The following is a 55,595-nucleotide window of genomic DNA, read 5'->3' on the forward strand; positions in this document are numbered from 1 at the left end:
CCGGCCTCACCGCACCGATCGTCAGCGCCACCAGCGTGGAGCAATTGCGCGAATTGCTCGGGGCTACCGAACTGCAGCTGGATGGCAACGAGATCGCCCGGCTGGATCTCGCCAGCGCCTGACCATCCGCGGGGATCATTCCGGCGCGTCGACCTGGTAACCCTCGGCGCGCAATGTGGCCAGGTAGCCGTCCTGGTCCAGCAGCCCGTCCATCGGCAACAAGGCGAAGGTCTGCGCGTTGGTCGCCAGCGCCTTGCGCGCGGCCGCCAGCCAGGTGGCACGCAGGCGCGCCGGCACGTCGTCGAGGCCCAGTGTCTGCGCGAAGCCGGCGCCGGTCACCGCCGCCACGCACGCGTCGCGGCGATCGCTGTCGGGCAGTTCGCGCAGGGCCTGCAGGTCGCCGATGGCCCAGGCATTCGCCCGTGCGGTCATCTCCGGCATGTCGTGCTCGACGCTGTCCAGGGTGCGGATGAAGCAGGTGGTGTCGTGCGGCGCCGCCTGCCTGAAGGCCTTGATCGCCTCGCGCGGATGCTCGATCACCACCCGATATTCCACCGGCACCTCGGCCACGCCGTGCTGCTTGGCCAGACCGTCGATGCTGGCCTGGATACCCCCGGAACGGCTCAGGCCGTTCGCCTTCAGCGCCTTGTGGTAGAGCTCCTCCGACGCGAACAGCGGTCGCCAGCGCTCGACGCCGCGATCGCGACCAATGTATTTCTGCTTCAACACCTGCCAGCGTGCATACACCTGTGGCGGCAGCACGTCCTGCAGGCTGCGACCGTCGTCGTTCTTGCGCGCGCCGTACGCCGAGGGCAGCAGGAAAAGCTTGCCGAAGAAACCCACCTTGGCCTCGAGCCTGACCGCAGGCGCCAGCAGCACCTGCTGCGAGGCGGCGATCACCTGCGCCACCTCCTGCGATTGCCACTGCATGTCGCGGGGCAGCGGCGACAGCGTGCCCAGCACCCACATCACGTGATCCCCCTTGCCGACCTTCCACAGATCCGGCCCGGGCTGTACGCCGCTGACCATCACCATCGGCAGGTCGGCGACCCGGGTCGAGACGGATGACGATGTCGCCGGCGCGGACGCCGATTGCGCGAACAGCGGCAGGGTGACGATCAGCAGCAGCGGACACAGCCCTTGCCTAACTTGCATCGCGAAAACTCCCTCTCCAGATGATGACCGCCGATGCCGCGCGATACGAAGGCCGGCGCGACTGCAAAGAAAAACGGGGCGCCGATCGGCGCCCCGTTTCCGGCACGGGCCGGCTCAGTGCGTCACTTCGACAGCTGCGCCAGCGCCGCGTTCAATGTCGCACTCGGACGCATCGCCTGGCCGACCCTGGTCATGTCGGGGTGGTAGTAGCCACCGATCTCGACGCCATGACCCTGCACAGCGGCCAACTCGGCAACGATCTTCTGCTCGTTCTCGGTCAGCAGCTTCGCCAGCGGCGCGAACTTCGCCTTCAGCCCGGCATTCACGTCCTGGGCGGCCAGTGCCTGGGCCCAGTACAGCGCCAGGTAGAAATGGCTGCCGCGGTTGTCGATGCCGCCGACCTTGCGCGAGGGCGACTTGTCGGTGTCGAGGAACTTGCCATTGGCCTGATCCAGGGTCTTCGCCAGCACGTCCACTTCGGCGCTGCCGTAGCGGCTGCCCAGATGTTCCAGCGAGGCGGCCAGCGCCAGGAATTCACCCAGCGAATCCCAGCGCAGGTAGTTCTCTTCGAGGAACTGCTGCACGTGCTTGGGCGCGGAGCCACCGGCGCCGGTCTCGAACAGGCCGCCACCGTTCATCAGCGGCACGATCGACAGCATCTTCGCGCTGGTGCCCAGCTCCATGATCGGGAACAGGTCGGTGAGGTAGTCGCGCAGCACGTTGCCGGTGACCGAGATGGTGTCCAGGCCCTGGCGGATGCGCTCCAGCGAAAACCTGGTGGCGGCCACCGGGTCCATGATGCGGATGTCCAGCCCGCTGATGTCGTAATCCTTGAGGTAACGCTCGACCTTGGCAATCACCTGGGCATCATGTGCGCGCTGCGGATCGAGCCAGAACACCGCCGGCGTGTGCCGGGCGCGGCCCACCGCCAGCTTCACCCAGTCGCGGATCGGCGCATCCTTGGTCTGGCACATGCGCCAGATGTCGCCCGCTTCCACGTCGTGCTGCAGCAGCACGCTGCCCGCCTCGTCGATCACCTTGACCACGCCGTCGCCGGCGATCTGGAAAGTCTTGTCGTGCGAGCCGTATTCCTCGGCCGCCTGCGCCATCAGGCCCACGTTCGGCACGCTGCCCATGGTGGCCGGATCGAATGCACCGTGCGCCTTGCAGTCCTCGATGGTGGCCTGGTAGACACCGGCGTAGCTGCGGTCGGGGATCACCGCGACGATGTCCTGCAACTCGCCCTTCGCGTTCCACATCTTGCCGGAGTCGCGGATCATCGCCGGCATCGAGGCGTCGATGATCACGTCGCTGGGCACGTGCAGGTTGGTGATGCCCTTGTCGGAATTGACCATCGCCACGCCGGGACGCTGCGCGTACTCGGCGTCGAGGTCGGCCCTGATCGCCGCCTGGGTTGCTTCCGGCAGCGAGCCGAGGCGCGCGTACAGGTCGCCGATGCCGTTGTTCGGATTGAAGCCGGCCTGCTTCAGCACGTCGGCATGTTTCGTCAGCACGTCCTTGTAGAACTCTCCCACCACCACGCCGAACATGATCGGGTCGGAGACCTTCATCATGGTGGCCTTCAGGTGCAGCGAGAACAGCACGCCGCGCTTCTTCGCATCGGCGATCTGCGCATCGATGAAGCTGGCCAGCGCCTTGCGGCTCATCACCGACGCGTCGATGATCTCGTCGGCGAGCAGCGCGGTCTTCGGCTTCAGCACGCTGTGGCTGCCGTCCTTGCCGAACCATTCGATGCTGACGTTGCCGGCCTTTGCGACCACGACGGACTTTTCGCTGCCGTAGAAATCGCCGCCATCCATGTGCGCCACGCGGGTCTGCGAATCGCCGCTCCACGCACCCATCCTGTGCGGATGCTTGCGCGCGTAATTCTTCACCGAGACCGGCGCGCGGCGATCGGAATTGCCCTCGCGCAGCACCGGGTTCACCGCGCTGCCCTTGACCCGGTCGTAGCGCGCCTTGATGTCCTTCTCGGCATCGTCCTTCGGCGCATCCGGGTAATCCGGCAGTGCGTAACCCTGATCCTGCAATTCCCTGATCGCGGCCTTCAACTGCGGCATCGAGGCGCTGATGTTGGGCAGCTTGATGATGTTCGCTTCCGGCGTGGTGGCCAGCTGGCCCAGCTCGGCGAGGTCGTCGGCGATGCGCTGGTCTTCCTTCAGCATTTCCGGAAACAGCGCGATGATGCGCCCGGCCAGCGAGATGTCGCGCGTCTCCAGCCGGATGCCCGCGGTGCCGGCGAACGCGCTGACGATCGGCAGCAGCGACTGGGTGGCCAGGAATGGCGCTTCATCGGTGAGGGTGTAGATGATCTTCGGGGTCTGGGACATGGCGAGCGGGGATTCCCTGGCAAGGGCGGCATAACCGCGACAGATGACTGCCCATTGTCGCGCGAATGCCCGCCCCCGGCCACCGCAGACCACGCGCGGGCGTGTGGCCATGTCAGAATGCGCCGGCTGGCGCGGGTCGTGCCGGCCGCTTGCGCCATCAGGCGCAGCGCGTGACCAACGCCGATGACAAGGAAGGAATATGAGTCAGTTGAGCCAGTCCATCGTCGACTTCATCGCCGGCCTGCAACCGCTGTACACCTGCCAGCACGCCGACGGCCGCGAATGCGCGCTGTCGCTGCTGGACGGCTCGCTGATCCTGCCGGTGGACGAAACCCACTCGGCCGAACCGGAGGGCTGGGTCGCGGTGTACTGGCAGGGCGACAGCCGCCGCCATTCCGAAGTGCCCGGTGCGCAACTGGCCAGCGTGGCGGTATGGCGCCATGTGGAACTGCATGGGGCCGGACGCGATGCGGACGAGCGCCTTGCATTGCGCGACCAGCTGGCCAGGCGCTTCGAGCGGGAAACCGGCTTGTCGCTGCAGCACGCGGCCGCGGGTTTGCCCGCGTGATCTGTCGGGCGGCCGACGGCGCGTTGCGCCGCATGCCGCCCGACACGGACCCGGTGGATCACTTGACCGAGAAGTCCTTGCTGGCCACCGGTTTGCCATCCAGCGAGATCTCCACCTTGTAGTTCCCGGCGGGGAAGCCGCTGGGCTTGCTGATCATGAACACGGTGGTCTCCGGCCCGTTCGCTTCCAGCGTCTTGCTGTCCTCGTGCACGGTCTGGCCATCCTGGTAGGTCCACTTCGCGGCCAGCGTGCCGTTTCCGCTGCCGGCCGTGTCGACCGACGCGTAGATGCTGTCCTTCGGCGCGAACGTGTCGCCGCTGGCCGCGATCCGGTTGTTCGCGTCCACGCTGGAGCCCAGCTGGACCGAGCTGAAGCTGATCGCCGGCGCATTGCCGGTGTTGTCCATGCCGGCGGTGCCGGCGGGGGCGGGCGCCATGGTGGCGGGCGGCGGCACCGTGGCCGCGGGCGGTGGCGTGGCGGGGATCTGCGAGCTCGAGTCGTCGGTCTTGCCGCAGCCGCCCAGCGCCAGCGCGGCGGCCAGGGAAGCGGCGAGGATCAGGGGTTGGCGAGTCGTCTTCATGGCATGTCTCCTGTTTCGGGGCTTGCGGTGTGGTTGCTCAGGGCTTCGCCGGAATCTTCAGCATCTGGCCGGCCTTGATGCGATCCGGGTCGGTGAGCTGGTCGCGGTTCGCGTCGAAGATCGGCTTCCACGCATTGCCGTCGCCATAGAAGTGCCTGGCGATCTTCGACAGGCTGTCGCCTGCCACCACTTCGTAGATCGTGGTTTCGTCGGCCGTCGAACTCACATGCGACTGCACGTCGCTGAAATCGGCCTTCGCCGCCGGCGGCATCTGCGCGGCCTGGCTGCGCACCTCGCTGCGCACATCGGAGAAGTCCGGCTTGCCGGTTTCGTTGCCCATGGCGTGGTCTCCGTCTCCAAGAGTGGGAGCCATAGGTAACGGTCGTCCGGTTAACGCCTTGTGAGTGCGTTGCCGGAACGTTCAGCTGGAAACAGGCGCCGGAAAGGCCACGTCTTCCCGCCACGACCGGTGGCCCGAACGGTGGCCCGACGTTCCACGACTGCCGTCGTCACGCCCCTGCCAGCTGACGGCGGCGGCGCGCCAACTGGCGCTCGCGGCGGCGCGCGGACCATGCCCGGCGGCGCTGGGCCAGGCAGGAGAAGATCACGTACAGTGCCGGGGTGCTCAGCAGGGTGAGGCTTTGCGAGATCAGCAAGCCGCCGATCAGGGCGATGCCCAGCGGACGACGCAGTTCGCTGCCTTCGCCCAGTCCGATCGCGATGGGCAGCGCAGCGAGGATCGCCACCATGGTGGTCATCATGATCGGGCGGAAGCGCACGGTGCACGCCTCGCGCGCGGCTTCGAGCGGACTCTTGCCGTGCTCGCGTTCGGCGACCAGGGCGAAGTCGATCATCATGATCGCGTTCTTCTTGACGATGCCGATCAACAGCACCAGCGCGATCTGCGCCACCACCGACAATTCGGTGCCGGTCAGCCACAACGCCAGCAGCGCGCCGACCCCGGCGGCCGGCAGGGTGGACAGGATGGTGACCGGATGGATCAGGTTTTCGTACAGCATGCCCAGCACGATGTAGACGGTCAGCACGGCGGCCAGGATCAGCCAGCCCATGCCGCTCTGCGATTGCTGGAAGCGACGGAAGTTGCTGCCCATCTGCACCTTGATGTCACCAGGCATGCGCATGTCCTGCACGGTGCCCTGGATGATCGCCATCGCCTCGCCCATGCTGACGCCGGGGGCGAGGTTGAAGCTGATATCCATCGTGCTGTACTGGTTTTCGTGGGTGATCTGCGATGGCGCCAGCCCCGGCTCCTGCCGGGTGAAGGCGGTGATCGGGATCATCTTGCCGCTGCTGGAGGCCACGTAGATGCGGTTCAGCGCATCGGGCGTGGCGGTCTGGTCGGGCAGCGCGTTGACCACCACCTTGTACTGGTTGATGTCGGAGTAGATCGTGCTGACCTGGCGCTGGCCAAAGGCGTCGTAGAGCGCGCCGTCGATCGCGCCGATCGATACGCCCAGGCGCGCGGCCTTGTCGCGATCGATCACCATGTTCTGGCGCAGGCCCGCTTCGTCGACGTCGGTGCCCACGTCGCTGAGCTTGGGATTCTTCTTCAGCTCGGCCTGCAGTTTCGGCAGCCATTCCTGCAGGCTGGCCTGGTCGTTGCCCTGCAGTGAAACCTGGTACTGGGCGCCCTGGCTGGTGCCGCCACCGCCGCCGCTGGGCAGGTCCTGCACCGGGCGCAGGCGCAGGTTGAGGTCGGGATACTTGGCCGCCTTGGCGCTGAGTCGCGCCAGCACGGTGAAGGTGTCGTCCTTGCGCCCCTGCGCCCGGGTCTTCAGGTCGATGTTGAACGAGCCACTGGTGCCCTGCCGGCTGCTGCCCAGGCGCGAGCCCACGGTGGCCACGTCGGGGTCGGCCATCAGCATCGCGGTGAGGCGTTCCAGGCGCTGCTTGCTCTCGGCGAAGGAGACCGTGGCGCTGGAGCTGGCGCGCCCCCAGATCAGCCCTGTGTCCTGCTGGGGGAACAGTCCCGTCTTGACCACGCCGAACAGGAAGAAGGTGGCCACGATCAGCACCAGCGGCGTCAGCGCGAACAGCAACGCGTGCCGCAGCGAGAAATTCAGGGCGCGGGTGTAGAGCCGCAGCATGCCGGCGTGGAAACCGTCCAGCGCGCGCGCCAGGCGCGAAGGTGCCGCCGCCCTGTGCGCGTCATGCCCGCTGAGGAAGCGACCGCACAACGCCGGCGTGAGAGTCAGCGAGACCAGCGCGGAAACCACGATCGCCGACACCAGGGTCACCGCGAATTCGTGCATGAACATGCCGGTGACGCCACCGGCGAACAGCAGCGGGATGAACACCGCGATCAGCGAGGCGGTGATCGACACGATGGTGAAGCCGATCTCGCGGGCGCCGGCGAGGGTCGCCTGCATCCGCGTCATGCCGTCGTCGATGTGCCGGATGATGTTCTCGATCACCACGATCGCGTCGTCGACCACGAAGCCGATCGCGATCACCAGCGCCAGCAGGGTGAGGTTGTTCAGCGTGTAGCCGAGCACGTACATCACCACGAACGCACCGGCCAGCGACAGCGGCACGGCGACGGCGGCGATCAGCGTGGGCGCCAGCCGGCGCAGGAACAGCGCCATCGTGAGGATCACCATCGCCAGCGAGATCAGCAAGGTGGCCTGCACCTCGTGCAGCGAGGCGCGGATGGTCGGCGTGCCGTCGAAGAACGGGATCAGTTCGGTGCCAGGCTGCAGGTAGGCGCGCAGGGTCGGCAGCTGGTCCTTGACCAGGTCCACCGTGGCGATCACGTTGGCGTCGGCCTTCTTGTAGACGTACATCAGCACCGCCGGCTTGCCGCGGAACCAGGCCGCCTGGTACGCGTCCTGCTGGCCGGCGTAGACCCTGGCCACGTCGGACAGCCGCACCGGCGTGCCATTGCGGTTGGCGATCACCAGCCGGGCGAACTCGTCGGCGCTGTGCATCTGGGTGGTGGCGCTGATCGCCATGGTGGTCTTGCCGTTGGACAAGAAGCCCTCCGGCGAAGTGACGTTGGCCGCGCTCAGCGCGTTGCGCAGCTGGTCCGGCGACAAGCCCATCGCGTTCAGCGCGCGCAGGTTCACGTCCACGCGGATCGCCGGCGTGGCGGCGCCGGCGATCTCCACCGACGACACGCCGGGCAGCTGGCGCAGCCGCTGGGCCAGCAGCGAGTCGGCCGCGTTGTAGAGGTCGGCGGCGGACTGGGTGTCGGAGGTCATCGCCAGTGCGATGATCGGATCGTCGTTCGGGTTGGCCTTCTGGTAGCTGGGTGCGCCGTTGAGACCGCTGGGCAGGTCGGGCGCCGCCGAATTGATCGCCGCCTGCACGTCGCGCGCGGCCGCGTCCAGGTCGGTGCCGTTCTGGAACATCATGAAGACGAACGTGCTGCCTTCGGAGCTGGACGAGCGCATCGTCTCGATGCCGGGCACCTGGCCCAGGTGGCGCTCCAGCGGTGCGGCCACGGTGGATGCCATGGTGCTGGCGTCCGCGCCGGCCTGGCTGGCCTGCACGAAGATCGCGGGGAACTGCATGTTCGGCAGCGCCGCCACGCCGAGCAGGAAGTAACAGATCATCCCGCCCACGAACAGGCCGATCGCCAGCAGCGAAGTGCCGATCGGGCGGCGGATGAAGGTGCCGGAGAGGTTCATGGGATCAACGTGGGCAGGGGATGGGCGGGGTTTCGCAGATGACGGGTGAACGCATCATCCCACCCTCAACGTGCGAGCCGCCGAAAGGTTGATCGAAACGACTCCCGGCGAAGGGCGACCCCGGGCCAACCCTTTCTGCGACCGAAGGAAGTCCCTTTGGGGGCGAGCAGGGAAGGAAGCACGGCGCTGGGCTCCCTCCTGCCTTGCGCAGGAGGGATATCGAAAGATCACGCCGCGTGGCTGGCCCGCGCGCGGGCCAGTGCACGCTGCTCGCGACGGGCAGCGAGCCAGTCGGAGAAGCGCTCCATGTACAGGTAGATCACCGGCGTGGTGTACAGCGTGACCAGCTGCGACAGCAGCAGGCCGCCCACGATGGCCACGCCCAGCGGCCGGCGCAGCTCGGAACCGATGCCGTTGCCCAGCGCCAGCGGCAGCGCACCCAGCATGGCCGCGGCGGTGGTCATCATGATCGGGCGGAAACGCAGCAGGCAGGCGCGACGGATCGCCTCGCGGGCGTTGAGGCCGGTTCGACGCGCCTCGATCGCGAAGTCGATCATCATGATCGCGTTCTTCTTGACGATGCCGATCAGCAGCACGATGCCGACGATGCCGTCCACCGACAGGCTCATGCCGCACAGGATCAGCGCCAGCAGCGCACCCACGCCGGCCGGCGGCAGGGTGGAGATGATCGTCAGCGGGTGGATGTAGCTCTCGTACAGCACGCCCAGCACGATGTAGATCACCACGATCGCGGCCAGCAGCAGCAACACCTCGTCACCCAGCGAGGAGGTGAATTCGGCGGCCTTGCCGACGAACTCGCCGCGCACCTGGGGCGGGAAGTTCAGTTGCGCCTCGACCTGGTGGATCGCCGCCACGGCGTCGGAGAGCGAGTAGCCCGGCGCCACGTTGAAGGCCAGCGTCACCGCCGGCAGCTGCTGCTGGTGGCTGACCACCAGCGGTGCGCTGGTGACTTCGGCGGTGACCAGCGAGGACAGCGGAATGCTGCCGCCAGCGCCGATCTGGAAGCCCACGTTGCCGGTGTTGCCGATGCCCGAGGGCGTGGCCGAATTGCTGGATTTCAGCTGGCCGAAGCTGGTCGCGGTGCTGCCGACGAGCGCGCCGCTGCCGTTGCCGCGCACGGTCAGCTTGGTCAGCAGGTCGTCGCTGGTGCGGAACTCCGGCGCCACTTCCAGCACCACGCGGTACTGGTTCAGCTGGGTGAAGATGGTCGAGATCTGGCGTTGGCCGAACGCGTCGTACAGGGTGTCGTCGATGCTCTGCACCGGCACCCCCAGGCGGCTGGCCTTCTCGCGATCGATGGTGAGCTTCAGCGCGTTGCCATTGTCGGCGAGGTTGTTGTCGACGTCGGCCAGTTCCGGCCGCTGACGCATCGCCTCGGTCATCTGGTTGGCATAGCCGGCCAGTTCGGACGCGCTCACGTCGGACATCGAATACTGGTATTCGGTAGCCGCCACGCGGCTGTCCAGGGTCACGTCCTGCACCGGCTTCAGGTACAGCGCCACGCCCGGGATGCCCGCCACTGCCTGCTGCAGCCGCGGCAACAGCTTGTCCAGACCATCGCGGTCGCCGCGATCCTTCAGCACGATGCTGAGCTGGCCCTGGTTGAGCGTGGGGTTGATCGTGCCGGCGCCGATGAAGGCGGCCACGCCGGCCACGGCCGGGTCCTTGCGCAGCGCCTCGGCGACCGCCCTGGTGCGGTCTTCCATCTGCGGGAAGGCGATGTTGTCGTCCGCCTGCACCACGCCGGTGATCAGGCCGGTGTCCTGCTCGGGCAGCAGGCCCTTGGGAATGGCGACGTACAGGAACACGGTGAGCACCACCGCGGCGCCGGCCACCAGCATGGTCATGCGCTGGTGATCGAGCACCCAGTCCAGCGAGCTTTCGTACACCGCCACGGTGCGCGACCACACGGTGCGCTTGCCGGCCGCGGCATGCTGCTCGTGGGCGTCGTCGCCCTCGGGCAGCTGATCGGGCTTGAGCAGGTAGGCGCACATCATCGGGGTCAGCGTCAGCGACACCAGCATCGATATGGTGACCGCGATGGTGAGCACCCAGGCGAACTCGTGGAACAGCCGGCCGGTGACGCCCGGCATCAGCAGCAGCGGCAGGAACACCGCCACCAGCGACACGGTCAGCGACAGCACGGTGAAGCCGATCTCCTTCGCGCCGATCTCGGCTGCTTCCTTGCCGCTCTTGCCCTTCTCGATGTAGCGCACGATGTTCTCGATCATCACGATCGCATCGTCCACCACGAAACCGGTGGCCACGGTAAGCGCCATCAGCGACAGGTTGTCCAGCGACATGCCGGTGAACGCCATCACGCCGAACGTGCCCATCAGCGACAGCGGCACCGCCGTGGCGGGGATGATGGTCGCCCACAGCCGGCGCAGGAACACGAAGATCACGCCGATCACCAGGAATACGGTGAGGATCAGGGTGAACTCGACGTCGTGCACCGAGGCGCGGATGGTCACGGTGCGGTCGGCGAAAACGTCCAGGTGCACGTCGGCCGGCAGCGCGCTGCGCAGTTCGGGCAGCACGTTGCGGATCTGCTGCACCGTCTGCACGATGTTGGCGCCGGGCTGGCGGCGCACGTCCAGCAACACCGCCGGCTTGCCGTTGGCCCACGCGGCAAGCTGGTCGTTCTCGACGCCGTCGACCACCTTGGCCACGTCGGACAGCCGCACCGGCGAGTTGTTCTTGTAGCTGATGATGGTGTTCTTGTACTCGGCGGCATCACTCAACTGGTCGTTGGTGCCGATGGAGTAGCTCTGCGTCTTGCCGTTCAAGGTGCCCTTGGGCGCATTGACGTTGGCCTGGGTCAACGCGCTGCGCACGTCTTCCATGGTCAGGCCGAGGTTGGACAGCTGCGCCGGGTTCACCTGCACGCGCACGGCCGGCCGCACGTTGCCGGCGATCGAGACCAGGCCCACGCCCTGCACCTGCGACAGCTTCTGCGCGATGATCGAGTCGGCCAGGTCGTTCACGTCGCGCAGCTGGCGGCTGTCGGAGGTGAGCTTCAGGGTCAGGATCGGCGCGTCGGCCGGGTTGACCCGGTTGTACACCGGCGGATACGGCAGGTTGCCCGGCAGGGTGCCCTTGGCCTGGTTGATCGCCGCCTGCACGTCCTGGGCGGCGATGTCGATGTCGCGACCCATCGAAAACTGCAGGATGATCGTGGACAACCCGGCGGACGAGTCCGAGCTCATCATGGTCAGGCCTGAGATCTGCCCCAGGTTGCGCTCCAGCGGCGTGGTGATCAGCGAGGCCATGGTGTTGGCGCTGGCGCCCGGATACTGCGTGCTGACCACCAGGCTCGGCGCCTCGATTTCCGGCAGCGCCGACACCGGCAGCTGGCGGTAGCCCAGGATGCCGAGCAGCAGCACCGCCACCATCAGCAGCGAGGTGGCGATCGGTCGGCGAATGAAGAGGGTCGAGAATCCCATGGCTATCCGTAACGTCTAAAGTGCGGTTTCAGCCGCGATCATGGCTGGCGCGCGGCCGCAGCCGCGCAACTTCGGGTGTCGCGGCGACGCAGGCTGGCTGCTCAGCCGTGACGGCGACCACCACCCTTGCTGTTCTGCCGGGCCTTTTCCATTTCGGTCGCGGTCGGCACCGCCGGCACTTCGCCCGGCTTCAGCGCGTTGACCTTGCTGCCGGGCTTCAGCCGGAACTGGCCCTCGGTGACGACGCGGTCGCCGGCCTTGAGGCCGCTGCCGATCATCACGTGGCTGTCGCCCACTTCGCCGGCCACCACCACCGCCTGCATCTTGACCGTGCTGTCGCCCTGCACCTGATAGACGTAATCGCCGTCCGGCCCGCGCTGCACTGCCTGCGCCGGGATCACCAGGCCGCCGTCGACGGTGCTGACCAGCAGCTGCACGTTGACGAACTGGCCCGGCCAGAGTTCGTTCTTCGCGTTCGGGAATTCGGACTTCAGGCGGAACGTGCCGGTGGTGGTATCGATCTGGTTGTCGATCACCTTGAGCACGCCGCCGCTGGCGATCGGATGGGCATCGGTGCGATCCAGCGCGGTCACCTGCAGCGCGGCGGCGTCCTTCCCGGCGGCGCTGCGCACCATGTCGAGGTTCTGCTCGGGCAGGGTGAACATCACGTTGATCGGGTGCAGCTGGGTCAGCGTCACAATCGTGCTCGAAGTGCTCACCACGTTGCCCGGATCCACGCCACGGATGCCGGCCAGGCCATCGATCGGCGAAATCACCTTGGTGTAGTTCAACTGCACTTGGGCATCACGCAGGCTGGCCGCATCGGCAGACACGGCGGCCTGGTACTGGGCGGCGGTGTTGCGCAAGGTGTCCAGATCCTGCTTGGAGATGTAGCCCTTGGCAGCCAGGTCCTGGCTGCGTGCCAGGTTGCTCTTGGCCGTGTCGAGCATGGCCTGGTCCTGGCGCTGTCGCGCCACGGCCTGGTCATAGGCCGCCTGATAGGTGCGCGGGTCGATCTGTGCGAGCACCTGGCCCTTCTTCACCGGCTGGCCCTCGGTGAACTCGAGGCTCAGCAACTGGCCGCCGACCTGCGGGCTCACGCTGACCGTGTTGAGCGCCTGCACCGTGCCCAGTGCGGTCAGGTAGACCGGCACGTTCTGCTTGACCACGGGCACCACGGTCACCGGCACCGGCGGCGTCTCGTTCTTGCCATCCTTGCCGCCACGGTCCTTGCCGGCCGCCTGGGCCGAGGACGCGGAGCCGGCCGGGGCCGGCTTGTGCAGCAGGCGGAACCCCAGCGCCGCCACCACGATCACGGCGATGACGATCAACGCGATCTTCCAAAAACGCGACATGTAAAACTCCTGGATTGAACGGTGCGGCCATGCGACACGCAGCCGCGTGACACGCATCTGCCTGCTGTCGGATGGCGCCGACGGACGACTCTCGGGGTGAAAGCATAGGGGCAGTTCAACGAAAATGAACAATGCCGGTTGACATGGGTACGCCATGACCGATGGCAGGGTAATGGCTTTCGCGCAGGGTTGCGTCGGTTTTCGCCGGCGCCGTTCACGCAGTCCGTCGTCAGCGGAGCCTGAAACTTGCCGCGCGCTTCGTTTATAATCTCCGACTGGTTGCCTGTCCGATCCCCGAATCCGGGCCGGGGGCAAGCTTGATCAGCGTCGCGCACTCATGGACCACGCCCCAGGGGAGGTGTTCATGATCCGGTGCGACAGCAACAGGCAATCGAGGCAGGTCGGGGCCGCCATGGTGGCGTTCCGCAGTGCCCACTGAAAGGAGTACGTGCGTGAGCGGTTCCATGAGCAAGGCGGACCACAGCGTCCTGCGCCAGTTTTCGATCATGATCGGCGGCCTCGCCGTGCTGACGGTCGTGCTGATCTTCTCGGCACTGGCCATCCATGAGCACGAGCCGAAGGAAACCAATCCGGATCAGCCGGCCCAGGTGACCGCACGGATCGCTCCGGCTGGCGCGGTATACGCCGGCAATACCGGCCGCGCCGCGATGCAGGCTGCCGCCGATGCCGCCGCCAAGGCCGCTGCCTCGCAGGTGGCTTACGGCGGCACCACCGACGGCAAGGCGATCTTCGATCACCTGTGCACCAGCTGCCACACCTCCGGCGTCGCCGGCGCACCCAAGGTGGGCGACAAGGGCGCCTGGGGTCCGCGCCTGGCCCAGGGCATCGACGTGCTGGTCAAGCACGCGATCGAGGGCTACCACGGCCCCGACGGCAACTTCATGCCGCCCAAGGGTGGCAACCCGGCTCTCACCGACGAGCAGGTGACCAACGCCGTGCACTGGATCGCCGATCAGGCGAAGTAAAACTTCGCCTGATCCAACAAGCTGTCTGCAAACGCCGCCCTCGGGCGGCGTTTTCGTTTGCCCCTTCCCCTGCAAAGCAGGGGGAGGTTGGGTGGGGGTCGCTTTTGAGCTGGGCGACTTCGCCTGATCCAACAAGCCGTCTAAAAACGCCGCCCTCGGGCGGCGTTTTCGTTTGCCCCTTCCCCCCATGGGGGAAGGTTGGGATGGGGAGCCCCGGAGTGCGGGGAAGATCAAAAGCACCCCACCCCAGCCCTCCCCTGCTGCGCAGGGGAGGGAGCAAGGGCCTCAGTCAGTGTGCCTCTCGACCCATTCCCGCGCGAACCTTCGCAATTCGGGAAAGAACGCCTCGAAGTGCTGCTGCAGTTCCGCCTCCCGCGCCAGCAGCACCGGTAGTGCCGAATCCAGCGGGTTGGTCCGGCTCAGGCGCTGCCCGATGCCGGCCAGCGCGTGGCCCAGCACCGCGCGATCAGCATAGCGAGCCGGCAACTGGTGGTAGTCCATGTAGCCCCGGAAGCGTCGCAGGCCCGGAGGCAGCAGCGCGTCATGCCGCCACAGCAACGCCCGCAATGCGTCGGAATACGGCTGCAGCGGCTGCCCGCTCCAGCGCGGGAAGTCGCGCGCCAGGCAATGGTCGAACCACATGTCGAGCAGGATGCCCGCGTAACGGCGATGGGGCGATGGCAGCAAGGCCTTCGCCGCCAGCACCTCCGGGTGGGCGTCGGTATGGACGTCGATCGCGCGATGCAGGCGGATTCCGGCGATCACCCGGGGCGGATACAGCGCCGGGTCGGGCTGTCCGTGGACGAAATCGCCGAGCATGCCGCCCAGTTGCAGGTCTTCGTCGTCACCGGCCAGCAGAGCGTGCGCCAGATGGTTCACCGGCAGCTTCCGCGGCAGGCGATCCGATCGGCGGTTATCATCGTGCGCATGAATCCCACCGAACTCCCCGCCGAACCGGCCACCTTTCCCGATGTCGCCGCCAGTTTCATGCTCGACGGCCCGGTCGGCAAGCTGGAAACCATCAGCGATGTCGCCGAGCCGGCCTGCGCGCGCCGCGGCGTGGCGGTGGTCTGCCATCCGCTGACGGTGGAAGGCGGCACGATGCACAACAAGGTGGTGACCATGGCCGAGCGCGCCTTGCGCGAATCGGGGCTGGACACGGTGCGCTTCAATTTCCGCGGCGCGGGCAATTCGGCCGGCGAGTTCGACCGCGGCGATGGCGAAAGCGAGGACCTGGCCGCCGTGGTGGATTGGGTGCGCCAGCGGCGACCGCACGATGCCTTGTGGTTGTGCGGCTTCTCGTTCGGCAGCTACGTGACCATCCGCAACGCGGTGCGTCTGCATGCCGACGTGTTGGTGAGCATCGCCCCGCCGGTGGGCCGGCGGGAATTCGGCCCGGTCACGCTGCCCGAATGCCCCTGGCTGGTGGTGCAGGGCGAGGCCGACGAGGTGGTCGATCCGCAGGCGGTGTTCGACTGGATCGACGCGCTGGAGCACAAGCCCGAGCTGGTGCGCATGCCCGACACCAGCCACTTCTTCCACCGCCGCCTGATGGACCTGCGCGGTGCGATCAAGCACGCCGTGCTGGGCTGGCTGCCACCGCCGCGCAACGACTGAAACCTGCTCCCCCCACTTCACGACCTGTCCGCTCCATGAGTGAAAACCCCTCGCTCGCGCCCAGCGCGCGCTATCACGAAGGCGTCGCCGCGCACCGCTGGGAGTCCGACCCGGCCCAGCTGGCGCTGCTGTCCGAATTCGACCGCATGCACGCGGCGCTGTGCGCGCCACCCGCCAGCGAAAGCGGCCTGTTCAGCCGGCTGAAATCCCTGCTCGGCAATGACGAAGCCGCCGCGCCGGTGCCGGGCCTGTACCTGTGGGGCACGGTGGGCCGCGGCAAGACCTTCCTGATGGACCTGTTCGCCGCCAGCCTGCCGCATGGCGTGGTGCTGCGGCGGCACTTCCATCGCTTCATGGGCGAAGTGCACGACGGCCTGCGCCAGCTCGGCGAGCGGCAGAGCCCGCTGGTCGAGGTCGCCGCCGGCATCGCCGCGCGCTGCCGGGTGCTGTGCCTGGACGAATTCCTGGTCAACGACATCGGCGACGCGATGATCCTGGCCAACCTGCTCGATGCCCTGTTCGAGCGGGGTGTCACCCTGGTCACCACCTCCAATACCGCACCGAAGAACCTCTACCGGGACGGCCTGCAGCGCTCCCGTTTCCTGCCCGCGATCGCGCTGCTCGAACGGCAATGCCACGTGGTGGAGATGGCCTCCTCGCGCGACTGGCGCCTGCGCGCACTGACCCAGGCCTCGGTCTACCTGACCCCGCCGGGCGCCGAGGCGCACCGCAGGCTGGAAAAAATCTTCGCCAGCCAGGCCGGTGAAGAGGTGGAGCAGGATGGCCAGCTGCACGTCAACGGTCGCGACATCCCGTTCCGCAAGCGCGCCGACGGAGTGCTGTGGTTCGAGTTCGGCGCGCTGTGCGAAGGCCCGCGGGCAGTGGCCGACTACATCGCACTGGCCAAGGCCGGCCCCGCGATCATCATCTCCAACGTGCCGCAATTCACCGTGTACAGCGAGGACGCGGCGAAGCGCTTCGTGCAATTGGTGGACGAGTTCTACGACCGCCACGTGAAGCTGGTGCTGTCCGCCGCCGCACCGATCACCGAGCTGTACGACGGCGAGCGGCTGCGCGCGGAATTCGGCCGCACCGAGTCGCGCCTGATCGAAATGCAGAGCGAGGAATACCTGGCCCTGCCGCACCGGCCGGAATGAACCGGCAGGCCCGGGCTACAGCGGGGTCGCGATGCCCGGATGGCTGTTCTGGAAACGCCGGTGATGGATCAGCAGGCCGGTGAAGTACACGATGTAGTAGCCCACCAGCAGGCCGATCAGCAACAGCGTCATCGGGGTCAGCGCCTGGCCCATCGGCTGCATCGCCGCCGCGTCGCCCGCCGCCGCCTGCAACTGCCACATTTCGAACAGGCGCCAGGCCAGTCGGCCGAGCAGCAGGGCGGTGAGCAAGGCGCCGATCCAGGGATTGGGGACGTAGCAGTCGCCCTTGGCCGGATCGATCTCGAAGCGGGTCAGGCGCAGGCCGACCAGGCCCACCGCGCCACCGATCAGGACGCCGCCCAGCAGCCCTTCGGCCAGCGCCAGCCGCTGCAGTCCGCTGAGCGCCATCAGGCCGCCGAGGATCACGAAGATCACGATGCGGGCAATCATCCGCTTGCGCCGGATCGGCTGGCGGCCGAACTGTCGGCTCACGCGCTTCCAGACCATCCAGGCCAGCAATGGCAGCATGATCAGGTAACTGGTCAGATGGGCAGGCATCGGCATTCCGTTGGCTGGGAGTGGCGGCAGCTTAATTCAGCCACAGCCCGCCTGACGACTGACGAATGTCATCCATCGGCCAGCCGTGGCGCGGATCAGGCATCGCCCAGTTGCTGGGCGATCGAGCGCGTACGCCCGGTGACCTGGTTGCCGGTATGCAGGGTCGACTTGCGTTCGATCAGCAGGATCAGGCATTCGGCCGCGGCCACCGGATTGTGGCGCGTGCCCTTGGGCACCACGAACAGTTCGCCCTGGTCCAGTTCCACTGCGCCGGTTTCCAGCTCGATGCGCAGCCTGCCGTCGAGCACCATGAACAGTTCGTCTTCGTCGTCATGGCTGTGCCAGCCGAAGGTGCCCAGCAGCTTGGCCACCTTCAGATAGCTGTCGTCCAGCTCGCCGATCACGCGCGGTGACCAGTATTCGGCGAGTGCGGCAGCGGCAGCCTTCGGCGAGACGGCGGAGGGCATGCCTACCTGGCCTTGCCCTGGTTGGCCACCGCGGCCATCTTCGCCGCGATCGCCTCGGCATCGCCGAGGTAGTAATGGCGGAGCGGCTTCAGCTCGTCGTCGAATTCATAGACCAGCGGCACGCCGTTGGGGATGTTCAACTCGACGATCGACTCGTCGGAGATGCCGTCCAGGTACTTCACCAGCGCCCGCAGCGAATTGCCGTGCGCGGCTACCAGCACGCGCTGGCCGGCGCGGATCGCCGGCGCCAGCACCTGGTGCCAGTACGGCAGCACCCGCTCCACCGTGTCCTTCAGGCACTCGGTGTCGGGGATGTCCTTCGGATCAAGCTTCGCGTAGCGCGGATCGTGTACCGACTCGTTGGCGGCGCGATCCAGCGGCGGCGGCGGGATGTCGTAGCTGCGGCGCCAGATCTTGACCTGATCCTCGCCGTACTTCAGCGCGGTCTCGGCCTTGTTGAGGCCGGTGAGGCCGCCGTAATGACGCTCGTTGAGGCGCCAGTCGGTGACCACCGGCAGCCACATCAGGCCCATCTCGTCCTGCACGCCCCACAGCGTGCGCACTGCGCGCTTGAGCACCGAGGTGTGCGCCACGTCGAAGCTGTAGCCACCCTCGGTCAGCAGGCGGCCCGCCTCGCGTGCCTCGGCCATGCCCTGTTCGGTGAGGTCGACGTCGGCCCAGCCGCTGAAGCGGTTGTCGAGGTTCCACTGCGATTGGCCGTGGCGGATCAGGACGAGCTTGTGCATGGGATGCTCAACAGAAGGGAACAAGGCGGGAATGGTGCAGGCCGCCTCCGCTGCCGTCAAACGCGGCCCCTGCCACAGGTCATGCTAAACCCCTCGACGGCACCGGGCATCCTAATGTCGATACCCACCCACTCAAGGAGATTGTCATGCGTCGATTCCCCACCCTTCTGATGTTCGGCACGCTGGCGCTGGGCCTGCCGCTGCTGGCGGCCGCGCACGACGGCGACATCGACAAGGTCAACGGCGCGGTGCGCGTGGAAGCCGGCCAGCAGGCGGGTGACGTCAGCACGGTCAACGGCGCGGTCCACGTCGGCGACAACGCCGTGGTGAAGGAAGCCAGCACGGTCAACGGCGCGGTCGAACTGGGCGCGAAGGCGCAGGCCACCGAGTTGGGCACCGTCAATGGCTCGATCAGCCTGGCCAGCGGCAGCCGGGTCAGCGGCAAGGTGGACGCGGTCAACGGCGCGATCCATCTGGATCAGGGCGCCGATGTCGGCGGCCGGGTGGAGAACGTCAACGGCGCGATCGTGCTGGACGCTGCCCACGTCGGCGGCGGCATCGGCACCGTTTCGGGCGACATCACCGTGGGCGCGAACTCGCGCGTCGAGGGCGGCATCCTGGTCGACAAGAGCCACAGCTGGTTCAGCGGCAACAGCCACACGCCGGTGGTGGTGATCGGCCCGCGCGCGGTGGTGCAGGGCACGCTGGAGTTCAAGCGCGAAGTGGTGCTGAAGGTCAGCGACAGCGCCCAGATCGGCCCGGTGAAAGGCGCCACCGTCGTGAAGTTCAGCGGCGCCACGCCGTAGAGGCAGGAGTGAGTGGAGAGAAGTGAGAAACGAGAGGGCCAAACGTGGCCATTCTCACTTCTCACTCCTCCTCGCTCACTTCTCGCTACTCAGCCAGTCGCGCGGCTTCAGGTAGGCGGCCAGTTCCGCCTCGGCCGAGCCGGCTTCCGGTTGATACGCATACTCGAAACGCACCCGCGGCGGCAGGCTCATCAGGATCGATTCGGTGCGCCCGCCGGACTGCAGGCCGAACAGCGTGCCGCGGTCGTAGACCAGGTTGAACTCCACGTAGCGGCCGCGCCGGTACAGCTGGAATTCGCGCTCGCGCTCGCCGTACGGCGTGGCCTTGCGGCGCTCCACGATCGGCAGGTAGGCGTCGAGGAAACCCTGGCCCACGTCCCTGGTGAAATCGAGGCAGCGCTCGAAGCCGCCTTCGTTGAGATCGTCGTAGAACAGCCCGCCCACGCCGCGGGTCTCGTCGCGATGCTTCAGGTAGAAATATTCGTCGCACCACTGTTTGTAGCGCGGATAGACGTCCGCGCCGTAGGGCTGGCACAGGTCGCGCGCCACCGTGTGCCAGTGGCGCACGTCTTCGTCCACCGGATAGAACGGGGTGAGGTCGAAGCCGCCGCCGAACCACCACACCGGTTCAACCCCTTCCTTGCTGGCCTCGAAGTAGCGCACGTTGGCGTGGGTGGTCGGCACGTGCGGGTTCTTCGGATGCAGCACCAGCGACACGCCGGTGGCGACGAAGCTGCCGCCGGCCAGGTCCGGCCGATGCGCGGTGGCGCTGGGCGGCAGCCTGTGCCCGGACACGCGCGAGAAATTCACCCCGGCCTGCTCGAATACCGCGCCATCGCGCAGCACCCGGGTGCGCCCGCCACCGCCTTCGGCGCGGGTCCACGCGTCTTCCTCGAAACGTGCGCCGCCGTCGACCTGTTCGATCGCGCGGCAGATGCGGTCCTGCAATTCGCGCAGGAAGGTTTCGGCGAGGTCGGCTTGCTGGCTGCTCATCACGGGACTCGTTGCGGTAAGGCGGTCAGCTTAGCAAGTGCGCTCCGCAGGGGCGCTGCGACGCGGCGCCGCGGACGTCTGCGCTGGATCAGGGCGCACGCGGCGCGCGCATGTCAGCTCAGCCGCTCGGCCATCCGCCGGTTGCCGGTCAGCGCGGCCCAGCGCGCGCCAACGTCGATCCACATCAGGTAGCTGGCCTCGATCAGCAGGCGGCCGAGCGTGCGTGGCCGCAGCGAAAGCGCGGACTCGGCGGCGACCGGCTGTCCGTCGAAGCCCAGCCGCCTGGCCAGCATGCCGCAGCGGGCGAGGTGGTAGCGACTGGTCAGCAGGGCCACCGGCGGCAACTCGCCGGTGGCCGAGTCGATCCGCAACAGCTGGCGCGCGTGGCGCAGGTTTTCCAGCGAGTCCACCGAATCCTGTTCCAGTTCCATGCGCACGGCGCCGGCCAGGCCGTGCCGCCGCAGCCAGTCCTCGCCGGCCGCCGCCTCGCTCTGCGTCCCGCCGCTGTAACCGCCCAGCAGCAGCAGGTGGTCGGTGTGCCGCTGCTCGACCAGCGCCAGCGCGCGGCGCAGGCGTTGCCGGTAGTCCGGGCCCGGCGCGTCGCGCACCAGCTGGCGACCGAACACCAGCACGATCATCCGCCGCGGCGGCTGCAGCGGGCTGCGTGCGGCGACCCGGCACACGTGGACCAGATAGCCCAGCCAGACCAGCCCCGCGCTCAGCAGCAGGGTCAGCAAGGTGACCAGCGCCGCGTGCTGCACGTCGCGATCGCGCAGGTAGCGCCAGGGACTTCGGGAGGTCGGCGGATGGGCTTGCACGGGAGACCGGGGCGGCGGGAACGATGCGGCCTAGTTTCGCACGCCTGTTCGCGACATCTTCATGCCGTCGCGGTCACTCTCTGCGCTCGCGCATCCACAGGCTAGGCATTCCGCCGGGTCACCGTTAGGCTTTCCAAGATGCCCACCAAGATGACCCCTCTCGCCGTCACTGCCCATACCGCCACGTCGGCGCTGGGCAGCGGACTGGCCGCCCAGCTCGCCGCACTGGAAAGTGCCCGCAGTGGCCTGCGTCCGAACGACATCAGCAGCGCGCCGCTGGCGTGCTGGATCGGCCGCGTGGACGGCGTGGAAGCGGTGCGCCTGCCGGCCAGCCTGCAGGTGTGGGATTGCCGCAACAACCGGCTGGCCTGGCTGGGCCTGAACCAGGACGGTTTCATGCCGAAGGTCGAGGCGGCCCGCGCCCGTTACGGGGCGGCGCGCGTGGCCCTGCTGCTGGGCACCTCCACCGCCAGCATCGGCGCCACCGAGGAGGCCTATCGCCAGCTCGACGCCGACGGCGGCTTCAGCGACGACCGGCTCTATCCGCCCCTGCACGCGCCGCATTCGCTGACCGCCTTCGTGGCAGCGGCGTTGCAGCTCGAGGGCCCCTGCCTCACCGTCTCCACCGCCTGCTCGTCCAGCGCCAAGGTGTTTGCCAGCGCCGAGCGGCTGATCCGCCTGGGCCTGGCCGACGCGGCCGTGGTCGGTGGCGTGGACAGCCTTTGCGACAGCGTGCTGTTCGGCTTCAACGCGCTGGAGCTGGTCTCGCACGAACCGTGCCGACCGTTCGACGCCGCCCGCAACGGCATCTCGATCGGCGAGGCTGCCGGCTTCGCCCTGCTCGAACGTGCCGCCGCTGCGCCCGATGCCATCCAGCTGCTCGGTTATGGCGAAGCCAGCGACGCCCACCACATGTCCACTCCGCACCCGCAAGGCCTCGGCGCCGAACTGGCGCTGGACGATGCGCTGGCCCGCGCCGGCCTGTCCGCGGGCCAGGTCGACTACATCAACCTGCACGGCACCGCCAGCCAGAAGAACGACGAGGTGGAAGCGGCACTGGTGAGCCGCGCGTTCCCGGCGCGCACGCGGGCCAGCTCGACCAAGGGCTACACCGGTCACACGCTGGGCGCCGCCGGCATCGTCGAGGCCACCGTCGCGATGCAGGCGATCGAACATGGCCTGATTCCCGGCAACCTCGGCGGCGACACGCCCGATCCCGGCTGCGGCGCGCAGTTCGCCTGGCGCAACGAACGACAGACCGTCGACGTGGCGCTCAGCAATTCGTTCGGCTTCGGCGGCAACAACGCCTGCCTCGCCTTTGCCCGCGCAGGATTCGGCGCGTGAGCGGGCTGGATGTCTGGGTCGACGGCGTCGGCCTGTGGTCGTCGCAGCTGGCCGACTTCGCCGCCCTGCGCGAAGTGCTCGCCGGCCGCCCGCCGCAACCGCCGCAACCGCCGCCGCGCCGACCCGCGGCCGCCACCCTGCCCGCCAATGAACGCCGTCGCGCCCCGGAAAGCGTGCTGCTGGCGGTGGAAGTCGCCGGCCAGGCGGTGGCGATGAGCGGCCAGGATGCGGCCGGCGTCGCCTGCGTGTTCGCCTCCTCCCACGGCGACCAGGCGATCACCGACTACATGTGCGCCACGCTGGCCCAGGTGCCGACCGAGCTGTCGCCGATCCGCTTCCACAACTCGGTGCATAACGCCGCGGTGGGCTACTGGACCATCGCCACCGGCTGCCATGCGCCCTCCACCGCGATCGCGGCGCAACGCGCCAGCTTCGGCGCCGGCCTGCTCGAGGCGGCCAGCCAGGTGTGCAGTGAACAGCGCCCGGTGCTGCTGGTGTGCAGCGATTACCTCGGCAACGGCCCGCTGCTCGAAGTGACCGCCTGCACGCAGCCGTTCGGCTGCGCCCTGCTGCTGATGCCGACCCGCAGCCCGCGCAGCCTGGCCCGGCTGCGATTGACGCTGACAACCACGGCGGCTTCGAGCACACTCGACGAACCGCTGGCCAGCTGGCGCCAGGCCAACCCCTCCGCCACCGCGTTGCCGTTGCTGGCACGGCTGGCGCAGGGCGATGGCAGCTGCCACATCGCGGCGGCCGCGCAACTGGGATTGCAGATCGACATGGAGAGCGTCGCTTGAACACCGTCAACCCGCGCTGGTGCGTGCTGATTCCCTGCCTCAACGAGGAGGCGGCGATCCAGTCGGTGGTCGAGTCCGTGCTGGCGCTCGGTGCACCGGTGATCGTGATCGACGACGGCTCCGACGACCGCACGCCGGAGATCGTCGCCACGCTGCCGGTGACCCTGCTGCGCCACGAGCAGCGCAAGGGCAAGGGCGAGGCGCTGCGCCACGGCTTCCGCGAGGCGATGAAGCTCGGCTACGACGCCGTGCTGACCATGGACGGCGACGGCCAGCACCTGGCCGCCGACATCCCGCACATCGTGGCCGCGGCGGCGAAGTACCCGCAACACATCGTGATCGGCGCACGCCTGCTGGACAAGGAGCAGCAGCCGAAGGGCCGCCGCCGCGCCAACGCAGTGGCCGACTGGGGCATCTCCTGGGCCTGCGCGCAACCGATCGCCGACACCCAGAGCGGTCAGCGCTGGTATCCCCGCGCCGCGCTGGACCTGGTCGACCTGCCGGCGGAGAACTTCGTGTTCGAGGCGGCGATCCTGATCGCCGCCTCCCGCGAGAAGCAGCTCGGCGTGGTCTCGGTGCCGATCGCCTCGCGCTATCACGGCAGTTTCCGGCCCAGCCACCTGAAGCCGGTGCGCGACGTCACCCGCATCACCACCTACACGATCGGCCGCGTGGTCCATTACGGCAGGATCGTGGCCAGCTATCGTCGTTCGCGCGCCGCGCCGATCCTTTTCGAAGTCGGCACGACGCACTGAGTTTCCGCGCCACCCACGGAGTGCATCGCATGAGTCGGACGGAGCACGAAGCGGTCATCCTCGGTGGCGGCCTGGCCGGCCTGTGCCTGGCGCTGCAACTGCGCGGCGAATTCCCGGACATGGACATCCTGGTGCTGGAGCGCAACCGTCATCCGCTGCCGGTGGCCGCGCACAAGGTCGGCGAATCCACGGTGGAGATCGGCGCGCATTACTTCGACCACACGCTGGGCCTGCGCGAACACCTCGATGCGGCGCACATCCGCAAGTTCGGCCTGCGCTACTTCTTTTCCGAAGGGCGCGACGACATCCAGAACACCACCGAACTGGGCGTGAGCCGGGTGCTGCCGGTTCCCAGCTACCAGCTCGACCGGGGCATCTTCGAGAATTTCCTGGGCGAAGAGGCGCGCCGACGCGGCATCGACTTTCGCGACGGCGCCACGGTCAGGGGTTTCAGCCTGGGCGAACACGGCGATGCGCACGAGGTGCGCTTCACCGACGACAAGGGCGAACACACCGTCGCCGCACGCTGGCTGCTCGACGCCTCCGGCCGCGCCGGCCTGCTGCGTCGCCGGCTGGAACTGACCGCGGACAACGGCCACCACGCCAACGCGGTGTGGTTCCGCATGGATGCGCGACTGCACATCGATCGCTGGAGCGACGATGCCGAATGGGGCGCGCGCTGCACGCCAGCCGAGCGCTGGCGTTCGACCAACCACCTGATGGGCGCGGGCTACTGGGCGTGGCTGATCCCGCTGGGCTCGGGCGCGCACTCGGTGGGCATCGTCTGCGACGCGGCGATGCATCCGCTGGACGGCATGCGCGATTTCGAGCACGCGCTGCGATGGCTGCAGGAAAAGCAGCCGGCGATGGGCCGCGCGATCGCCGCCGAGCGCGACAGCCTGCTCGACTTCCGCTTCCTGCGCGACTACTCGTTCAGCAGCCGACGGCTGTTCAGCGCCGACCGCTGGGCACTCACCGGCGAGGCGGGCAGCTTCCTCGATCCTTTCTACTCGCCCGGCAGCGACTTCATCGCGATCAGCAACACCTACATCACCGGACTGATCGGCCACGACCGCGCCGGTCACAACCTCGCGCCCTACGCCCACTTCTACGAAAAGCTGTACCTCTCGTTCTACGACAGCACGCTGACCCTGTTCCGCAACCAGTACCCGCTGTTCGGCAACGCCGAAGTGCTGTCGGCCAAGGTGATCTGGGATTACGCGTACTACTGGAGCGTGCTGTGCCAGCTGGTGTTCCAGCAACGGCTCACCGACCTGGCGTTCCTGGGCGAAATGCGTGCCGAGCTGGAACGGGCGCAAGCCCTGAACAGCCGCATGCAGTCGCTGTTCCGCCACTGGCACGCCGCGGGCGGCGGCCACAGCCGGCGCGAGATGCTCGACCAGTGTGCGCTGGCGTGGTTCGGCGAACTCAATGCGACCCTGCACGATCCGCTCGACGAGGCCGGAGTCCGTGCCCGCCTGCGCCACAACGTGCGCATGCTCGACGGCGTGGCCGATGCGCTGGTGCTGCAGGCCAGCGCCAGCGACCCGCGCCTGCACGCACCGATGTCGGGCCAGCCGCGCCCGCCGCTGTTCAGGGCGGTGGCGTAGCCGGTCAGCCCATCCCGCCGTTGACGCCGATCACCTGGCCGTTGATGTAGGCGGCCGCGTCCGAGCACAGGAAGGCGACCAGGGCGGCGACTTCTTCCGGCTTGCCCGCGCGCTGCGCCGGCACCACCTCGCGGATGCGCTCGGGTGGAAACGCCGCGTCGGCCATGCGGCCCTCGATCACGCCGGGCGCCACCACGTTGACGGTGATGCCGCGCGAGGCCATCTCGCGCGCCAGCGACTTGCTGGCGCCGTGCAGCGCGGCCTTCGCGGCCGCGTAGTTGGTCTGTCCCCGATTGCCCAGCTGGGCGGCCACCGAGCTGACCGACACGATGCGACCGAAGCGCTGCCGCGCCATCGGCAGCAGCAGCGGCTGGGTGACGTGGAAGAAGCCGTGCAGCGAGACATCGATCACCCGATGCCACTGCTCGTCGCTCATGCCGGCCATCGGCGCGTCGTCATGGATGCCGGCGTTGTTGATCACCGCGTGGATCGGCCCTTCGGCCAGCAGCGTGTCGAGCGCGGCGCGGGTCACCTCGGCGTCGGCGACGTTGAACGCCAGCGCCTGCGCACGGCCGCCCCCGGCGACGATCGCGGCTGCGGTGTGCTCGGCCCGGGTCAGGCTGTGGTGCCCATGCACGATCACCTGCCAGCCGGCCGCGGCCAGTGCCTGGCAGATCGCGCCACCGAGTTCGCCGCTGCCGCCGGTGACCAGGGCGCGGCGGAGTTTGCCGGTTTCGGACATGGGATGACGCTCCTGATCAGCGGGCCGGATGGATCACGGCGGCACGGCCAGAGGCCAGCAGCCGACCGCGATGTTCGACGCGGAACGCATATTGTGCGCCGCCATCATCGGCATAAAGGCATTCGCCGTGCACATCGAGTTTGCCATCCAGCCGATCGACGTACTCCTCGAACAGCTGCACCTCGCGCAGGCTGACCAGCATGCCCGGCCGCACCTGTTCGTCGCCGCGCGCGCGGGCCAGCAGCGCGCCGTGCACGGCCATCGCCTGCGCGCCGTATTCGGCCAGATGCACCGCATGCAGGCCGTGTTCGCCGCGCAGCGGATTGTCGACGCGCGCGTGGCCGGCGCTGGTCGCGTGGATCGTGCGTTGATCCCAGCCGAGCACGGCGTCGAGCAGGCACATCGTGCCTGCATGGGGAATCAGTTTTTCCCAATCACTCTTCGGCAGCATGCGGCGCCATCAGGATCGACAGGCAGAAATGGAAGGCCACGCCCAGACTCACGGTGAGGCCGATCGCGCGCAGCACCGGGATCGTGGCCCACGCCAGCATGCCGAACACCAGCAGCGCGGACAGCACGCAGACGATGGTGGCGTGCAGGGTGCGTCGCTGTTCGGCGGGGTCGCCGGTGTCGCGCTCGAAGAACAGCGCGTAGTGCAGGCCCAGCCCGCCGGCCAGGATCAGCGCCACCAGGTGGAACAGCGAGACCTCGATGCCAATCACCCGCTCCACCGCCAGCACCAGGAAGGTGGCCAGGGTCATCGGTGCCAGCACATGCCAGGCGCGACGCACGCTGCGCAGCGCAAAGCTGATCGTCAGCACCAGCAGCAGGCTGGCCGCCAGCAGCGCCTGCAGGATGCGCGTGCGGTAGTCCACCACCAGCGATTCGGAGGCGGCCTTCAGATCCAGCAGGCGCACGCTGCCGTGGCTGCCGGCGCCCAGCGACTGCAGCGCGGCCACGTCGTGCACGCCGCTGACCGTGCCCAGGCCCAGCCAGTGTCCGTCGCGCTCGACCAGCATCGCGGCCAGGCGCTGGCCCAGCGGGGTCTGCGCGTAGCGCTCGGGCGTCAGCAGCGGCAGGCTGCGTGCGGTTTCCACGTCGTCGACGAACGGCTGGAACAGGTCGGCGCGGAAGGGCAGGCCATGCAGCGCTTCATCCAGTGCACGCTGCAGCGTGGCGCGATCAGGCAGTTTCGCCTGCCGCTCGCGTTGCACCGCGATGCTGGGCAGGTAACGCGATGGCAGTTCCAGCGCATCGGCGGCATGCCTTGCCACCAGTGCATCGACCCGGGGCTGCAGCTGCTCCGACAACGCCAGCACGCCCTGCTCGGTCGGCGCCTGCAGCACCAGCAGGTAACGCACGTCGGGCGCGCCCAGCGCCTCGCGCAGGCGCGCGTCGTGTTGCAGCAGGTCCTGCGGCAACGGGGTCAGCGCGGCCAGGTTGTTCTGCCAGAACGAACCGCGCGCCAGGGCCAGCATCGCCACGATCGCGACGGCGACCAGCAACGGAATCCAGCGCGGCCGCGGCAACCGGTCCACGAATCGCCGCGCCCGCGCCAGCCAGGCCATGTCGGCCACGTCGCGCACGCGGCGCGGCAGCAGGTGCGGCAGCAGGTAACGGGTGCTGAAGCCGGCTACCAGCAGGCCGACGATGGTGAACACCGCCAGCTGCTTCAGGCCATTGACGCCGGACGCATAGAAGGCCAGATAGGCGATGCATGCCGACGCGATGGCAGTCAGCAACAACGGCCACAGCGCGCGCACGCTCTGCACCGCATCCTCGCCGGCGCGGCGATGGCTGAGCACGCGGATCGGGTACTCCTGCGCCACACCGAGCAGGGTGAAACCGAATGCCAGGGTGATCCCGTGCACGTCAGGAAACGCCAGCGTCAGCGCCGCGATCCCGGCAAGCGCCGCGCTGGCGATCGGCAACGCGCCCAGCAGCAGTGAACTGAAACTGCGATAGGCCAGCAGCAGCAGCGCGATGAAACCCACGGTGGAGATGCGCCCGATCCAGTCGGCCTGGTGCCGCGTCTGCGCGCCGACGACCACGCTGAAGTAGCCCGGACCGCTCAGCTCGAGCTTCGCCGCCGCGCTGCCCGGCAGCGTGGCGAAGGCCTGGCGGATGCCAGCGATCGATTGTTCCTGTGCGCCCGGATCGAAGCCCGCGGCCACCGTCTGCACCAGCAGCAGCGCCTCGTCCTGAGGCGAGAACCACACCCCTTCCCGCACTTCGGGCGACTTCGCCGGCGCCCACGACTCGGCCAGCTTCAGCACTTCCAGCGTGGGATCGCGGGGCAGCAGGCCTTTCAGCAGGCTGGCCGCGGGCGAGGACAGGTCGTCCAGGCGCTGCTGCAGCTGATCGGCCAGATACGCCTCGTCCAGCGGCTGCGTGTCCAGCGTGGGCGAGAGCAGGAAGCGATACGGCAGCAGGCTGCCGTCCAGCGCGCCGAGATCGAAGCTGCCGTTGACCACCTGGCTGTAGCGCGGATCCTTCTTCAACGCGGCGAGCAGGCCCTGGCTCAACGCTGCCAGCCTTTCGTCGGGGGCACCGCCGCCGGCCATGGATGGCCCAGTGCCGCGAGCGCAGGACGCGCATGAGCGGCTGATCGACAGCAGCAGCAATCGCGAACCCGGGCCCTCGCCGACCTGCTCCATCAGCAGGCGCTGGTCGGGCGTGGTCGGCGCGGGCATGAAGCTGCGCAGGTCGGTGCTGATCTTCAGCCGTTGCGCCACCATCCAGCCCAAGGCGGCCAGCGCCAGCAACCACACGACCAGCAAGGTCGCACGGGCGCCCCGACGCATGCTCAGGGTGCGCCCTGGCACAGCGCCTGCAGCGCCTCGCGGGTTGGATCGGCGGGCATCTTCGCGGCCAGCGGCCCGAGCAGGTCGACGGCAAGGTCACCGTCGGCCTCCTGCATGTGCATGCAGCGCGACTGCTTGCCGACGCCATCGATGCGGATGCTGGCCACCGTCTTCGCCACGCGCGCGTCGCGCGGCACCAGGGTCAGGGCCCAGGCGCCGTCGGCCGTGCCCGTCTGGGTGATCTCGAAGGACTTCTGCAGGCGCGCCGCGTCGCCGCTGAGCAGGGCCACGAAGCTGTCCAGCAGCACCTGGAGTTGCGGCGCGCGCTTCAGCGAAAAGTGCCGCGCGCTCCTGCCCTCGCGCTGCTGGGTGACCTCGCCGTTGGCGATGGTGGAAGTCTCGTGCTGCGGCTGGTCGACGCGCCGCTGCAACTGGTCGCCGCCCAGCCACGACAGCTCGCCGGATACCACCAGCGGCTGCTGCAACACCTGCAGGAAACGCGCTTCGGCGAACGCCGCATGGGCGGGCGCCGGCTGTCCCAGCGCGGCGATCAGCGCTTGCGCCGGGGGAGACGAGGGCGCCGGCTCAGACGCCGACGCGCTCGCGCAAAGCGTCAGCAGCAGGCTCGGCAGCAGGAGGTGCGTCTTGCCAGAAATCATAGAAATTGAACCAGTTGTAGGGGGCTACGCGGATGTAGTGTTCCAGTCGCTGGGCGTAGCGGGCAATCAGCGCATCGAGCGCGGGACCCCGATCATGCCGCGGAATCTCCACCCGTTCGCTGAACGGTTCGAACACCAGTCGATAGCGGTTGCCACCCAGATACAGGCCGAAGCACAACACGACCGGCACCTGCAGCGTGTGCGCCAGCAGCCACGGGCTGATCGGAAACGGTGCCGACGAACCGAGGAAACCGGTGCGACGCAGCGTTTCGTGGCCGCGGCCACGATCGGCCAGCATCGCCACCAGTGCGCCGCTGCGGCAGGCCTCGGCCATCGCCAACGCGATGCTGGTGCCGTCCTGCGCCGCATCGATCACGCAGGCGCCGATCTCCGGCGCCAGCTCCTCCAGCAGCTCGGTCATCGCCGGCGTCTTCTGCTTGTCCAGCACCACCCGCAGCGGCATGTCGGGCCTGCGCGCACCCACCGCGCGAAGGGCTTCGAAACTGCCCTGGTGGGAACCGAACAGCAGCACGCCACGACCGCGTGCATAGCGTTCGTCGAGCAACTCCAGGCCTTCGGTCTCGATCTGGAACGGCTGCTCGCCATGCGCCAGCAGGAAGATCCGGTCGAGGATCGTGGCGGCGAAGCAATGGATGTGCTTCAACACCTGCCACGACGACACCGGCCCGTCCAGCACCCGTTCCAGATACTGCCGCGAGGCGAGCCGTTCCGGCCCCCGACGCACGTAGAAATACAGCGTGATCGGATACAGGCACAACCGGCCCAGCCGGCGGCCACCGTACAGGGCGATGCTGCGGATCAGCCAGATCGCGAAGCGGCCACCGCCTTCGGGCCGGCTCTGCCAGTGTTCGTTGCTCATGTCGCTCCCTCGACCACGCCACGCGCCAGCAAATGGCCCTCGCGCCGGATCTCGAATCGGGCCCGCGTGCCTTCCGGCACGGCCCCGGTCAGGCACAAAGCGGCCGTTTCGCCCGGCAGCAGCGATGCCACGAATTTCGCCTCGAGCACCCGCGCCAGGCGTTGTCCGCGCCAGTGACGCAGTGCCAGCGCAACCTGTTCCAGCAGGACCACGCCGGGAACCAGCGGACGCCCGGGAAAGTGTCCCGGCAACGCCGGGTGGGTGGCATCGATGCGCAGGCTCTGCTCGAAGCAGTCGCTCATGAGGGCATCACCGGTTTGCCGCGCACCAGCTGCGGCCAGTGCAGCGCCAGTTGCAACAGCATGTCGTGCAGGCCCGGATGGCTGAGATGGCGCAGGCGCCAGCGTCGATACCCATATTCCAGCAGGAAGGCCAAAGCCAGCAACGCGTAGCAGCCCAGATGCAACCATGCAGCCGCCCAGCGCTCGGGGACTTGCAGCGGGGAGGCCACGCCGAAACGCTGCAGCAGGCCGCTGTGATCGGCGCACAACAGCAGCACGGTCAGCAGCAGCGCCTGCGCGCCAAGCAACACGGTCCAGAACCAGGTGAGCTGCCGCGCATAGGCGGCGACGCCCGGCTGCTGCAGACGCTCGGCCCCTTCGATGGCGATGATGAAGCGTTCCACCAGCGGCTCGGCGGTGGCCAGGGTGCGGCCGAACCAGATCGCCAGCAGTGCATTGATCAGCACCGGTACCGCCTCCAGCAGCAGCCCGGCGAATCCGCCCATCCACACCAGCAGCAGGCCGGCCAGCACCGCGCACCACAACAGCCACGCCGCACCGCGTCGCGCCAGCATGGGCGGCAGCAGCAGGACGGTCAGCAGCAGGGCGAGCGCCAGCAGGGCGAAAATCTGTCGATGGCTCAGCGCACCGGCGATCGCCAGCAGTGGATACACCGGCAACAGGCACAGCGCAAAACGCCGCGCATGGTCGGGCGATGGAGAGGATGCCGTCATGCAAGATTCCGCGCGGGCCCCATCCGGGAGCTTACCCTGCCATTCCCGCGGGAAGACGGCGTGACGACGCGACAGCGGGCACCGGTGCGAACACGGAGGGTTGCCGACTTCAGCTGGCGCGATGCTGTTCGATGTGATCGGACAAGGTACGCAGGCTGGTGAAGATCTGCCGGTTGTCCGGATTGTCCGAACGCAACTGAAAGCCGTAGTGCTTGGACACTGCCAGGGCGATTTCCAGCGCGTCGATCGAATCCAGGCCCAGCTCGCCGCCGAACAAGGGTGCATCCGGTTCGATCTGATCCGCTGCGACCGACTCGAGGTTCAGGCATTCCACCACCAGGGTGGCCAATTCGTGCTGCGCTGCGGTCTGCTCTGCCATGCTCGATTCCGTACGTTGTTTTCATTGCCTCCCCCCGGTGGCAGTGGGCGCGGAGTGTAACATAGCGCCCTTGTCGTCCCCGGTTGTCGAGAATGGTTCAGGGAAGTGAAAATCCGCAGGTCGACTCGCTGGCGCGCCCCGCGCCGCGGGTTTCCTATCGCATGGCCGAACCCGCCGCAGCGCTGGCCGAGTCCGGCACGCTGGCGGCGTTCGGCTTCGGCAAGCACGCCCCGCGCAGCGGCGACCCGCGTCATCTGCAGGTGCCGCTGGAAGCGTTCGAGGGTCCGGCACCGCTGGAACTGTGGCAGGTCGATGCGCCGGTCAGCAGCGGCAGCGACGGTGCGATGCACTGGGCGGCCGGCGGCGGCTGGCTGTTTGCCTCGATCGAGCTGGACGAACGCGAACACGGCGGCGCCACGGCCACCGCGGAGCTGGCCTATCGTCAGTTGCACCAGCTGGTATCCGCGCGGGCGGAGCATCACGTGCAGCGCGTATGGAACTACCTCGGCGCCATCAACCACGGTGATGGCGATGCCGAGCACTACAAGCACTTCTGCGATGGTCGTGCCAGCGGCATGGGCGATTTCTTCAGCGAAGGTTTCCCGGCCGCCACCGCGATCGGCCACCACGGCGACGCGCATCACTTGCAGGTCTACCTGCTGGCCTGCGACCGTCCCGGCCGGAAAGTCGAGAACCCGCGCCAGATCAGCGCCTGGCGCTACCCTCGCCAGTATGGCCGGACCCCGCCCAGTTTCGCCCGCGCGATGATCCTGCCGGCTGGCGACGTGCTGGCCATTTCCGGCACCGCCGCCGTGGTCGGCCATGCTTCGGCGCACCAGCACGACCTGGACGCCCAGCTCGCCGAAACCATGGTCAACCTCGACGCCTTGCTGGCCAACGCCGGCATGGCCAGCGGGTTCGACAGCCACTCGCCGCTGAAGGCGTACGTGCGCCATCGTGGCGACGCTGCCCGCGTGCGCGAGTTTCTCGGCAGCCGGCTGCCCGGCGTGCCGGTGCTGCTGTTGCACGGCGACATCTGCCGCAGCGAACTGCTGTTCGAGATCGACGGCTGGCGGTACGTCTGAGGAACGGGGGAACGGTTAGAGCATCCCCGTTCCGACCGACTACCGCTTCACCGGCCGCTTCCAGCCCTCGTAAGTCTGCTGCTTGCCGCGCGCCACGGTCAGCTCGCCATCGGGTGCGTCGCGGGTGATCACCGAACCGGCGCCGATGGTGGCCTGGGCGCCGATCGACACCGGCGCGACCAGCGAGCTGTTCGAGCCGATGAAGGCGCCGTCGCCGATCCGCGTGAGATGCTTGTTCACGCCGTCGTAGTTGCAGGTGATGGTGCCGGCGCCGATGTTGACGCCACGGCCCACCTCGGTGTCGCCGAGATAGGTGAGGTGGTTGGCCTTGCTGCCTTCGCCCAGACGGGCCTTCTTGGTCTCGACGAAATTGCCCACATGCACGCCGGCATCCAGTTCAGTGCCTGGACGCAGCCGCGCAAACGGGCCGATCGTGCAGGGGCCATGGGTGACCACCCCGTCGAGGTCGCAGTGCGATTGCACCACGGTGCCGGCCGCCAGCTGCACATTGCGCAAGCGGGTGAAGGCACCGATGCGCACGTCATCGCCCAGCACCACGGAGCCTTCCAGGATCACGTCGATGTCCAGCTCCACGTCGCGCCCGGCGGTGACCGCGCCACGCACATCGATGCGCAGCGGATCGGCCAGGCGCACGCCGTCGGCAAGCAGGGCGTGCGCGGCGCGCCAGCGGAAGGCAGCCTCCAGTTCGGTCAGCTGCAGCGGATTGTTGGCGCCGGCGGCCTCGACCGGATCGGCGCACTCCACGCTCAACGCGGGATGGTTTTCCTCGGCCGCCATGCGGAAGATGTCGGTAAGGTAATACTCGCCCTGCGCGTTGTTGCGATCGAGCCGCCCGATCCAGCCACGCAGGACTCCGGCACCGGCGATCAGGATGCCGGTGTTGACCAGGTTCACCGCACGCTGCACGTCGTCGGCGTCCTTTTCCTCGACCACGGCCCGCACGTGGGCATTGCCGTCGCACAGCACCCGGCCGTAGCCGCGCGGCTCCGCCAGTCGCATGGTCAGCAGGCTGAAGCCGCCCTCGGCTTCCACCAGTTGCCGCAGCGTCTCGACGCGGGTCATCGGCACGTCGCCATACAGCACCAGCACGCGCGCGTCGTCCGGCACCTCGCCCAGCGCCTGCTCCACCGCGTGGCCAGTGCCCAGGCGCTCGGCCTGCAGCGCCCAGCGCAGGTCGGCCTGGTCGGTGAACGCCGCCTGCACCTGCTCGCCGCAATGACCGTAGACGATGTGCAGCGCCGCCGGCTGCAACGCCCGCGCGGCGTCGATCACGTGCGCCAGCAACGGCCGGCCCGCCAGCGGCATCAGCACCTTGGGGCGGCTGGACTTCATCCGCGTGCCGGCGCCGGCCGCGAGGATGATGACGTGGAGTGGTGCGTGGTTCATGGTGTCGGCCCTGACGTATTTCGATCGAAAAGCATAGCAGCCGTTTCGGCGCCGTTGCCGGCAAAGCTGACTCAGCCCTGCGCTGCCGCGGCCGAAACCGAGGGCTTGCCCAAGTGGCATTCGAAGCGGAAGACATAGGTGAGGCTGAATGGCCGCGTGCCGCTGTCGACCACGTGGCTGTTGCCGTCGGCGTCGGCAGCCCAGCGACTGATGAGCAGGGGCTGGAACCGCCACTGCCTGGCGGCGGCGCGCACCGCATCGATGAAGGCGTGCCGGCTCGCGTCGGCCTGCTGCTCGCCGGCCACCCGCACCTCGGCTACCGCGCCCTGGTCATCGACGATGACCAGCGCCGGCACCTCCTGCGGTGACGGGCAAGCGTCCAGCAGGCCCGGCGGATACACCGGCTTCACCCGCCGGAATGGTGTCGCGCCGCTGGACACCTCACCCATCGCCAGCTGGTAACTCACCGTGCCCGGCGGCATCTCGATCCGCCATGAGGCGTCGCCGGTGGCGTTCGGCTTGTTCGGTGCCGGTGACGTGACGCAGCCACCCAGCAACAGGAACAGCAGGCTTGCCGCCGCATGTCCCAGGTTCGTCCGCTTTCCCATGTCCCGCCCTTTCCGGTCATCCGAGGCCGGATCGTGCCGACATGAAAACGCCGGCACAAGGCCGGCGTTCGCAGTTCGCAATGTCCATCGAAGCAACCGCTTCATCCGCGGGTGCGACCGTGGATGGCCGCTTCCTGATCTTGGCTCTGCGCTCATGAACGAGCGCACAAACTCAGTGCTTCAGATTCTTGCGCAGACGCTCCAGCGCCTGCAGCTGGGTCATCGCTTCGGCCAGCTTGGCCTGCGCCTCGGCAATCTCCATCGCGTCGGTGCGGTTGGCCAGGGCAGTCTCGGCCTCCTGCTTGGCGCGCTGCGCCGAGGCCTCGTCCAGGTCGGCGGCGCGGGCCGCGCTGTCGGCCAGTACCGTGACCACCTGCGGCTGCACTTCCAGAATGCCGCCGGATACCCAGAACTGCTGGCGCTCGCCGCCGTCCAGCAGCACGTCGACATGGCCGGGCTTGAGGCGGGTGATCAGCGGTGCGTGGCGCGGCGTGATGCCGAGCTCACCGAGCTCGCCGGTGGCAACGACCATCGTCGCGTCGCCGGAGAAGATCTCGGCTTCGGCACTGACGATGTCGACGCGAATGGTTTGGGTCATGGCTTTTCTCGCTGCGCTCGAAGGGAATGGGGGATCGGGAATGGGGAATGGTCAGGAGCGGAAGGAACCGGCGCTTTGCTTTGCCGATTCCCCATTCTCTGTTCCCGATTCCCGAAAGCCGCCTCAGGCGGCTTTCTTGGCGCCCATGTCCTCGGCCTTCTTGATCGCCTCGTCGATGCCGCCGACCATGTAGAACGCCTGCTCCGGCAGGTGGTCGACGTCGCCGTCGACGATCATCTTGAAGCCACGGATGGTTTCCTTCAGCGACACGTACTTGCCCGGCGAGCCGGTGAACACTTCGGCCACGTGGAACGGCTGCGAGAAGAAGCGCTCGCACTTGCGGGCGCGCGACACGGCCTGCTTGTCCTCTTCGCTCAGCTCGTCCATGCCGAGAATCGCGATGATGTCCTTCAGTTCCTTGTAGCGCTGCAGCGTACCCTGCACGCGGCGGGCGACGTTGTAATGCTCTTCACCGATCACCAGCGGGTCGAGCTGGCGGCTGGTCGAGGCCAGCGGGTCAACCGCCGGGTAGATGCCCAGGCTGGCGATGTCACGCGACAGCGCCACGGTGGAGTCCAGATGCACGAAGGTGGTGGCCGGCGACGGATCGGTGTAGTCATCGGCGGGCACGTAGACGGCCTGGATCGAGGTGATCGAGCCGGTCTTGGTCGAGGTGATGCGCTCCTGCAGCACGCCCATTTCCTCGGCCAGGGTCGGCTGGTAACCCACGGCGGACGGCATGCGGCCCAGCAGCGCCGACACTTCGGTACCGGCCAGCGTGTAGCGGTAGATGTTGTCGACGAACAGCAGCACGTCCTTGCCCTTGCCCGACGCGTCCTTCTCGTCGCGGAAGTATTCGGCCATGGTCAGGCCGGTCAGCGCGACGCGCAGGCGGTTGCCCGGCGGCTCGTTCATCTGGCCGTACACCATCGCGACCTTGTCCAGGACGTTGGAGTCCTTCATCTCGTGGTAGAAGTCGTTGCCCTCGCGGGTACGCTCGCCCACGCCGGCGAACACGGACAGACCCGAGTGCGCCTTGGCGATGTTGTTGATCAGCTCCATCATGTTGACGGTCTTGCCGACGCCGGCGCCGCCGAACAGGCCGACCTTGCCGCCCTTGGCGAACGGGCAGACCAGGTCGATGACCTTGATGCCGGTTTCCAGCAGGTCGGTCGCGGCCGCCTGCTCGTCATAGCTGGGCGCTTCGCGGTGGATGACCCACTGGTCCTGCTCGCCGATCGGGCCGGCTTCGTCGATCGGATTGCCGAGCACGTCCATGATGCGGCCCAGCGTCGCCTTGCCGACCGGCACCTTGATGCCTTCGCCGGTGTTGCGCGCCTGCAGGCCGCGCTTCAGGCCTTCAGTGGAACCGAGCGCGATCGTGCGCACGACGCCGTCGCCGAGCTGCTGCTGGACTTCCAGCGTGATCTCGGTGCCGTCGATCTTCAGTGCGTCATACACCTGCGGCACCTGATCGCGGGGGAATTCCACGTCGACGACCGCGCCGATGATCTGAACAACTTTGCCCTGGCTCATGCTGATAGCTCCGGATGAATCTCTTTAGGTCTATTGCGGCGCCGCTTCGCGTCGCCATGAATTTTTTTCAAGAGCTGCCGCGGTTACACCGCAGCCGCTCCTCCCACGATTTCGGAAATTTCCTGGGTGATCGCGGCCTGGCGGGCCTTGTTGTAGACCAGCGTCAATTCGCCGATCACCTTGTTCGCGTTGTCCGACGCGCTCTTCATCGCGACCATGCGGGCGGCGTGCTCGCTGGCCAGGTTCTCCAGGGCCGCCTGGTACACCACGGACTCGATGTAGCGACCCAGCACGTGCTCCAGCACGGTCTGCGCGTCGGGCTCGTAGATGTAGTCCCAGTCGTGGCTCGCTTCCAGCTTCACGCCGGCGTAAGCCGACTCGCCGGCCGCCTGGTGGGCTTCCATTTCCGTGGCCACCAGCGGCAACGGCAGCAGCGCGTCGATGGTCGGCTTCTGCGTCATGGTGTTGACGAAGTCGTTGTAGGCGAGGAACACGCGATCCAGACCGTTGGACGTATAGGCGTCCATCATCACCTTGATCACGCCGACCAGCTGCTCCAGCCTGGGCTTCTCGCCCAGATGGGTCACGCTGCCGATCAGGTTGACGCCCTTGAGCCGGCGGAAGAACGCCACCGCCTTCTGGCCCACCGCGACCACGTCGACCTGCACGCCCTGCTTCTGCCACTCGACGATGGCCGGCAGCAGGCGACGGAACAGGTTGGAGTTGAGGCCACCGCACAGGCCGCGGTCGGTCGACACCACGATGAAACCGACCCGCGCCACGTTGTCGCGCTGGGTCAGGAACGGATGGCTGAAATCCGTGCTGGCCTGGGCCACGTGCGCGATCACCTTGCGCATCGAGCGGGCGTACGGACGCGAAGCCTTCATCAGGTCCTGCGCACGACGGATCTTCGCGGCAGAGACCATTTCGAGCGCGCGCGTCACCTTGCGCATGTTCTGCGTGCTCTTGATCTTGGTTTTGATTTCGCGTCCGCTGGCCATGCTTTACTCGCTCGCTTTGCTCACTCGGGGGAATCGGGAATGGGGAATGGGGAATGGTTCAAAGCGGAGCGCGATGCGCCGTGGCTCTTCCTATTCCCGATTCCCGATTCTCTATTCCCTGTTCCCGGCTCCTCTTACCAGCTACCGGTCTTCTTGTACTCGTCCAGCGAGGCCTTGAAGGTCGCTTCGATGTCGCCATTCCAGTCACCGGTGGCCACGATCTTCTTCATCAGCTCTTCGTGGTTCTGGTGCATGAAGGCGTGCAGGCCCTTCTCGAACGCCAGCACCTTGTTCACCGGCAGATCGTCGAGGTAGCCCTTCTCGGCCGCGTACACCGACAGCGCCAGCTCGGCGATGGAAAGCGGCGCGTACTGCGCCTGCTTCATCAGCTCGGTCACGCGCTGACCACGGTCCAGCTGGGCGCGGGTGGCCGGGTCCAGATCCGAGGCGAACTGCGCAAACGCGGCCAGCTCGCGGAACTGCGCCAGCGCCAGCTTCACGCCGCCGGACAGCTTCTTGACGATCTTGGTCTGCGCGGCGCCGCCGACGCGGGACACCGAGATACCGGCGTTCACGGCCGGACGGATGCCGGCGTTGAACAGGTCGGTTTCCAGGAAGATCTGGCCGTCGGTGATCGAGATCACGTTGGTCGGCACGAACGCCGAAACGTCGCCGCCCTGCGTCTCGATGATCGGCAGCGCGGTCAGCGAACCGGTCTTGCCCTTCACTTCGCCATTGGTGAACTTCTCGACGTATTCCTCGGACACGCGCGATGCGCGCTCGAGCAGACGGGAGTGGAGATAGAACACGTCGCCCGGATACGCTTCGCGGCCCGGCGGACGCTTCAGCAGCAGCGAGATCTGGCGATACGCCACGGCCTGCTTGGAAAGATCGTCGTACACGATCAGTGCGTCTTCGCCGCGATCGCGGAAGTATTCACCCATCGCGCAACCCGAATACGGCGCCACGTACTGCAGCGCAGCCGACTCGGAGGCCGAGGCGACCACCACGATGGTGTGCGCCAGCGCGCCGTGCGCTTCCAGCTTGCGCACCACGTTGGCCACCGACGAGCGCTTCTGGCCGATCGCCACGTAGATGCACTTAATGCCCGAACCCTTCTGCGCGATGATCGCGTCGATCGCCAGCGCGGTCTTGCCGGTCTGGCGGTCGCCGATGATCAGCTCGCGCTGGCCACGACCGACCGGGATCATCGCGTCGACCGACTTGTAGCCGGTCTGCAGCGGCTGATCGACCGACTTGCGCCAGATCACGCCCGGCGCGACCTTCTCGACTTCGGCGTTGAGCTTGGCGTTGATCGGACCCTTGCCGTCGATCGGGTTGCCCAGCGCGTCGACGACGCGGCCGAGCAGTTCCGGGCCAACCGGCACTTCGAGGATGCGGCCGGTGGTCTTGGCAGTGTCGCCTTCGCGCAGGTGCTGGTATTCACCCAGCACCACCGCGCCGACCGAGTCGCGCTCGAGGTTCAGCGCCAGCGCAAACGCGTTGCCCGGCAGTTCGATCATTTCGCCCTGCATCACGTCGGCCAGGCCGTGGATGCGCACGATGCCGTCGGACACGCTGATGATCGTGCCCTCGTTGCGCGCTTCCGCACCGAGCTTGAACTGCTCGATGCGGCTCTTGATCAGTTCGCTGATCTCGGACGGATTCAGTGTAGTGCTGGACATGGTTGCCTATCCCGGAATTGAATTCTCTTTTGAAGAGTCCGGCCATGGATGACCGGCTTTTGCTCTTCGCGAAACGGACTTCGCGTAAAACTTATTGGCTCAACGCACTGGCCAGCTGCGCGAGACGTCCGCGCGCCGAACCGTCGATCACTTCCGTGCCGGTATCGATCACCACGCCGGCCAGCAGCGAGGCATCGACCGAGGTCTCCAGTTCGATCTCGCGCTTGAAACGGCGCTTCAGCGAAGCCTTGAGCTGTTCGGACTGCGCTGCGTCCAGGCTCATCGCGCTGGTCACCTTGACCAGCAGCTGCGACTCGGACTCACGCTTGAGCGTCTCGAACAACTCGGCCACTTCGGGCAGCAACACCAGCCGACGCTGTTCGGCCATCTCGCTCAGGAACTGACCGAACGGCGCATCGACCGCCATGCCGGCTGGCAGATGCAGCGCCACCAGCTGAGCCGGCAGCACCCGCGGATCGTTGCCGAGGCCGGCCACCAGCGGGTCGCCGGCCACCGCCGCCGCAAACGCCAGCGACTGCGACCACGAAGCCAGCGTGCCGGACGCGTGCGCCACTTCAAACGCGGCGCGGGCGTACGGACGGGCGAGAGTGATTGCCTGAGCCATCGATCAGATCTCGGCCGCAAGCTGGTCGAGCAGGGCCTTGTGCGTCGAGGCGTCCACCTCGCGCTGCACGATCTTGCTGGCACCCTGCACCGCGAGCGCACCGACCTGCTCACGCAGCTGGTCGCGCGCACGCTGCGCCATAGACGCGATGTCGTCCTGCGCCGCGGCCTTCAGACGGTTGATCTCGCTGATCGCTTCGCCACGGGCCTTTTCGATGATCTGATTGGCCTGCTGCTGGGCCTTGTCGATGATCTCCGACGCCTGCAGGCGCGCCTGCTTGATCTCGCCAGCCACCTTCACGTCCGCGCTCTTCAGCTCGGCGTGGGCGCGCTCGGCGGCATTCAGGCCTTCGGCGATCTTGACCTGGCGATCTTCGATGGCCTTGTTGATGTGCGGCCAGATGAAGTGGACGCTGAACCAGATCAGGATGGCGAACGAAATCATTTCGCCAATCAAGGTCGCGTTGAAATCCATCGCTGCGTTACCTGTAAATACGGAACAAGACAAACGCGGGAATCAGGGAAACCCGCGCCAGATACGCGATGACGCCTCGACGGGCGCCATCGCGAGCGTGCTTCTTACTGACCCGCGCCAGCGGCGGACAGCACCTTGCCCAGCAGCGGGTTGGCCACGGCGAAGTACATCGCCAGCGCCACGCCGATCAGGAACGCGGCGTCGATCAGACCAGCCAGCAGGAACATGCGGCCCTGCAGCAGCGGCACCAGCTCCGGCTGACGCGCGGCGGCTTCAAGGAACTTCGAACCCATGATGCCGATACCGATACAGGCGCCGAGCGCACCAAAACCGATGATCAGGCCGAGCGCGATGGCGGTGAAGCCCTGGATTTGTGCAAACTGGACGAGATGTTCCACGGTAGTCTCCTGAGAAATTCAAACTGGAATAGACAAAGCGGTTGCAGCAGATGATTCGAAGATGCCGATCAGTGGTGATCGTGCGCCATCGAGATGTACACGATCGTCAGCACCATGAAGATGAACGCCTGGATCGAGATGATCAGGATGTGGAAGATGCCCCACACCGTGTAGCCGATGATGCCCGCACCATACAGCGCCCAGCCCGCCAGGCCGGCACCGGCGCTGAACAGGCCGGCGATCAGCATGAACACCAGCTCGCCTGCATACATGTTGCCGAACAGTCGCATCGCCAGGCTCACCGGCTTGGAGGCAAGCTCGACCAGGTTCAGCGCGAAATTGGGGATCCACAGCAGCGGATGCTTGCCGAACGGCGCGGTGAACAGCTCGCTCATGTAGCCGCCGGCGCCCTTGGCCTTGAAGCTGTAGAAGATGATCAGCACGAACACCGTCAGTGACATCGCGAACGTCATGTTGATGTCGGCGGTGGGCACGGCGCGGAAATGACCCACGCCGAACTTCTCGGTGATCCACGGCATCAGGTCGACCGGCAGCAGGTCCATCGCATTCATCAGGAACACCCAGACGAACACGGTCAACGCCAGCGGCCCCAGCACGCGGCGATCACCGTGGAACACGTCCTTGACCTGGCCATCGACGAACTCGAGGATGATCTCGACGAACGCCTGACCCTTGCCCGGCACGCCGGCCGTGGCCTTGCGCGCCTTCAGCCAGAACCACAGGCAGAACAGCACGCCCAGCACCAGCGACACGGTGACCGAGTCGACGTGCACCGCCCAGAACCCGCCCTCGCTGGCATGCGGAGTCAGGTGCTTGAGATGGTGCTGGATGTATTCGGTAAGACCGCCAGTCGGCTCGCTTGCCATGGATCAACCCTTGAATCTGAACGCCAGCAGATAAACCGCGTAAGCCGCCGCCAACCCCGTGATGGCGGCCAGCGGTGGCAACTTGAGTTGGAACAGGATCACGATCAGCCCTCCGACGATCACGATCCATTTCAGGAGCACGCCCGTCAGCAAACGACCCAACGCCTGACCCGCGCCCGTCACGCCGCTGAAGAATCGCGCCGACATCAGCGCGGTACCCAGCGCCACCATCGTCGCGCCCGCAGCAGCCGAAACCGCTTCACGCGGTCCCGATGCGAGAAACACGAGGCCGACCAGCAACGCCACCAGCGACTGCAGCAGGACAATGCGCAGCGCGATGCGTCGACCGGAGGCAAGACTGTTGAGCAACGTAGCTTCTCCGCGCGGCCTGCAGCAGGCGGCACCGATACAGCTGCGGGCCACGATCCAATCCGTAAAAGTATAGCAGTTGAAAAGTTGCCGGGACAAGCCGTGAAAGCTGCGACATTGTCTCCCGCGGCACGCTTAACGCATTGAATTGTGAACCCCGCGGAGCCCTGCCACAGGATCTTTCGAGGCCACACGCAAACAGGGCCGGAACGAAGTCCGGCCCTGTTCGGGTCACGCAGAGCGCAACTGATCCCGCCTGATTACTTGGCGGAAGCCTTCTTGGCGGCCACCGGCGCGGCGACCGCGTCATTGGCAGCCTGACGCTGCTCCTGCACGAGGGCATTCAGCGACTCGGCGGTCTTCTGGGTCACGGCGATCACTTCCTGCGAAACGGCCACGGCGCGCTCCGCATTCTCGCGGCTCAGGCTGCTGCCCTTTTCCCACAGGCTGCGCAGGCCGTCCATGTCGCGGGTTTCCATCGCCTCGGCGACGAACTGGGCGGAGACCTTGGACTGCTCCTCGAGCGCCTTGAGCTGCAGCTCGGCGACCGTCTCCAGGCCCTTCAAGGCCAGCGACTGCGCCTTGAAAGCGCTGTCGGTGAACTGCTTGGTGAAAGCGAAAAGCTGGTTGTTGAACTGCTGCGTCATGGCTTGGTCCTCGTTGAGGATGGGGTAGTGGCAGCCATTCTAGCGAAAGATTTTGTGCAGTGCAATATATATTTCCGGGCGACAACCAGACCATCGGGGAAATATTCAGGAAAAACGATCTGTTGGAGTCGCCATGGGCCACATCGCGCCGCGTCAAAGCGCTCATCCCGAAACCAGTCAACCCCGCCCTCGACCGAAGACTGCAGAGCCGGGCACGGTCAGGTGGGTTGGCCAGGAAAGGGGCCCGGCGAAGTCAGGCGTCCGGGTCACATGCCCCGGTATCGACATCCCGACGTGCAGGTTTCATGCACCACCACTTCGGAAAGCAGCGGCAGCGCGGGCTTCAGCCGATCCCAGATCCACACCGCCAACCGCTCGCTGGTCGGATTCTCCAATCCCTGGATGTCATTGAGATAGTGATGATCGAGCTGTTCGTAGATCGGCTGAAACACCGCTTTGACATCGCCGAAATCCATCACCCAGCCCGACTCCGCGCCCACATCGCCAGTCAAATGCAATTCGACCCGGAACGAATGCCCATGCAGCCGCGCACACTTGTGGCCCTCCGGCACGTTGGGCAGGCGGTGGGCTGCTTCGAGAGTGAATACTTTGAAGATGTTCATCGGTCGATTGTACAGCCCGCCGCAAAGCCGCCCGGCATCGGTAGAAAGAGGACACTCCCAGCCAGCCTGCGCCGCAATGACCTCACGAACAGAGGCCAGCTTCCACCTGAGGACATGGCTGACGGAACACAGGAAGAAATCGCAGGCGCCAAGAAAGTCGGGCACCTTGGTTATGCAAGGTCTGCGATCGACTTCCGCGATTTGCAAAGAGGCGTTTGGTGGTATGGGTGCACTCGAACAAGGGCCACCAAACCTTTGTCCAGCACTGCTCTTTGGAATTCGCAGACAACGCCTACCGTCAAAGTTACCGTCAGGTGCTTCGCGGTAGCTACTTCGTGACGCCCACTATTGTAATGGCTGTCACTTAAACCTGCAGTAGGACGGTCCTGCGTAGCACCCGTTTTATCCCGCGCAATCACGCGTTAGGCGGCCTCGATCATCGACTCGCTGATGCGTGCCCGCATCCAGCCCAGTACGACGAGATTACGGATGGCACCGGCTACAGCGTCTTTTTTTTCCTCGCTGCTCCAAGACTTCTTCCAGTCGAGGATGAAATCGTAGATTTGTTGCTCCTCGACGTCCGCGGAGGCGTTTCCTTGTTTGAGTTGACGACTGGCATAAAGCACGGTCATCACCTCTTCGGCCTGCTCTGTGCTCTTGATCCGGCTAAACAGGTCAACTGTCTTGGCGATCTTCTTCTGGTGCAGGGCAATCCGTTCCGCAAACCGGGAGCGGTCCTTTGCATACTCTGGCCCAACGCGCAGCGCCACCATGCGCCCTAACGGCTCCTCAATCAGCCAGTTTCGATTGGCAAGGTCGTGCAGCGCCGGCTTTACGTCATCGGAGTACGGACCATAGGAACCCTTGCCGAACCTAAACCCTGTCGGCACGCCCATCTCGGTGACGACATAGCAGATCTTCTGAAAAATCGTCCTGCCCACCGGATTGGCATAAGGCTGCGCCTGCAGTTCGCGCAGCACCTCCATGAGGACCACCCAGTCGGGATTCATCTTCGCGTATCGACGACCCTTGCCTTCCAGACTCATCTGGGACGGTGCCGTCAGGAACTCCTCGGCCAACTGTGGTTTTGGCGTGCCGTAAGGCGCATACAGCTCCAGGTCGATCGGCAGCTTGTGCAGCTTGCGGTGGATTAGAGGACCGACCTCGTTCCACTCTAGCCCACCGTTGCCGCAACCGAGCGGTGGCATCGCCACACTGGCAAGTCCCCATTCGTCCACATGGGCAGCGAAGTAATCGAGGCCACGTTCTATATCCGCAAGCCGCGAGGCGGAACGCCAATGCCCCTTGGTCGGAAAATTCACGATCAGAGTGCCGGAGGCGTCGCGATACAGGTAAGGCTCGCCCAGACGCACGGCCTTCTGCTCACAGCGGCGCTGGTAGTCCTCGAACATGGCGGGGTAGCGCTTGCGAAACTGTTCGGCCACACCCTTGCCCATCACGCCGACGCAGTTGACCGTATTCACCAAGGCCTGCGCCCGGCTCTCGAACATATCCCCGATGAGCGCCTTGAACATGATCAAACCCCGCCAGCTTGACGAAAGAATAGCACCGGATCAACACTCACCGGCAGGCCACATCCAAGCCCGAGCAGCCGTTGCTGTGCTTGCACATCAATGACATAGGTGCCTCTCAGAAATCGAGATTCCACCCGGTGTGGCACCAGCACTTCAGCGCATTTGCGCGCCTTGTGCCGCCAATAGGCCACCGGGTCATCCGGGTGCCGCCAGTCCATCGCATAGATGTCATCGAATGCCAGTTCAGACCACTGGGAAGGATGCAGGAAGCGCACCCAACTGCTAGCAGCGTTCTGGTCGGAAATGACGGTACCCTCAAGCGTCAGCACTTCTGTCGACACACGCAGGACACATAAGTTCGCCGCGTCGCCCAGGCGCTTGAACAGCATCGGGTTGCGCGCGTGGAAGTACAGGTTGGCGTACTGATGGAGCTTTAAGCCGCCCGGAACCACTTTCTGATCGCGCAGATCTTGCACCGGTTGCATGGCCACCGAGGCATGTGCCTGTGCTGCCGCGCGCTCGTACGACAGGATGCCATGCGCCATCACAGAGCCGATGTTGACCATCGGCATGATGGAGTGAAGCTCAGTGACGCGTGGGTCCATGGCCTAATCAGCTGCCGTGCTCAAGCAACAAGCTTTGGAGGGCTCTGCCACATTGAAAGTGCGACAGCCGATGGCGCTTCCGCCCAGAGGTGGTGACTGGCTTCGTTGAGACAAGTTTGGAGGATGGTCCATTGTGCGGATCATTGTCCGCGATTTGATCAGTGTGGGCCATCGGCCTCACTGAGTCGCTCGCTCCTCGGCAGCCTCCGCGCTACTCGCCATCCGACCAAAGCTCACCACACGGTGAGCTCGACGACCTGGAAACCGTAGGAATGGTCATGATGGCACGAGGATCGATCTCTGTTCGCCACAACTAGCTGGACTGGCGCTAAGCTTGGCAATGCCTTTCCAGATAGAACTCATCTCATGGATGTTTCGCATTCCCCAAGCCGCACCGCACTTGAAATTGCCGAGGCCATCAAGGGCGGCTTCGCTCGTATAGCCGAGCTATACGACGAAGTCCGGTTTGGCGAAACCTACGAGACGCTTTTCAAGAATGTTGTTGAATCGCTGCAGTCGGGCCGAACCGTCAGAGAAATGGATCACGAACTCCGGATCCACTTTCTCACAAGCCCGGAGCGCCACCCCGAGGTTCCCTTCTGGATGGCGACTGCCAACTTCTTGAATGCGCAGCGACTATTTGAAGTCGACCAACTCGCGGCATCCCAGAAGGCCGTCGAAAGTGCCACCTTTTGGGTGGAGGACTGCTCTTATCGGCCACCGACACGTGACACGATTTTAAGGGACGCCTCAAAAAAAGGTACTGCCAATAGGAATGCACGATTTCAACCCCTCAAGGATGAAATGGTGCGACTGATCAAGACGAAACGACCTATTGAAGGCTGGAAGTCCAAGGCACAGGTCGTCTCGCTGATCTACAAAGAAATAAATGTCCTAAACGAATCGCTCAACTGGGTGCTGACGTCGTCCAACTTGAAACGAAAACTTCGTGAATGGCTGAACACGGAACTTGCCATCGTGGCCGCCTTCGAGGAGACGAGGCGTCGCTGACCGCTTGCAGCGACGCCTCGTTCGGTACACATCGCACAAGTGGCTGACGTGCGCTGAGGCTCAGCGCGAATTGGATTGCCGCCTTGTTGGAACACATTTTTGGTCAAGAGCCGTGAGCGTCGATGACACCAGCGCCAGTCGCGACAGTCATGATCCGGCCAGTTGCCCCATCACCTCTGGAAACTGGTTGGTTAACTTGGGGAGATGGTCTGCCGCACGCGGTTCTGTCGAGGATTGGGCGGGTAGACACCGCCCGCGCCGAAGGTCCGGCTGCGATCCCGCACCTGAAATCGCACGTAGTAATCCACCTTCGTGAGGTAGCGTACAACTTTCTTCAGCGTCTCCCACGAACCGTCGTCGCTACGGAGAATAGTTCCGATCCCGCACTCCTGATATTTCTCCTTGGCTTTGTTGCAGTTGTAGAACATCCCTTTCCCTTCGGTGATGATCTTCCAGTGATCACCCAGGGCATCGGCAATGACGATATCCTGGCGTACTTTCTGCCCATCCAGGAAGATTGCGAAATGGAGGTGGTGACCTTTCTCGAACCCCCACTCCAATTTCCAGACGTAGCCGGCCATGCAATATTCGAACGGTCCACGCCTGAGGTAGTCCAGGAATTGATCACGGTGCTCCTGCGCAACCTTCAGATCGATTCCCTGACCATGGAATCCTCCCGGTCCGTACTCAGAGAAATACTCTAGATCAATTCGGATGACGACCAGCTTCGAGTAGTGCTTGCGTAGATCTGTCAGCAAATCCTTGGCTCGCCTGGCATTGTCCCGTTCTGCACGCTTCAAATTGTCCAAGCGCTTGGGAACTGCGGTTCCACGAGCCAGTCTCCGGATCTTGCTCACGGCGTTGTTCAAATACTCGACTGTGCCCGGATGTAGCTTTTCGTACTCATACCGAATTGCAGAGGTATGACGTTTGAAAATGATGTACAGCGGACTGAAGCGATGCTGTGGATACTGGCGGTGTATGGCTTGGGTGTCGGCCTTGAGGCACCTGAGGAACCGTACCCCCAACGGGGTCGCACGCGCGATCGTCCGGTTGGCCTGAGTCTCGGTGTAGAAGAGACGAACCTTGGTTTGGACTACCTGAGCCATCGTTTCGACAATCAGCTTCACATCGCGTGCATGCGTCCTTTGATGAGTGATAGCCCTCTTGCCATTCTCCAGCCATATAAAAGACCAGTCTTCTAAGTTTGTGATCTCGTTACTCATTCCCCATTACCTTTGACAATTAAGTAATACAACAAACAACAAACAGTGTTCACTCCTATTTCAAATGCCCGGTTTCAAATCTATTTTGGGGCTCGATGGGTGGGATAGCCTGCCGATATTCGGTCGAATCGATGGATATCCCCAAGCGCTTGCCAAGAAAGTTAACGTCGTGCGACTCCCTCCCGGGCCTGCATCAGGCCCTTGATGTACTCTTCGATCTCGTGCTCCAGAAAACCGACGCTGCCTCCCAAGCGAACCGGCCGGGGGAAGTCCGGTTTGAACTGGCTGGACTTCGGATCTCCATAGCTGTAGAGAGTCGAACGACCGATTCCAAGCGCTTTTTCGACGGTGGGCCGCCGCAGTATCCTGAAGCGAGTGGATGGCTGGTTACTCATGATGTGCTCCTGTTTTGTGTTGCTTGCTCACCTTAGTCAGACGCACCTTCCCCGCCTAGAACCTGCAGCCGCAGGTAGAAAAAATACGTAGGCAGAAGGTGGCTTTTGTTCTCAATGGTCCAGATGAGCGACAGCCCCGCAATGACGTAAATTGGTTCCGGAGCCCGAAAATTGGGCCCTCCCCCTGCTATTTCGCCCTTTCCGGGCTAGCTGGCTCGTTCGAACCCTTCAGGAAAAGAAAAAGGAAGTGGACAGAGCGCGCGCCCCAGGACTCGCGCTCTGCTCGCCATTTCCTAGTGAACATCCACGCGCTGCAAGGACAGCTTGGGAACGAGCGCGGCACTCAGAAAAGTGCCTCGCTCTTGGTTCCACGCGCGCCAGCCGCAAATCCGGCCGATGAAGCAGGAGGTGACCTCTCATCGACCTCACAGGTTTTTCCGCATCTCGCGCTACGCGAGATCGCCCGTCGGTGCATTTGTATGCATCCCGCATCGCCGCATATCGTCGATACCTGCGCCTAACGACCCAGATAGTGGCCAAGGCCGTAAAGCGCAAAGCCGTACACCACCACGATGCCTATGACTCGAAACATTCGCGTTCTCCTCGTTGTTGATATCAGGCCGCCCCCAGACGGGCGACCTTGTCGTCAAGCCTGCCGCGCAGGCCAGTAGTCACTTCGGGGGCGCTCAGGGCGTCGCCACCCCCTTGTTCTGTGCCGGAATAGAACTCTTCCACCACTGCCGGCACGTCTTCAGCCAAGTCCTCGAAGGCCCCATTGGCAAATCCCTTGCGGGCAGCCTCATCCAGCGCCTCTTGATCAAAGCCGATGTCCCGTCGCTGTTGATCCAACTGGCGTGCCTCGACGATGGCTTGCTCCACCGTCAGGCCGGTACGAATCACCAGGTCGACGTAGAAGATCGCCGCGCGGTGGCTCATCGCCGTGGACTTGCCTCGCAGCTTCAGCTCCAGCGGCAGGCACGCGAGCCGACCACCCGACACGGCATGGAAGTACTGGAGCCGCGCTGCCAACGTGCGGATGGTGTTGAAGGATGTAGTCCGCAGCACAAACGAGCCCAGCGCATCCACCTCACCATCGCCTACCAGCACATTCAGACGGGCATACGCCTTGCACTCGCCTTTGGCAAAGCCACATGCATCAGGACCCACGCACGGAAGGCTGGCCATCCCCTCCTTCCCCATGCGCCGGCAGGTCTCACCATTACCCACGCACACGGGCCTGCCCGTGGTGCGATCGAATAGCGAGTAGTCGGCGCGCAGGTTGAGCGCCGGGTCGTTGAACAGCATGCGTACCGGGATCGATCGCAGCTTGCCACCCGACTCCTTTCGCAGTGCCTCATCCGACGGATGCAGCACCCAGCCATCGCGGCTCTGGACCTGGGTGGTCAGGGTGAACTGGTCGTCTTTCTCTGGCAGGCGCTTGCCGTTGCGCTCGACCACGCGCCCAATGGAAATTCGCCCCAGGACGGGCGGAGTAATGGCCAAACCTTTCAACATGGGAAATTCCTTACGTGGGATCGGATGCGAGAGACAGCATGAACCGGCGCGAGCCGGGGCGAGGTACGGTGTATTGCGCGGCAATCTGTGGGAGATCCGCAGCCAAACGTTTGGTGTCGAGGCTTGTGCCGTCCTTGGATCGTTTGTATGTCACCTCGCCGGTAGCGAACACCGCCTTGGAGGCATCGCCCATCGCCTGCTGGATGGATTGCTTGAGCTGCTCGGCCAGCTCTTCTTTTTCGTCGACCTCGGTCTTCAGCGCTGACAGCGCAGCGAAGGTCTGGGACAGAGCGTCGTCCTGACTGAAGTCGAGCGAGGTGTCATTGCCACGGTACATCTGACGCAAGGCGCGTGCCGATGACTCGCTCCCATCGGCCGGCGGCTCGATGTCGTGTTGCACGCACTCCCAGAACTTCGTCTCCAGCACGACTAGGCGGGCGATGACCTCCTCGTCCCGTTGGATGCGATGGATCTCCAGTTGTTGGCCGCACAGCAGCACCGCGACATCCGCTGCCTGTTTGCCCGTCACGGCGAGCTGGTGCTGTACCTGCAGCTGGACGTACTCCGGCACACCGTCGCGCCACAAATGGGACCCAAACTCGCCCGCCGTTTTGCACTCCAAAATCTGCACCTCCGGACTACCCACAACCTCCCGGTCGATGTTCGCCAGCATGAAGTTGAACGTGGGGTGCTGGAGTACGGCATTTATGCGGCGCACCTTGCGTCCGGTTTTCTCCTGGTAGGCGGTCGCGACGAAGGGTTCGAGCAACGTGCCCCAGTAACGGGGATCATCCATCCCGGGACTTTCCTGGTTGGCCGCGACTCGCCCGGTTTTCTCCAGCCACAACTCAAGCTGGCTCTTGTAGGGGTTGAGGCCTACCGCCGTCGCGGCATCGGAGCTGCCGATACCGCCCTGGCGCACTTCCAGCCATTGGCCTCGGTCGAGCGTGCGCGTATCGACCAATCGCAGTGCCGCATGCTTCTTCATTTGTGTCTCCCCCAAAGAAAAAGCCCGGCCAAAGGGCCGGGCGTTATGACGTTTGCATCGGAGTGATCTCACCAGCTGGCGCGGTAGTAAATGTCCCAGCCTTGCTCCTGCAGAACGATGGCGTGACTGAGTATGTCCAGCGTGTACTGCAGTTCCTCTACATCCAGATCGGCACCATCCTCGCCGGAAAAATGCTGAGTCACGCATGCCGGATTGTCGATCACTCGCTCGCACATCCGTTGCAGATCTTGCAGGCAACGGTTGTCCACATAGGCCGGGCAACAGTCATCGCTCCCTTCCTGTGCGTTGCCCACGAACCACCGATGCAAGGCACCGAACTTGCGCCAATAACCGACCCGTACCGTGACGCCGCTGATTTCCAGCAAGGACGGGTCTCGACCTGGCTTCTCCCTCGATGGCACGTAGCCGATGGCCGCGCCAATGGCACGGCGCATCGGCTCCGTCTGCGAGTCGCAGGGCACCACATGCCACTTGGCTTCCAGATACATATCCAGTCCCACGGCATCTCTCCTTCAGGCCACCAGCTTCATGGCTTCGTCCCAGGCACGCTGCTTGATCTGCGCCCCTTGGCCGAACCAGGCCGCATCACGGCGGTGATCGTCGCTGCGTGCCCGGCGGTGATGGTCGACAAACTCGGTCACGCTGTTGAGCAGACCCCATGCCGTGCCGCGGCTGGACGTCATCAGCGCGCCGCGGCCACCGCCCTCGTACAGCGAGCGGACCGTGGCCAAGGCCTGTTCGTTGACCACCGGTGGCTTACCGTCCGGTGCCGCATAGGTGAGCACCCGACGCAGCAGACCCTCGACCGAATCGGGATCCACCGGCCGATCGACCAACGCCTTCATGCGAACCACGAAGCCATCCCAGGACGACACGGTGATCCCCAGTTGGCGCTTTACCGCTTCTGCATCGAACTGGCTGCGGTGTGGCACCTTGATCGCACTGCTGGCGTTCCCCAGCGCAATTTGCAGAGTGTTGTTGCAGACAACCCGCACCGAGGTGAACTGCGCCGTGGTGGCCAGCGTGCCGTCGCAAGCTGTAGCCAGCAGCAGGTAGCCGTCCACGCGGTCGCGGCCCTTGAGCGTGCTGCTCTGGCCTGTCTTGGCCAGCGCCCAGAACTTGCGGCCCTCGCGCAGCACACCTGCCGTTTCCAGCTCGAAGCCGTTGCAGGCGGTCAGGTCGCGATAGAACTCCAGGATCTCGCCCGGCTGCACGACATGAAAGCGCTTGGATACCACCGCCAATGGGGCTTTGGTATCGGAGCGGTACAGCACCTTCTGCCCCGGGAAGGCGTTTATGACTCCGACGTTGTTGTTGCCGGAGATGTATCGGACTTCAGACTGCTCGATCTGCCAGTCCATGCCCGCGTTCTTCTTCCAGACCTCGATGGGTTGCTGCGGGGCAAGCTTGTTGCCCAGGCCATGCCACGGCTTCTCGCCGGCGTAGGCCATTGTTTCAACTAAGTGCATGTTCGTTTCCTCGTTAGTAGTGGCATAAACGCACAAGGCCCGGACATGCCGGGCCTTGTGCGCAGTGCTTGTGACGCGTTGGATCAGGGAGCTTTGAAGTCACCACAGCGGGTGCATCGAACGATGCCCACCAGAACCGCGGTAGCTACCACTAGGACGCAGTAGACCGTGTCGAGTTTTCCTGTCATGAGTCAGGTACCCCTTACGAACGCTGCGACGCGGAGCGTACAAACGCGAAGCCGATGACCACCGGCTTCACATGAGTAATATGGATCCGAGATTTTTTTGATGGGGGTGCATGCACTGGAAAAAATGCATCACCTGACCGATCGAAGATGACCATCTCGCCGACAAGCATGATCTTTAACGAGCCATCGGACGGCGGCAACCGACCCAAAGCGAAAGTAGCCGACGGTGGATCTGATCCGAAAAGCTGGCATTCTCGACTTCGACGTGGGCAGCGTCCTCCACTATTAAGTCAAAGATCCGCCCGCTCTACCTTACAGTAGTAATATCATTGCGCAGTTAGCATACCGATGCGAAACCATACATCGGCACACGGGGGCGTCCTTTGCGCATCAACCACGCCGCGCAGATCTGCGCACTTTCAGCGTCCGATCTAGAGGAATTCATCGCCGACTGGCTCGCCCAGCGCTGCAAGGACTACTACGCCCACGAGCTGTGGCGTGGAACGGGCGACATGGGTCGCGATGCAACGGGGTACGTGACTGACCGCCGCATGGAGGGTCCATGGGACAATTTCCAGTGCAAGCAGCTCAGTTCGAAACTGTCCGAGCTGGCCGCCTTCGTCGAACTCGGCAAAATATTCAAGCATTCGGCCGACGGCGCGTTCTCACTACCGCGCTCCTACACCTATGTCGCGCCGTTCGGTGTTGTTCGGCGTGTGCAGCACTTCGTCGCCCATCCGGAACAATTCAGGCAGGCCTTCCTGGACCGCTGGGATAACGACATTGCTGAACGCCTTGTGGGGAACCAGATCGTCAAGTTGACCCCCGGGATTGAGGCCATGATCCAGGCGTTCGACTTCAAGAATGTCGACTGGCTCGATGCGGTACGTCTCGTCAATGACCCCGCATGCAAACCGGGTCTGGTGGCATGGTTTGGCGCCGATCCGGGTCCCGGGCCGAGGGGCGTCGTGCCCAACGAGATTCAGGCTAGCGAGTCCGCCTACATCGGTCAGCTCCTCAATGTCTACGATGAGAAGAAGCCGGGGACTTGTCCGGATGTCGCGGCGGCGCTCGCTTGCCCAGAATTTGGCCCGCATCTGCGCCTCCAGCGCACCCGCTTCTTCGATTCCGTAGCCTTTGATCGCTTCTACCGTGATTCCACGCCCGATGAGTATCTGCGGAACTTCAAGGATGAGATTTATCACGGTGTCGTCGACGTTCATGCCGGTACGCATGCCGGCCGCTTCACGCGGCTCGGCCAAGTGATGCAACAGGCGGCCGTCTTGCAGCCCTCCGGGGTACTAGGCAAGCATGCGGGCCCTCAGGTCAAGCAAGGCACCTGCCACCAGTTTGCGAATGAAGGGCTCCTGCCTTGGGACCGCTAGAGCGCCATGCGTCGGGCGCGCACCCGTTCAACAGCACACTTGAGACCGGCATCAGAGCGCTGGTGGTGTTGGATGCTTTATACCCTCGGCGCTGCGATCTCCTTGAGATTACCTGGCTCGACCACCTCGTCGTGCACACCGGTGACCTCGATGGTCTGGGCGTACCGGAAAGCCTGCATCCGGATTTGCCCAACCGCGCGGGCGAGTTGCTCGTGCGCCGCCAACTGGTTGAGAAGAGCCTGCGCCTGATGCAGCAGGTGCATCTCGTCGATCTGTTCGAAACCGAGGACGGCATTGCGTTCGGTGCCAGCGAGGACGCTCCGAGCTATCTGGCTCTGCTGCAAGCGCCGTACTCTCTCGCCCTCAAGCAACGCGCCAAATGGATGGCGGACCGCTTCGAGGGCATGCAGACCGCCGATATCCGGGCGCTGATCGAAGGCCGCATCGGACGTTGGACCGCTGACTTTCGAGCCGAAGAGCTGCCTGCGGAGCTTCTGAAATGACCGGCATCCGTCTGCGCCATCTAGCCTTCACCGGCCCGAACATCGAACCCGCCGAACTTGAGTTCGACGATGGCCTGAACATCGTTTACGGTGCCTCCAACACCGGCAAGTCCTTTGCGTCGAAGGCCATCCTCTTCGTTCTTGGCGCATCTACGAAGCTGCCCGAGACCGAGGAAATCGCGGCCTACGATGGTGTCTGGCTTGGCATCACTTTGGCCGACCGGGGTGACTTCACGCTCTATCGAGCGACGCGGGGCGGCCACCTCAAGCTCTACGTGGGCCTGTGCAAGGGGCCCAATGGCAACGGGGAAGTGCTACGCCAGACCCATGATCAGAAGCGTATCGATACCGTCTCGCATCGAATGCTTGATGCGATCGGCCTCGCCAACAAGTGGGTTGTGCGTGACGGCAACGGGAAAAAGGAGTCGCTTTCCATCCGTTTGCTGTCGAAGTACGCCGTGGTGGGCGAACAGGACATTATGTCCGAGTCCAGCCCTGTCTATTTGTCGGGCAGTCCGCAGGAGCGAACGTTTGAGCAGAACCTCTTCAAGCTCC

At 65.5% G+C, this 55,595-nt stretch carries 57 protein-coding genes (2 of these 57 only partly in view); 15 read left to right on the plus strand and 42 right to left on the minus strand.

Going from position 1 to position 55,595, the window contains the following annotated elements:
* Positions 1-122, plus strand: partial view of an aldo/keto reductase gene (locus ABNK63_RS16015; RefSeq protein WP_350016188.1) — the final stretch only. The gene continues 823 nt to the left of window position 1, outside the view; only the last 122 of its 945 coding nucleotides appear in the window; its start codon lies beyond the left edge, outside the window; it ends in the stop codon at positions 120-122.
* A gap of 13 nt (positions 123-135) precedes the next feature.
* On the opposite strand, the gene ABNK63_RS16020 is transcribed toward ABNK63_RS16015, so the two are convergent.
* Positions 136-1,155 carry a TraB/GumN family protein gene (locus tag ABNK63_RS16020; protein WP_350016189.1) on the minus strand — a complete coding sequence of 340 codons (1,020 nt, stop codon included), beginning with the start codon at positions 1,153-1,155 and terminating at the stop codon, positions 136-138.
* Positions 1,156-1,277: 122 nt separating this feature from the next.
* A complete protein-coding gene (locus tag ABNK63_RS16025) occupies positions 1,278-3,503 on the minus strand; it encodes an NADP-dependent isocitrate dehydrogenase (protein WP_350016190.1) in 2,226 nt (741 codons plus the stop codon).
* Between the two features lie 199 nt (positions 3,504-3,702).
* Between ABNK63_RS16025 and ABNK63_RS16030 the strand changes: the two genes are divergently transcribed.
* Positions 3,703-4,071, plus strand: a complete 369-nt coding sequence (locus ABNK63_RS16030) for a hypothetical protein (RefSeq protein WP_040673067.1) — start codon at positions 3,703-3,705, stop codon at positions 4,069-4,071.
* A 58-nt stretch (positions 4,072-4,129) separates the two neighbouring features.
* Here the strand turns inward: ABNK63_RS16030 and ABNK63_RS16035 are convergent, their stop codons facing one another.
* The 5 genes from ABNK63_RS16035 to ABNK63_RS16055 all read right to left on the minus strand — a co-directional run bounded on the left by ABNK63_RS16035 (position 4,130) and on the right by ABNK63_RS16055 (position 13,123).
* A complete protein-coding gene (locus ABNK63_RS16035) occupies positions 4,130-4,651 on the minus strand; it encodes a hypothetical protein (protein WP_007807073.1) in 522 nt (173 codons plus the stop codon).
* A 37-nt stretch (positions 4,652-4,688) separates the two neighbouring features.
* Complete coding sequence (locus ABNK63_RS16040; RefSeq protein WP_007807071.1) at positions 4,689-4,991, minus strand: LysM peptidoglycan-binding domain-containing protein; 303 nt, start codon at positions 4,989-4,991, stop codon at positions 4,689-4,691.
* A 169-nt stretch (positions 4,992-5,160) separates the two neighbouring features.
* Positions 5,161-8,301, minus strand: coding sequence for an efflux RND transporter permease subunit (locus ABNK63_RS16045; protein WP_350016191.1), 3,141 nt, complete (start codon positions 8,299-8,301; stop codon positions 5,161-5,163).
* Between the two features lie 227 nt (positions 8,302-8,528).
* Complete coding sequence (locus ABNK63_RS16050) at positions 8,529-11,768, minus strand: efflux RND transporter permease subunit (RefSeq protein ID WP_007807067.1); 3,240 nt, start codon at positions 11,766-11,768, stop codon at positions 8,529-8,531.
* 101 nt (positions 11,769-11,869) lie between these two features.
* Complete coding sequence (locus tag ABNK63_RS16055; RefSeq protein WP_007807066.1) at positions 11,870-13,123, minus strand: efflux RND transporter periplasmic adaptor subunit; 1,254 nt, start codon at positions 13,121-13,123, stop codon at positions 11,870-11,872.
* Between the two features lie 464 nt (positions 13,124-13,587).
* On the opposite strand from ABNK63_RS16055, the gene ABNK63_RS16060 reads away from it, so the two are divergent.
* On the plus strand, positions 13,588-14,109 hold the full coding sequence (locus ABNK63_RS16060; protein ID WP_007807064.1) for a c-type cytochrome: 522 nt from the start codon (positions 13,588-13,590) through the stop codon (positions 14,107-14,109).
* A 285-nt stretch (positions 14,110-14,394) separates the two neighbouring features.
* Here the strand turns inward: ABNK63_RS16060 and ABNK63_RS16065 are convergent, their stop codons facing one another.
* Entirely contained in the window at positions 14,395-14,988 is a 594-nt protein-coding gene (locus ABNK63_RS16065; protein ID WP_350016192.1) for an ACP phosphodiesterase, read from the minus strand.
* 48 nt (positions 14,989-15,036) lie between these two features.
* Here ABNK63_RS16065 and ABNK63_RS16070 point away from each other — a divergent pair, with 48 nt between their 5' ends.
* Positions 15,037-15,726 carry an alpha/beta fold hydrolase gene (locus ABNK63_RS16070; RefSeq protein WP_040673065.1) on the plus strand — a complete coding sequence of 230 codons (690 nt, stop codon included), beginning with the start codon at positions 15,037-15,039 and terminating at the stop codon, positions 15,724-15,726.
* A 35-nt stretch (positions 15,727-15,761) separates the two neighbouring features.
* Complete coding sequence (gene zapE, locus ABNK63_RS16075) at positions 15,762-16,883, plus strand: cell division protein ZapE (RefSeq protein ID WP_350016193.1); 1,122 nt, start codon at positions 15,762-15,764, stop codon at positions 16,881-16,883.
* Between the two features lie 15 nt (positions 16,884-16,898).
* Here zapE and ABNK63_RS16080 read toward each other — a convergent pair whose 3' ends face one another.
* From ABNK63_RS16080 to gpmA, 3 genes are all read right to left on the minus strand, one after another.
* Positions 16,899-17,441, minus strand: coding sequence for a DUF1453 domain-containing protein (locus ABNK63_RS16080; protein WP_350016194.1), 543 nt, complete (start codon positions 17,439-17,441; stop codon positions 16,899-16,901).
* 95 nt (positions 17,442-17,536) lie between these two features.
* Positions 17,537-17,908 carry a cupin domain-containing protein gene (locus ABNK63_RS16085; RefSeq protein WP_350016195.1) on the minus strand — a complete coding sequence of 124 codons (372 nt, stop codon included), beginning with the start codon at positions 17,906-17,908 and terminating at the stop codon, positions 17,537-17,539.
* A 2-nt stretch (positions 17,909-17,910) separates the two neighbouring features.
* On the minus strand, positions 17,911-18,654 hold the full coding sequence (gene gpmA / locus ABNK63_RS16090; protein ID WP_350016196.1) for a 2,3-diphosphoglycerate-dependent phosphoglycerate mutase: 744 nt from the start codon (positions 18,652-18,654) through the stop codon (positions 17,911-17,913).
* Between the two features lie 146 nt (positions 18,655-18,800).
* Here gpmA and ABNK63_RS16095 point away from each other — a divergent pair, with 146 nt between their 5' ends.
* Positions 18,801-19,460 (plus strand): hypothetical protein, encoded by a 660-nt coding sequence (locus ABNK63_RS16095; protein WP_007807055.1) that lies wholly within the window; start codon positions 18,801-18,803, stop codon positions 19,458-19,460.
* Between the two features lie 75 nt (positions 19,461-19,535).
* Here ABNK63_RS16095 and hemF read toward each other — a convergent pair whose 3' ends face one another.
* A complete protein-coding gene (gene hemF, locus ABNK63_RS16100) occupies positions 19,536-20,453 on the minus strand; it encodes an oxygen-dependent coproporphyrinogen oxidase (RefSeq protein WP_350016197.1) in 918 nt (305 codons plus the stop codon).
* A gap of 113 nt (positions 20,454-20,566) precedes the next feature.
* A complete protein-coding gene (locus ABNK63_RS16105; RefSeq protein ID WP_350016198.1) occupies positions 20,567-21,271 on the minus strand; it encodes a YdcF family protein in 705 nt (234 codons plus the stop codon).
* Positions 21,272-21,421: 150 nt separating this feature from the next.
* Between ABNK63_RS16105 and ABNK63_RS16110 the strand changes: the two genes are divergently transcribed.
* The 4 genes from ABNK63_RS16110 to ABNK63_RS16125 are packed head-to-tail and all read left to right on the plus strand — an operon-like array spanning position 21,422 to position 25,777.
* Complete coding sequence (locus tag ABNK63_RS16110) at positions 21,422-22,615, plus strand: beta-ketoacyl-[acyl-carrier-protein] synthase family protein (protein WP_040673076.1); 1,194 nt, start codon at positions 21,422-21,424, stop codon at positions 22,613-22,615.
* Positions 22,612-23,412: a beta-ketoacyl synthase chain length factor gene (locus ABNK63_RS16115; protein ID WP_350016199.1), complete on the plus strand. Its 801-nt coding sequence runs from the start codon at positions 22,612-22,614 to the stop codon at positions 23,410-23,412. The genes ABNK63_RS16110 and ABNK63_RS16115 overlap by 4 nt, the downstream gene beginning before the upstream one ends.
* Positions 23,409-24,167, plus strand: coding sequence for a glycosyltransferase family 2 protein (locus ABNK63_RS16120; RefSeq protein ID WP_007807050.1), 759 nt, complete (start codon positions 23,409-23,411; stop codon positions 24,165-24,167). The genes ABNK63_RS16115 and ABNK63_RS16120 overlap by 4 nt, the downstream gene beginning before the upstream one ends.
* Before the next feature lie 29 nt (positions 24,168-24,196).
* A complete protein-coding gene (locus ABNK63_RS16125) occupies positions 24,197-25,777 on the plus strand; it encodes a tryptophan 7-halogenase (RefSeq protein ID WP_350016200.1) in 1,581 nt (526 codons plus the stop codon).
* Positions 25,778-25,781: 4 nt separating this feature from the next.
* On the opposite strand, the gene fabG is transcribed toward ABNK63_RS16125, so the two are convergent.
* The 8 genes from fabG to ABNK63_RS16165 all read right to left on the minus strand — a co-directional run bounded on the left by fabG (position 25,782) and on the right by ABNK63_RS16165 (position 32,256).
* Entirely contained in the window at positions 25,782-26,519 is a 738-nt protein-coding gene (fabG, locus tag ABNK63_RS16130) for a 3-oxoacyl-ACP reductase FabG (protein ID WP_007807046.1), read from the minus strand.
* A gap of 16 nt (positions 26,520-26,535) precedes the next feature.
* Positions 26,536-26,970 carry a hypothetical protein gene (locus ABNK63_RS16135; RefSeq protein ID WP_007807044.1) on the minus strand — a complete coding sequence of 145 codons (435 nt, stop codon included), beginning with the start codon at positions 26,968-26,970 and terminating at the stop codon, positions 26,536-26,538.
* Positions 26,954-29,323, minus strand: coding sequence for an MMPL family transporter (locus ABNK63_RS16140; protein WP_350016201.1), 2,370 nt, complete (start codon positions 29,321-29,323; stop codon positions 26,954-26,956). The genes ABNK63_RS16135 and ABNK63_RS16140 overlap by 17 nt, the downstream gene beginning before the upstream one ends.
* 2 nt (positions 29,324-29,325) lie before the next feature.
* Positions 29,326-29,982 (minus strand): LolA-related protein, encoded by a 657-nt coding sequence (locus ABNK63_RS16145; RefSeq protein ID WP_350016202.1) that lies wholly within the window; start codon positions 29,980-29,982, stop codon positions 29,326-29,328.
* Positions 29,909-30,862 carry an acyltransferase gene (locus ABNK63_RS16150; protein ID WP_350016203.1) on the minus strand — a complete coding sequence of 318 codons (954 nt, stop codon included), beginning with the start codon at positions 30,860-30,862 and terminating at the stop codon, positions 29,909-29,911. Before ABNK63_RS16150 ends, ABNK63_RS16145 begins: the two co-directional genes overlap by 74 nt.
* Entirely contained in the window at positions 30,859-31,164 is a 306-nt protein-coding gene (locus tag ABNK63_RS16155; RefSeq protein ID WP_350016204.1) for a hydroxymyristoyl-ACP dehydratase, read from the minus strand. The genes ABNK63_RS16150 and ABNK63_RS16155 overlap by 4 nt, the downstream gene beginning before the upstream one ends.
* Positions 31,161-31,877: a hypothetical protein gene (locus ABNK63_RS16160; protein WP_007807034.1), complete on the minus strand. Its 717-nt coding sequence runs from the start codon at positions 31,875-31,877 to the stop codon at positions 31,161-31,163. The genes ABNK63_RS16155 and ABNK63_RS16160 overlap by 4 nt, the downstream gene beginning before the upstream one ends.
* A 109-nt stretch (positions 31,878-31,986) precedes the next feature.
* A complete protein-coding gene (locus ABNK63_RS16165; protein ID WP_007807032.1) occupies positions 31,987-32,256 on the minus strand; it encodes a phosphopantetheine-binding protein in 270 nt (89 codons plus the stop codon).
* Between the two features lie 92 nt (positions 32,257-32,348).
* Here ABNK63_RS16165 and ABNK63_RS16170 point away from each other — a divergent pair, with 92 nt between their 5' ends.
* Positions 32,349-33,341 carry a pteridine-dependent deoxygenase gene (locus tag ABNK63_RS16170; protein WP_350016205.1) on the plus strand — a complete coding sequence of 331 codons (993 nt, stop codon included), beginning with the start codon at positions 32,349-32,351 and terminating at the stop codon, positions 33,339-33,341.
* Positions 33,342-33,380: 39 nt separating this feature from the next.
* Here ABNK63_RS16170 and glmU read toward each other — a convergent pair whose 3' ends face one another.
* The 15 genes from glmU to ABNK63_RS16245 form a co-directional block, all read right to left on the minus strand.
* Entirely contained in the window at positions 33,381-34,748 is a 1,368-nt protein-coding gene (gene glmU, locus ABNK63_RS16175) for a bifunctional UDP-N-acetylglucosamine diphosphorylase/glucosamine-1-phosphate N-acetyltransferase GlmU (protein WP_007807029.1), read from the minus strand.
* 71 nt (positions 34,749-34,819) lie between these two features.
* Positions 34,820-35,356 (minus strand): hypothetical protein, encoded by a 537-nt coding sequence (locus tag ABNK63_RS16180; protein ID WP_007807028.1) that lies wholly within the window; start codon positions 35,354-35,356, stop codon positions 34,820-34,822.
* A gap of 172 nt (positions 35,357-35,528) precedes the next feature.
* Positions 35,529-35,954 carry a F0F1 ATP synthase subunit epsilon gene (locus ABNK63_RS16185; RefSeq protein WP_007807027.1) on the minus strand — a complete coding sequence of 142 codons (426 nt, stop codon included), beginning with the start codon at positions 35,952-35,954 and terminating at the stop codon, positions 35,529-35,531.
* Between the two features lie 123 nt (positions 35,955-36,077).
* Positions 36,078-37,490 carry a F0F1 ATP synthase subunit beta gene (gene atpD / locus ABNK63_RS16190; protein WP_007807026.1) on the minus strand — a complete coding sequence of 471 codons (1,413 nt, stop codon included), beginning with the start codon at positions 37,488-37,490 and terminating at the stop codon, positions 36,078-36,080.
* Between the two features lie 83 nt (positions 37,491-37,573).
* Positions 37,574-38,491, minus strand: coding sequence for a F0F1 ATP synthase subunit gamma (gene atpG, locus ABNK63_RS16195; RefSeq protein WP_007807025.1), 918 nt, complete (start codon positions 38,489-38,491; stop codon positions 37,574-37,576).
* A gap of 134 nt (positions 38,492-38,625) precedes the next feature.
* Positions 38,626-40,176, minus strand: coding sequence for a F0F1 ATP synthase subunit alpha (gene atpA / locus ABNK63_RS16200; protein ID WP_204109946.1), 1,551 nt, complete (start codon positions 40,174-40,176; stop codon positions 38,626-38,628).
* A gap of 91 nt (positions 40,177-40,267) precedes the next feature.
* Positions 40,268-40,801 carry a F0F1 ATP synthase subunit delta gene (locus tag ABNK63_RS16205; protein WP_350016206.1) on the minus strand — a complete coding sequence of 178 codons (534 nt, stop codon included), beginning with the start codon at positions 40,799-40,801 and terminating at the stop codon, positions 40,268-40,270.
* Between the two features lie 3 nt (positions 40,802-40,804).
* Positions 40,805-41,275: a F0F1 ATP synthase subunit B gene (locus tag ABNK63_RS16210; RefSeq protein ID WP_007807018.1), complete on the minus strand. Its 471-nt coding sequence runs from the start codon at positions 41,273-41,275 to the stop codon at positions 40,805-40,807.
* A 104-nt stretch (positions 41,276-41,379) separates the two neighbouring features.
* Positions 41,380-41,673, minus strand: a complete 294-nt coding sequence (atpE, locus tag ABNK63_RS16215) for a F0F1 ATP synthase subunit C (RefSeq protein WP_007807016.1) — start codon at positions 41,671-41,673, stop codon at positions 41,380-41,382.
* A gap of 68 nt (positions 41,674-41,741) precedes the next feature.
* The gene (gene atpB, locus ABNK63_RS16220; RefSeq protein WP_350016207.1) at positions 41,742-42,560 is read right to left on the minus strand and encodes a F0F1 ATP synthase subunit A; all 819 of its coding nucleotides are present in this window, start codon (positions 42,558-42,560) and stop codon (positions 41,742-41,744) included.
* Between the two features lie 3 nt (positions 42,561-42,563).
* Positions 42,564-42,929, minus strand: a complete 366-nt coding sequence (locus ABNK63_RS16225) for a hypothetical protein (RefSeq protein ID WP_350016208.1) — start codon at positions 42,927-42,929, stop codon at positions 42,564-42,566.
* Positions 42,930-43,189: 260 nt separating this feature from the next.
* The gene (locus ABNK63_RS16230; RefSeq protein WP_204109948.1) at positions 43,190-43,576 is read right to left on the minus strand and encodes a phasin family protein; all 387 of its coding nucleotides are present in this window, start codon (positions 43,574-43,576) and stop codon (positions 43,190-43,192) included.
* Between the two features lie 266 nt (positions 43,577-43,842).
* Positions 43,843-44,199: a 6-carboxytetrahydropterin synthase QueD gene (gene queD, locus ABNK63_RS16235; RefSeq protein ID WP_350017232.1), complete on the minus strand. Its 357-nt coding sequence runs from the start codon at positions 44,197-44,199 to the stop codon at positions 43,843-43,845.
* Positions 44,200-44,621: 422 nt separating this feature from the next.
* Positions 44,622-45,734 (minus strand): macro domain-containing protein, encoded by a 1,113-nt coding sequence (locus tag ABNK63_RS16240; protein WP_350016209.1) that lies wholly within the window; start codon positions 45,732-45,734, stop codon positions 44,622-44,624.
* 2 nt (positions 45,735-45,736) lie between these two features.
* Entirely contained in the window at positions 45,737-46,339 is a 603-nt protein-coding gene (locus tag ABNK63_RS16245) for a DUF4433 domain-containing protein (protein WP_350016210.1), read from the minus strand.
* Between the two features lie 366 nt (positions 46,340-46,705).
* Here ABNK63_RS16245 and ABNK63_RS16250 point away from each other — a divergent pair, with 366 nt between their 5' ends.
* Positions 46,706-47,350, plus strand: coding sequence for a hypothetical protein (locus ABNK63_RS16250; RefSeq protein WP_350016211.1), 645 nt, complete (start codon positions 46,706-46,708; stop codon positions 47,348-47,350).
* Between the two features lie 191 nt (positions 47,351-47,541).
* Here ABNK63_RS16250 and ABNK63_RS16255 read toward each other — a convergent pair whose 3' ends face one another.
* The 6 genes from ABNK63_RS16255 to ABNK63_RS16280 all read right to left on the minus strand — a co-directional run bounded on the left by ABNK63_RS16255 (position 47,542) and on the right by ABNK63_RS16280 (position 52,964).
* Positions 47,542-48,576 (minus strand): inovirus-type Gp2 protein, encoded by a 1,035-nt coding sequence (locus tag ABNK63_RS16255; RefSeq protein ID WP_350016212.1) that lies wholly within the window; start codon positions 48,574-48,576, stop codon positions 47,542-47,544.
* 161 nt (positions 48,577-48,737) lie between these two features.
* Positions 48,738-48,971 carry an AlpA family phage regulatory protein gene (locus ABNK63_RS16260; protein ID WP_350016213.1) on the minus strand — a complete coding sequence of 78 codons (234 nt, stop codon included), beginning with the start codon at positions 48,969-48,971 and terminating at the stop codon, positions 48,738-48,740.
* Between the two features lie 615 nt (positions 48,972-49,586).
* Positions 49,587-50,486 carry a hydrolase or metal-binding protein gene (locus ABNK63_RS16265; protein ID WP_350016214.1) on the minus strand — a complete coding sequence of 300 codons (900 nt, stop codon included), beginning with the start codon at positions 50,484-50,486 and terminating at the stop codon, positions 49,587-49,589.
* 10 nt (positions 50,487-50,496) lie between these two features.
* On the minus strand, positions 50,497-51,474 hold the full coding sequence (locus ABNK63_RS16270; RefSeq protein WP_350016215.1) for a lambda-exonuclease family protein: 978 nt from the start codon (positions 51,472-51,474) through the stop codon (positions 50,497-50,499).
* Between the two features lie 68 nt (positions 51,475-51,542).
* A complete protein-coding gene (locus ABNK63_RS16275) occupies positions 51,543-51,995 on the minus strand; it encodes a hypothetical protein (protein ID WP_350016216.1) in 453 nt (150 codons plus the stop codon).
* A 12-nt stretch (positions 51,996-52,007) separates the two neighbouring features.
* Positions 52,008-52,964, minus strand: a complete 957-nt coding sequence (locus tag ABNK63_RS16280; protein ID WP_350016217.1) for a DUF932 domain-containing protein — start codon at positions 52,962-52,964, stop codon at positions 52,008-52,010.
* A gap of 571 nt (positions 52,965-53,535) precedes the next feature.
* Here ABNK63_RS16280 and ABNK63_RS16285 point away from each other — a divergent pair.
* The 3 genes in view from ABNK63_RS16285 to ABNK63_RS16295 are tightly spaced (each overlapping or abutting the next) and all read left to right on the plus strand, a layout consistent with a single transcriptional unit that may run on beyond the window.
* A complete protein-coding gene (locus ABNK63_RS16285) occupies positions 53,536-54,537 on the plus strand; it encodes an ABC-three component system protein (RefSeq protein WP_350016218.1) in 1,002 nt (333 codons plus the stop codon).
* Complete coding sequence (locus tag ABNK63_RS16290) at positions 54,525-55,040, plus strand: ABC-three component system middle component 2 (RefSeq protein WP_350016219.1); 516 nt, start codon at positions 54,525-54,527, stop codon at positions 55,038-55,040. Before ABNK63_RS16285 ends, ABNK63_RS16290 begins: the two co-directional genes overlap by 13 nt.
* A protein-coding gene (locus ABNK63_RS16295; RefSeq protein WP_350016220.1) for a hypothetical protein crosses the window boundary here: on the plus strand, positions 55,037-55,595 show its 5' end (the start). The gene runs 1,304 nt beyond the window's last position; 559 of the gene's 1,863 nt are visible here — the first part of the coding sequence; its start codon is at positions 55,037-55,039; its stop codon lies off the right edge, out of view. Before ABNK63_RS16290 ends, ABNK63_RS16295 begins: the two co-directional genes overlap by 4 nt.

Origin of the sequence: Rhodanobacter sp. IGA1.0 (assembly GCF_040208325.1) — a bacterium.
In the GTDB taxonomy this organism is placed as follows: Bacteria; Pseudomonadota; Gammaproteobacteria; order Xanthomonadales; family Rhodanobacteraceae; genus Rhodanobacter; species Rhodanobacter spathiphylli.

Bases quoted from the DNA above. Each gene is read 5' to 3' on its own strand.
- ABNK63_RS16020 (WP_350016189.1), bottom strand. From the start codon at position 1,155: ATGCAAGTTAGGCAAGGGCTGTGTCCGCTGCTGCTGATCGTCACCCTG.
- ABNK63_RS16025 (WP_350016190.1), bottom strand. From the start codon at position 3,503: ATGTCCCAGACCCCGAAGATCATCTACACCCTCACCGATGAAGCGCCA.
- ABNK63_RS16030 (WP_040673067.1), top strand. From the start codon at position 3,703: ATGAGTCAGTTGAGCCAGTCCATCGTCGACTTCATCGCCGGCCTGCAA.
- ABNK63_RS16035 (WP_007807073.1), bottom strand. From the start codon at position 4,651: ATGAAGACGACTCGCCAACCCCTGATCCTCGCCGCTTCCCTGGCCGCC.
- ABNK63_RS16040 (WP_007807071.1), bottom strand. From the start codon at position 4,991: ATGGGCAACGAAACCGGCAAGCCGGACTTCTCCGATGTGCGCAGCGAG.
- ABNK63_RS16045 (WP_350016191.1), bottom strand. From the start codon at position 8,301: ATGAACCTCTCCGGCACCTTCATCCGCCGCCCGATCGGCACTTCGCTG.
- ABNK63_RS16050 (WP_007807067.1), bottom strand. From the start codon at position 11,768: ATGGGATTCTCGACCCTCTTCATTCGCCGACCGATCGCCACCTCGCTG.
- ABNK63_RS16055 (WP_007807066.1), bottom strand. From the start codon at position 13,123: ATGTCGCGTTTTTGGAAGATCGCGTTGATCGTCATCGCCGTGATCGTG.
- ABNK63_RS16060 (WP_007807064.1), top strand. From the start codon at position 13,588: ATGAGCAAGGCGGACCACAGCGTCCTGCGCCAGTTTTCGATCATGATC.
- ABNK63_RS16070 (WP_040673065.1), top strand. From the start codon at position 15,037: ATGAATCCCACCGAACTCCCCGCCGAACCGGCCACCTTTCCCGATGTC.
- zapE (WP_350016193.1), top strand. From the start codon at position 15,762: ATGAGTGAAAACCCCTCGCTCGCGCCCAGCGCGCGCTATCACGAAGGC.
- ABNK63_RS16080 (WP_350016194.1), bottom strand. From the start codon at position 17,441: ATGCCTGCCCATCTGACCAGTTACCTGATCATGCTGCCATTGCTGGCC.
- ABNK63_RS16085 (WP_350016195.1), bottom strand. From the start codon at position 17,908: ATGCCCTCCGCCGTCTCGCCGAAGGCTGCCGCTGCCGCACTCGCCGAA.
- gpmA (WP_350016196.1), bottom strand. From the start codon at position 18,654: ATGCACAAGCTCGTCCTGATCCGCCACGGCCAATCGCAGTGGAACCTC.
- ABNK63_RS16095 (WP_007807055.1), top strand. From the start codon at position 18,801: ATGCGTCGATTCCCCACCCTTCTGATGTTCGGCACGCTGGCGCTGGGC.
- hemF (WP_350016197.1), bottom strand. From the start codon at position 20,453: ATGAGCAGCCAGCAAGCCGACCTCGCCGAAACCTTCCTGCGCGAATTG.
- ABNK63_RS16110 (WP_040673076.1), top strand. From the start codon at position 21,422: ATGACCCCTCTCGCCGTCACTGCCCATACCGCCACGTCGGCGCTGGGC.
- ABNK63_RS16125 (WP_350016200.1), top strand. From the start codon at position 24,197: ATGAGTCGGACGGAGCACGAAGCGGTCATCCTCGGTGGCGGCCTGGCC.
- fabG (WP_007807046.1), bottom strand. From the start codon at position 26,519: ATGTCCGAAACCGGCAAACTCCGCCGCGCCCTGGTCACCGGCGGCAGC.
- ABNK63_RS16135 (WP_007807044.1), bottom strand. From the start codon at position 26,970: ATGCTGCCGAAGAGTGATTGGGAAAAACTGATTCCCCATGCAGGCACG.
- ABNK63_RS16140 (WP_350016201.1), bottom strand. From the start codon at position 29,323: ATGCGTCGGGGCGCCCGTGCGACCTTGCTGGTCGTGTGGTTGCTGGCG.
- ABNK63_RS16145 (WP_350016202.1), bottom strand. From the start codon at position 29,982: ATGATTTCTGGCAAGACGCACCTCCTGCTGCCGAGCCTGCTGCTGACG.
- ABNK63_RS16150 (WP_350016203.1), bottom strand. From the start codon at position 30,862: ATGAGCAACGAACACTGGCAGAGCCGGCCCGAAGGCGGTGGCCGCTTC.
- ABNK63_RS16155 (WP_350016204.1), bottom strand. From the start codon at position 31,164: ATGAGCGACTGCTTCGAGCAGAGCCTGCGCATCGATGCCACCCACCCG.
- ABNK63_RS16160 (WP_007807034.1), bottom strand. From the start codon at position 31,877: ATGACGGCATCCTCTCCATCGCCCGACCATGCGCGGCGTTTTGCGCTG.
- ABNK63_RS16165 (WP_007807032.1), bottom strand. From the start codon at position 32,256: ATGGCAGAGCAGACCGCAGCGCAGCACGAATTGGCCACCCTGGTGGTG.
- ABNK63_RS16170 (WP_350016205.1), top strand. From the start codon at position 32,349: ATGGTTCAGGGAAGTGAAAATCCGCAGGTCGACTCGCTGGCGCGCCCC.
- glmU (WP_007807029.1), bottom strand. From the start codon at position 34,748: ATGAACCACGCACCACTCCACGTCATCATCCTCGCGGCCGGCGCCGGC.
- ABNK63_RS16180 (WP_007807028.1), bottom strand. From the start codon at position 35,356: ATGGGAAAGCGGACGAACCTGGGACATGCGGCGGCAAGCCTGCTGTTC.
- ABNK63_RS16185 (WP_007807027.1), bottom strand. From the start codon at position 35,954: ATGACCCAAACCATTCGCGTCGACATCGTCAGTGCCGAAGCCGAGATC.
- atpD (WP_007807026.1), bottom strand. From the start codon at position 37,490: ATGAGCCAGGGCAAAGTTGTTCAGATCATCGGCGCGGTCGTCGACGTG.
- atpG (WP_007807025.1), bottom strand. From the start codon at position 38,491: ATGGCCAGCGGACGCGAAATCAAAACCAAGATCAAGAGCACGCAGAAC.
- atpA (WP_204109946.1), bottom strand. From the start codon at position 40,176: ATGTCCAGCACTACACTGAATCCGTCCGAGATCAGCGAACTGATCAAG.
- ABNK63_RS16205 (WP_350016206.1), bottom strand. From the start codon at position 40,801: ATGGCTCAGGCAATCACTCTCGCCCGTCCGTACGCCCGCGCCGCGTTT.
- ABNK63_RS16210 (WP_007807018.1), bottom strand. From the start codon at position 41,275: ATGGATTTCAACGCGACCTTGATTGGCGAAATGATTTCGTTCGCCATC.
- atpB (WP_350016207.1), bottom strand. From the start codon at position 42,560: ATGGCAAGCGAGCCGACTGGCGGTCTTACCGAATACATCCAGCACCAT.
- ABNK63_RS16230 (WP_204109948.1), bottom strand. From the start codon at position 43,576: ATGACGCAGCAGTTCAACAACCAGCTTTTCGCTTTCACCAAGCAGTTC.
- queD (WP_350017232.1), bottom strand. From the start codon at position 44,199: ATGAACATCTTCAAAGTATTCACTCTCGAAGCAGCCCACCGCCTGCCC.
- ABNK63_RS16240 (WP_350016209.1), bottom strand. From the start codon at position 45,734: ATGTTCAAGGCGCTCATCGGGGATATGTTCGAGAGCCGGGCGCAGGCC.
- ABNK63_RS16245 (WP_350016210.1), bottom strand. From the start codon at position 46,339: ATGGACCCACGCGTCACTGAGCTTCACTCCATCATGCCGATGGTCAAC.
- ABNK63_RS16250 (WP_350016211.1), top strand. From the start codon at position 46,706: ATGGATGTTTCGCATTCCCCAAGCCGCACCGCACTTGAAATTGCCGAG.
- ABNK63_RS16255 (WP_350016212.1), bottom strand. From the start codon at position 48,576: ATGAGTAACGAGATCACAAACTTAGAAGACTGGTCTTTTATATGGCTG.
- ABNK63_RS16260 (WP_350016213.1), bottom strand. From the start codon at position 48,971: ATGAGTAACCAGCCATCCACTCGCTTCAGGATACTGCGGCGGCCCACC.
- ABNK63_RS16265 (WP_350016214.1), bottom strand. From the start codon at position 50,486: ATGTTGAAAGGTTTGGCCATTACTCCGCCCGTCCTGGGGCGAATTTCC.
- ABNK63_RS16270 (WP_350016215.1), bottom strand. From the start codon at position 51,474: ATGAAGAAGCATGCGGCACTGCGATTGGTCGATACGCGCACGCTCGAC.
- ABNK63_RS16280 (WP_350016217.1), bottom strand. From the start codon at position 52,964: ATGCACTTAGTTGAAACAATGGCCTACGCCGGCGAGAAGCCGTGGCAT.